General features: G+C 64.6%; 49 protein-coding genes and 2 pseudogenes (1 of these 51 running past the window's edge). 18 read left to right on the top strand and 33 right to left on the bottom strand.

The genetic code is table 11. The annotated features are described in order from the left end of the window. Positions 1-9: 9 nt before the first annotated feature. From tssK to tssB, 8 genes are read right to left on the bottom strand one after another with little or no spacing between them, the layout of a single operon-like run. Positions 10-1,347, bottom strand: a complete 1,338-nt coding sequence (gene tssK, locus ACIP21_RS20780) for a type VI secretion system baseplate subunit TssK (RefSeq protein WP_400691431.1) — start codon at positions 1,345-1,347, stop codon at positions 10-12. 46 nt (positions 1,348-1,393) lie between these two features. Beyond that, on the bottom strand, positions 1,394-2,188 hold the full coding sequence (gene tssJ, locus ACIP21_RS20775; protein ID WP_400691429.1) for a type VI secretion system lipoprotein TssJ: 795 nt from the start codon (positions 2,186-2,188) through the stop codon (positions 1,394-1,396). Beyond that, positions 2,185-2,742 carry an FHA domain-containing protein gene (locus ACIP21_RS20770; protein ID WP_400691427.1) on the bottom strand — a complete coding sequence of 186 codons (558 nt, stop codon included), beginning with the start codon at positions 2,740-2,742 and terminating at the stop codon, positions 2,185-2,187. The genes tssJ and ACIP21_RS20770 overlap by 4 nt, the downstream gene beginning before the upstream one ends. Then, positions 2,739-3,755, bottom strand: a complete 1,017-nt coding sequence (tssG, locus tag ACIP21_RS20765) for a type VI secretion system baseplate subunit TssG (protein ID WP_400691424.1) — start codon at positions 3,753-3,755, stop codon at positions 2,739-2,741. Before tssG ends, ACIP21_RS20770 begins: the two co-directional genes overlap by 4 nt. Next, positions 3,719-5,485 (bottom strand): type VI secretion system baseplate subunit TssF, encoded by a 1,767-nt coding sequence (tssF, locus tag ACIP21_RS20760; RefSeq protein WP_400691421.1) that lies wholly within the window; start codon positions 5,483-5,485, stop codon positions 3,719-3,721. The genes tssG and tssF overlap by 37 nt, the downstream gene beginning before the upstream one ends. Positions 5,486-5,488: 3 nt before the next feature. After that, a complete protein-coding gene (gene tssE, locus ACIP21_RS20755) occupies positions 5,489-5,899 on the bottom strand; it encodes a type VI secretion system baseplate subunit TssE (protein ID WP_400691418.1) in 411 nt (136 codons plus the stop codon). Next, positions 5,896-7,386: a type VI secretion system contractile sheath large subunit gene (tssC, locus tag ACIP21_RS20750; RefSeq protein ID WP_400691416.1), complete on the bottom strand. Its 1,491-nt coding sequence runs from the start codon at positions 7,384-7,386 to the stop codon at positions 5,896-5,898. The genes tssE and tssC overlap by 4 nt, the downstream gene beginning before the upstream one ends. A 16-nt stretch (positions 7,387-7,402) precedes the next feature. Next, positions 7,403-7,906, bottom strand: coding sequence for a type VI secretion system contractile sheath small subunit (gene tssB, locus ACIP21_RS20745; RefSeq protein WP_400691413.1), 504 nt, complete (start codon positions 7,904-7,906; stop codon positions 7,403-7,405). A 318-nt stretch (positions 7,907-8,224) separates the two neighbouring features. Between tssB and vasI the strand changes: the two genes are divergently transcribed. The 6 genes from vasI to ACIP21_RS20715 all read left to right on the top strand — a co-directional run bounded on the left by vasI (position 8,225) and on the right by ACIP21_RS20715 (position 17,454). Further along, entirely contained in the window at positions 8,225-8,857 is a 633-nt protein-coding gene (vasI, locus tag ACIP21_RS20740) for a type VI secretion system-associated protein VasI (protein ID WP_400691410.1), read from the top strand. Beyond that, complete coding sequence (gene tssA, locus ACIP21_RS20735) at positions 8,845-10,305, top strand: type VI secretion system protein TssA (RefSeq protein WP_400691407.1); 1,461 nt, start codon at positions 8,845-8,847, stop codon at positions 10,303-10,305. The genes vasI and tssA overlap by 13 nt, the downstream gene beginning before the upstream one ends. Then, positions 10,302-13,886 carry a type VI secretion system membrane subunit TssM gene (tssM, locus tag ACIP21_RS20730; protein ID WP_400691404.1) on the top strand — a complete coding sequence of 1,195 codons (3,585 nt, stop codon included), beginning with the start codon at positions 10,302-10,304 and terminating at the stop codon, positions 13,884-13,886. Before tssA ends, tssM begins: the two co-directional genes overlap by 4 nt. 236 nt (positions 13,887-14,122) lie before the next feature. Further along, positions 14,123-15,124 carry a DNA-binding protein gene (locus tag ACIP21_RS20725; protein WP_400691401.1) on the top strand — a complete coding sequence of 334 codons (1,002 nt, stop codon included), beginning with the start codon at positions 14,123-14,125 and terminating at the stop codon, positions 15,122-15,124. Positions 15,125-15,210: 86 nt separating this feature from the next. Then, complete coding sequence (locus ACIP21_RS20720) at positions 15,211-16,824, top strand: diguanylate cyclase domain-containing protein (protein ID WP_400691398.1); 1,614 nt, start codon at positions 15,211-15,213, stop codon at positions 16,822-16,824. 162 nt (positions 16,825-16,986) lie between these two features. Further along, positions 16,987-17,454: a sterol desaturase family protein gene (locus ACIP21_RS20715; RefSeq protein WP_400691395.1), complete on the top strand. Its 468-nt coding sequence runs from the start codon at positions 16,987-16,989 to the stop codon at positions 17,452-17,454. Here the strand turns inward: ACIP21_RS20715 and ACIP21_RS20710 are convergent. Continuing rightward, entirely contained in the window at positions 17,447-18,340 is an 894-nt protein-coding gene (locus ACIP21_RS20710) for a bile acid:sodium symporter family protein (protein ID WP_400691393.1), read from the bottom strand. The genes ACIP21_RS20715 and ACIP21_RS20710 overlap by 8 nt on opposite strands. Positions 18,341-18,521: 181 nt before the next feature. Between ACIP21_RS20710 and ACIP21_RS20705 the strand changes: the two genes are divergently transcribed. The 6 genes and pseudogenes from ACIP21_RS20705 to ACIP21_RS20680 all read left to right on the top strand — a co-directional run bounded on the left by ACIP21_RS20705 (position 18,522) and on the right by ACIP21_RS20680 (position 23,675). Beyond that, on the top strand, positions 18,522-19,403 hold the full coding sequence (locus ACIP21_RS20705) for a Dyp-type peroxidase (protein WP_400691391.1): 882 nt from the start codon (positions 18,522-18,524) through the stop codon (positions 19,401-19,403). A gap of 89 nt (positions 19,404-19,492) precedes the next feature. Then, positions 19,493-20,401 carry an aldo/keto reductase gene (locus ACIP21_RS20700; RefSeq protein WP_400691388.1) on the top strand — a complete coding sequence of 303 codons (909 nt, stop codon included), beginning with the start codon at positions 19,493-19,495 and terminating at the stop codon, positions 20,399-20,401. Between the two features lie 3 nt (positions 20,402-20,404). Beyond that, positions 20,405-21,715, top strand: coding sequence for an NTP/NDP exchange transporter (locus ACIP21_RS20695; protein ID WP_400691385.1), 1,311 nt, complete (start codon positions 20,405-20,407; stop codon positions 21,713-21,715). 173 nt (positions 21,716-21,888) lie between these two features. Then, positions 21,889-22,011 (top strand): annotated as a pseudogene (locus ACIP21_RS20690) (general stress protein); the annotation flags it as partial. Between the two features lie 135 nt (positions 22,012-22,146). After that, positions 22,147-22,737 carry a nucleosidase gene (locus ACIP21_RS20685; protein ID WP_400691382.1) on the top strand — a complete coding sequence of 197 codons (591 nt, stop codon included), beginning with the start codon at positions 22,147-22,149 and terminating at the stop codon, positions 22,735-22,737. 98 nt (positions 22,738-22,835) lie between these two features. After that, a complete protein-coding gene (locus ACIP21_RS20680; protein WP_400691379.1) occupies positions 22,836-23,675 on the top strand; it encodes a Ku protein in 840 nt (279 codons plus the stop codon). 76 nt (positions 23,676-23,751) lie between these two features. Here ACIP21_RS20680 and ACIP21_RS20675 read toward each other — a convergent pair whose 3' ends face one another. Genes ACIP21_RS20675 through ligD form a run of 5 tightly spaced genes read right to left on the bottom strand, consistent with a single transcriptional unit; the run spans position 23,752 to position 29,291 of the window. Next, positions 23,752-24,399, bottom strand: a complete 648-nt coding sequence (locus ACIP21_RS20675) for a glycosyltransferase (RefSeq protein WP_400691663.1) — start codon at positions 24,397-24,399, stop codon at positions 23,752-23,754. Further along, the gene (locus tag ACIP21_RS20670) at positions 24,396-24,995 is read right to left on the bottom strand and encodes a class I SAM-dependent methyltransferase (RefSeq protein ID WP_400691376.1); all 600 of its coding nucleotides are present in this window, start codon (positions 24,993-24,995) and stop codon (positions 24,396-24,398) included. Before ACIP21_RS20670 ends, ACIP21_RS20675 begins: the two co-directional genes overlap by 4 nt. Before the next feature lie 11 nt (positions 24,996-25,006). After that, positions 25,007-25,762 carry a PIG-L deacetylase family protein gene (locus ACIP21_RS20665; RefSeq protein ID WP_400691373.1) on the bottom strand — a complete coding sequence of 252 codons (756 nt, stop codon included), beginning with the start codon at positions 25,760-25,762 and terminating at the stop codon, positions 25,007-25,009. Next, positions 25,759-26,802 carry an acyl-CoA dehydrogenase gene (locus ACIP21_RS20660; protein WP_400691370.1) on the bottom strand — a complete coding sequence of 348 codons (1,044 nt, stop codon included), beginning with the start codon at positions 26,800-26,802 and terminating at the stop codon, positions 25,759-25,761. Before ACIP21_RS20660 ends, ACIP21_RS20665 begins: the two co-directional genes overlap by 4 nt. Further along, complete coding sequence (ligD, locus tag ACIP21_RS20655) at positions 26,799-29,291, bottom strand: DNA ligase D (protein ID WP_400691367.1); 2,493 nt, start codon at positions 29,289-29,291, stop codon at positions 26,799-26,801. The genes ACIP21_RS20660 and ligD overlap by 4 nt, the downstream gene beginning before the upstream one ends. 128 nt (positions 29,292-29,419) lie before the next feature. Between ligD and ACIP21_RS20650 the strand changes: the two genes are divergently transcribed. Then, complete coding sequence (locus tag ACIP21_RS20650) at positions 29,420-29,809, top strand: phosphotransferase system, HPr-related protein (RefSeq protein ID WP_400691364.1); 390 nt, start codon at positions 29,420-29,422, stop codon at positions 29,807-29,809. 27 nt (positions 29,810-29,836) lie between these two features. Here the strand turns inward: ACIP21_RS20650 and ACIP21_RS20645 are convergent, their stop codons facing one another. Genes ACIP21_RS20645 through ACIP21_RS20635 form a run of 3 tightly spaced genes read right to left on the bottom strand, consistent with a single transcriptional unit; the run spans position 29,837 to position 32,756 of the window. Beyond that, a complete protein-coding gene (locus tag ACIP21_RS20645) occupies positions 29,837-30,784 on the bottom strand; it encodes a lysylphosphatidylglycerol synthase domain-containing protein (RefSeq protein ID WP_400691361.1) in 948 nt (315 codons plus the stop codon). Then, positions 30,784-31,986, bottom strand: a complete 1,203-nt coding sequence (gene clsB, locus ACIP21_RS20640; RefSeq protein WP_400691358.1) for a cardiolipin synthase ClsB — start codon at positions 31,984-31,986, stop codon at positions 30,784-30,786. The genes ACIP21_RS20645 and clsB overlap by 1 nt, the downstream gene beginning before the upstream one ends. Continuing rightward, a complete protein-coding gene (locus ACIP21_RS20635) occupies positions 31,983-32,756 on the bottom strand; it encodes an endonuclease/exonuclease/phosphatase family protein (protein ID WP_400691356.1) in 774 nt (257 codons plus the stop codon). Before ACIP21_RS20635 ends, clsB begins: the two co-directional genes overlap by 4 nt. Positions 32,757-32,956: 200 nt before the next feature. Here ACIP21_RS20635 and ACIP21_RS20630 point away from each other — a divergent pair, with 200 nt between their 5' ends. Continuing rightward, on the top strand, positions 32,957-33,508 hold the full coding sequence (locus tag ACIP21_RS20630; protein ID WP_400691353.1) for an ATP-dependent Clp protease proteolytic subunit: 552 nt from the start codon (positions 32,957-32,959) through the stop codon (positions 33,506-33,508). Between the two features lie 23 nt (positions 33,509-33,531). Here ACIP21_RS20630 and ACIP21_RS20625 read toward each other — a convergent pair whose 3' ends face one another. Then, entirely contained in the window at positions 33,532-37,305 is a 3,774-nt protein-coding gene (locus ACIP21_RS20625) for a CheR family methyltransferase (protein ID WP_400691350.1), read from the bottom strand. A 297-nt stretch (positions 37,306-37,602) separates the two neighbouring features. Here ACIP21_RS20625 and ACIP21_RS20620 point away from each other — a divergent pair, with 297 nt between their 5' ends. The 3 genes from ACIP21_RS20620 (at position 37,603) to ACIP21_RS20610 (ending at position 39,429) form a co-directional block, all read left to right on the top strand. Next, a complete protein-coding gene (locus ACIP21_RS20620) occupies positions 37,603-37,818 on the top strand; it encodes a general stress protein (protein ID WP_400691348.1) in 216 nt (71 codons plus the stop codon). Between the two features lie 67 nt (positions 37,819-37,885). Continuing rightward, positions 37,886-39,076: a zinc-dependent alcohol dehydrogenase gene (locus tag ACIP21_RS20615; RefSeq protein WP_400691346.1), complete on the top strand. Its 1,191-nt coding sequence runs from the start codon at positions 37,886-37,888 to the stop codon at positions 39,074-39,076. Positions 39,077-39,159: 83 nt separating this feature from the next. Next, complete coding sequence (locus ACIP21_RS20610) at positions 39,160-39,429, top strand: DUF6555 family protein (protein ID WP_400691343.1); 270 nt, start codon at positions 39,160-39,162, stop codon at positions 39,427-39,429. A gap of 22 nt (positions 39,430-39,451) precedes the next feature. Here ACIP21_RS20610 and ACIP21_RS20605 read toward each other — a convergent pair whose 3' ends face one another. Further along, positions 39,452-40,066, bottom strand: coding sequence for a LuxR C-terminal-related transcriptional regulator (locus tag ACIP21_RS20605; protein ID WP_400691340.1), 615 nt, complete (start codon positions 40,064-40,066; stop codon positions 39,452-39,454). Between the two features lie 115 nt (positions 40,067-40,181). On the opposite strand from ACIP21_RS20605, the gene ACIP21_RS20600 reads away from it, so the two are divergent. Next, on the top strand, positions 40,182-41,804 hold the full coding sequence (locus ACIP21_RS20600) for a hybrid sensor histidine kinase/response regulator (RefSeq protein WP_400691338.1): 1,623 nt from the start codon (positions 40,182-40,184) through the stop codon (positions 41,802-41,804). 23 nt (positions 41,805-41,827) lie between these two features. Here ACIP21_RS20600 and ACIP21_RS20595 read toward each other — a convergent pair whose 3' ends face one another. From ACIP21_RS20595 to paaH, 14 genes and pseudogenes are all read right to left on the bottom strand, one after another. Beyond that, positions 41,828-42,127 (bottom strand): hypothetical protein, encoded by a 300-nt coding sequence (locus tag ACIP21_RS20595; protein ID WP_400691335.1) that lies wholly within the window; start codon positions 42,125-42,127, stop codon positions 41,828-41,830. A 205-nt stretch (positions 42,128-42,332) separates the two neighbouring features. After that, positions 42,333-44,381 (bottom strand): phenylacetic acid degradation bifunctional protein PaaZ, encoded by a 2,049-nt coding sequence (gene paaZ, locus ACIP21_RS20590; RefSeq protein WP_400691333.1) that lies wholly within the window; start codon positions 44,379-44,381, stop codon positions 42,333-42,335. Positions 44,382-44,411: 30 nt separating this feature from the next. Further along, positions 44,412-45,644, bottom strand: a complete 1,233-nt coding sequence (locus ACIP21_RS20585; protein ID WP_400691330.1) for an OprD family porin — start codon at positions 45,642-45,644, stop codon at positions 44,412-44,414. A 27-nt stretch (positions 45,645-45,671) separates the two neighbouring features. Beyond that, positions 45,672-47,240, bottom strand: a pseudogene (locus tag ACIP21_RS20580) (cation acetate symporter); the annotation flags it as partial. Next, entirely contained in the window at positions 47,231-47,539 is a 309-nt protein-coding gene (locus ACIP21_RS20575) for a DUF485 domain-containing protein (RefSeq protein WP_400691328.1), read from the bottom strand. The gene ACIP21_RS20575 and the pseudogene ACIP21_RS20580, both read right to left, overlap by 10 nt. A gap of 216 nt (positions 47,540-47,755) precedes the next feature. Continuing rightward, positions 47,756-48,832 carry a 1,2-phenylacetyl-CoA epoxidase subunit PaaE gene (paaE, locus tag ACIP21_RS20570; protein WP_400691326.1) on the bottom strand — a complete coding sequence of 359 codons (1,077 nt, stop codon included), beginning with the start codon at positions 48,830-48,832 and terminating at the stop codon, positions 47,756-47,758. A gap of 15 nt (positions 48,833-48,847) precedes the next feature. Further along, positions 48,848-49,381: a 1,2-phenylacetyl-CoA epoxidase subunit PaaD gene (gene paaD / locus ACIP21_RS20565; RefSeq protein ID WP_400691323.1), complete on the bottom strand. Its 534-nt coding sequence runs from the start codon at positions 49,379-49,381 to the stop codon at positions 48,848-48,850. Then, positions 49,368-50,126: a 1,2-phenylacetyl-CoA epoxidase subunit PaaC gene (gene paaC / locus ACIP21_RS20560; protein ID WP_400691320.1), complete on the bottom strand. Its 759-nt coding sequence runs from the start codon at positions 50,124-50,126 to the stop codon at positions 49,368-49,370. Before paaC ends, paaD begins: the two co-directional genes overlap by 14 nt. Before the next feature lie 9 nt (positions 50,127-50,135). After that, positions 50,136-50,417 (bottom strand): 1,2-phenylacetyl-CoA epoxidase subunit PaaB, encoded by a 282-nt coding sequence (gene paaB, locus ACIP21_RS20555; RefSeq protein ID WP_004374528.1) that lies wholly within the window; start codon positions 50,415-50,417, stop codon positions 50,136-50,138. A gap of 25 nt (positions 50,418-50,442) precedes the next feature. Next, the gene (gene paaA, locus ACIP21_RS20550) at positions 50,443-51,432 is read right to left on the bottom strand and encodes a 1,2-phenylacetyl-CoA epoxidase subunit PaaA (protein ID WP_400691317.1); all 990 of its coding nucleotides are present in this window, start codon (positions 51,430-51,432) and stop codon (positions 50,443-50,445) included. A 252-nt stretch (positions 51,433-51,684) separates the two neighbouring features. Further along, entirely contained in the window at positions 51,685-53,004 is a 1,320-nt protein-coding gene (gene paaK / locus ACIP21_RS20545) for a phenylacetate--CoA ligase PaaK (RefSeq protein WP_400691314.1), read from the bottom strand. Between the two features lie 112 nt (positions 53,005-53,116). After that, positions 53,117-54,337 carry a 3-oxoadipyl-CoA thiolase gene (gene pcaF, locus ACIP21_RS20540; RefSeq protein WP_400691311.1) on the bottom strand — a complete coding sequence of 407 codons (1,221 nt, stop codon included), beginning with the start codon at positions 54,335-54,337 and terminating at the stop codon, positions 53,117-53,119. Beyond that, complete coding sequence (paaI, locus tag ACIP21_RS20535) at positions 54,330-54,785, bottom strand: hydroxyphenylacetyl-CoA thioesterase PaaI (RefSeq protein ID WP_400691309.1); 456 nt, start codon at positions 54,783-54,785, stop codon at positions 54,330-54,332. The genes pcaF and paaI overlap by 8 nt, the downstream gene beginning before the upstream one ends. Continuing rightward, a protein-coding gene (gene paaH, locus ACIP21_RS20530) for a 3-hydroxyacyl-CoA dehydrogenase PaaH (RefSeq protein ID WP_400691306.1) crosses the window boundary here: on the bottom strand, positions 54,778-55,627 show its 3' portion. 668 nt of this gene lie beyond the right edge of the window; only the last 850 of its 1,518 coding nucleotides appear in the window; its start codon lies off the right edge, out of view; it ends in the stop codon at positions 54,778-54,780. The genes paaI and paaH overlap by 8 nt, the downstream gene beginning before the upstream one ends.

Raw genomic sequence — 55,627 nt, 5'->3', positions numbered from 1 at the left:
TCTGGCATCTCACTCACTCCTGATCGCCCAGAACTGCAACTCAAGGCCAGGGAACTCCCCCGCGATATGAATCCCGAAACCGTTGGCGGTCTTCATGCAGGCCCAGGCCTCGTCGCGTCGGTCGAGCTCGAAATAGCTGAAACCTGCGTGGAAGGGCAGGTCGCGAGGGGCTACTGGCAGTGGTTGTAGCGCGATACCGGGCAGCTGCTTATGCACCAGGTCATTCAAGGTCTCCAGGGACGTGACCTTGGCTTTCTGCAAGAACAGCTGGCGCAATGTCGGCGGTGGCAGGTCTGCACGCACGGCGAGGATGAAGTCAGCGTCATCGATCAGGCGGCGGTCTTCGAGTGTCGTCGTCATCACCCCGTAATCCCGCAGGTCCAACGGCAGCGAGACGGCCCGCGGTTGCAGGACGGTACCCAGGGCGCGACGCAGGGTGTCTTGCAGTGGCTTGAACGAGGTGCGCAAAGCCGTGTGCTGATAGGCGGGGTACTCTGGGGGCAGCCGGCTCTCGTCGGTGAAGGTCACGAACTCGCCACAGGCCTGGCTCATGTGCAGGTACAACTGCTCGGGGTGTGTCTGCCCCTGCCTGGCCAAGTGCTGGAAGCATGGCCACCAGCGGTTCATCGCCTGCAGCAGGTTGAAGTCGCGGATATCGGCGATCCCGGACTGGCCCGAGGCGCCAATCCGGCTAGCCAGGTTGCGTGAGCGTTCGCGCAGGGTGTTGGTGATCTCTTCGAGGTAACGCTGCAGTGCCGGCACCGCCCGTACCGAGACGCTGGTCGGGTAGAACCCTTCATCCAGTCGCAGACTGCCATCGGGGCGGCGTTCCAGGATGCGCGCCATGGCGAGGCGGGTGTAGGCGCTGCTGTCGTCGGCCCTGCGTTTGAGCTGCAGGTTGGGCACTGCCAGATCGACCTGCGCCAAATCGCCGTCGGCGCTATGTGTGTCCTTTATTTCCTGAACCTGGGCGCTGTAGCGGAAGTTGGCAGCATTGTCGGGCCAGCTCACCTCTCGGCCACCCTCGGTGCGCAGTGGCAGGCAGAGATAGACCTCGCTGTCTTTCGCGCCGTCGTCCTCGATCTCCAGCGGCGGTGGTGGCGGCAGATCAGCCGGGATATCGAACACCGTTCCGTCCGGCATGATGCCGCGTGCGCGGGTGATGGCGATTTTGCCCAGGCTCAGGTATTCGTCGTTCAGTTGCAGTTCGCTGAAGCCATAGAAAGCTGCGTTCAGGCTGCCGAGCCGTTGATGCAGGGCCGCTTCAGCGGCACGCGCAGCCTGCTGGAAATGCTGCGGCTTGACGAACAGGCCTTCAGGCCACAGGACGGGATTACGTGAACTCATGAGCGCTCCGTGTCAGTGTGAGTAAGCGAGAAGGGCTGGGCAACCATCAGTCTTCTTCCTTGAGCAGGACCTGCGTGTCGTTGAGCAACACCGACAGGATGATTCGGTGGCCGCGGGGAGGTATGCGCAGTACCTGGCTCCAGGTGGCGTTTTCCTGATTCCGGTAGTCGGCGATTACCGCGACGAAGCGGGTCTCGGGCTCAATGGCGGTAAAGGGAATGAACTTGAACTGCCCAGGCCGTAGCAGGTAATCGTCATCGCGGATATAGGTACTGCGCAGCGCCTTGGCGGGGTCTTTGTCCAACAACTCGTAGAGGCTGTTACGCAGCAGCGAGTCGTCGCGCAGTTGCAGGATCTTGATGGACATCGGGGTGGCGACCGGCTCGGCGGCGGTGGTGATTGCACGCGGTAGGGTCAACACCACATTGGAGTCTTCGTAGCGACCAGGCGCGCTTTCCTCGAAGGGCGAGCGAGCTGGCTCGTCGGTCTCTTCCACTGGCAACTCGACGGGCGAGCTTGCCGGGAACTGCTCCTGAAGAAACTCGAACAGGGTCGCGACTTTCTCGGTCAGGGCGTAGGGGTCGCCCGCGCTCAAGTTGACCGCGTAGGGGCTGGGCTCCAGGCTACCATCTTGTTCGGCCGCTACAGCCAGACTGTTTGGATTGCTGTTGAGGGTGGGGCTGGCGTTGATGCTGAACGCGACTTCGGTAGGATGATCCTTGGGCGGCCCGACGGGTATCGATGGGTTCATGACCACTTGGCCAATTTTGCTCAGGGAGGTACAGCCCGAGAGCCCGACCAGTGCTGTCAGAAGGCCGACCACCAGTGAATGACGCATCATGGGCGGTCTCCTGTCATCAGGTGGATCAGCGGGGTCTCTTGCGTGGGCTCCCTCACCGCGTCCAGCGCTGCCAAGGGATCGTTGCCCATACCCGGATCGAACACCGAACAGATCTCAGCGACTTCTGGTATCGGTGTCGATCTGGGCAGCCAGCACTGCGCTGGTGCATCCAGGATGAGTTGGTCGAGTACCCGCGAGTCGGATTCGAATAACGCCTCCAGCGAACGGGCTTCGTCTTGTGAGAGCTGAGCCAACAGTCGATAAGCGCCAACACGAAGCTGGTCACCTTCGAGCAGACGCCTGGCCAAGAGTGGGCCCAAGCTTTCGAGGTTGTCGTTCAGATAGGTGCGCTGGCAGCAGTCGATCACGCAAAAGCCGTCTTCGATCCAGCGGATCTCGCAATGGATCGGCGCTACGCTCTGCTCACGATCATTGATCAGCCACGTGGCCCCCACGCTGCCGATGGTGCCACCTGCGCGATTGAACTGGTGCCGGGCTGTGACGTTGTGCTGCAACTGGTCGAGGTTGGTGATGCTCAAGGTCAATGTGCTCATGACCGCCCCCGAAACCGCACGACGGGGCTGACCTGGCCATGGCGGTCATCGACGAAGCTGGTCCAGCCCAAATGAGCGCCTTGGCTCGGGTGCAGGCAGAAGGGCGACAGCGCGTTCTGCTTAAACCGCAGTTCCAGGTCGTACGCCAAGCCATCGCGCAGCAGGAAGTCGATCAGGGCACGCAAGCGATTGAAGTTGATGCCGCTGGGCAACAAACCACGCAGCTGTGCCTGGTCAAGCTCGCTGATCACGATGGTGAACTTGCTGCTGCGAGTCCGCGTGCGGCTGCCGATCATGAAAGAATTGCCCAGCTCACCGTTGTTGCGGCCAAGGCTTACCTGCTGCTGGATCGTCGTAGGTACCGAGCGGGATTCGAACTCGCGAATCTGCACCTGCTTCAGGTCGAAGCAGTGGGCAATGATGCCGGCTACGGTGCCGGGGGCGCGGCTGCGACTGGCGATAACGCCCGCAAAGCTGAGCAACCGGCTCCAGGGCAACGCCGTGTCGCCCCGTAGTTGTTTGTCGTTCAAGCCGAGCAGGGCAAAAATGTACTGGGAGAATCCGTCGCGGGCACCCGGCTGGAAACGAATGTAGTAGCGGTACTTGCGCCAGATGCGGTGCAACAGGCTGAGCAGGTAGTGATTGAAGAAGTCGAAAAAGGCCGGGCGCACGCCGACGCCCTGTGCATGCTCGTATGCCACCTGCTCCAGGTAGTAGGACGGCAACGGCGAGTCGGTGCCATGCAGGCCCATGAACGTGGCGCACACGCGATAGCGGTTGTCCGTCTCGGTCATGCGCTCGGCTTTGTAGATGTCCGAAACAGGGAACGTCAGTCGCGGATCGCTGCCAAGCCGCACGCGCGTCCGGGCGTCCTCGCTGGGCCAGCGGGGTTCAAGATCGTCTCCGTGAAGCCCATGAAGGCGCTCCAGCAACTGGTAGAAGTTGTACCGGTGCGCGTCCGCGAGCAACTTGTCGGCTAGATCAGCGGTTGCTTGCCGGTCTGGATAGGCCATGTGTAGTGCTCGTTGTTGGTGATGTTGATCACTTCCAGTTGATGGAAGGAATTGATGCTGGCGTACAGGGCGAAGAAGTGCGCGAGCACGCAGCCGAACAGGTACAGGTCGCCCTCGCAGAGAAACGCGGCCTGATCGAGCTTCAGTTGCGTGCGCAAGCCGCGAATGGGTTGCCCCTTGATCAGCCAATCCAGAGGCGCTGTCTGGATATCCCGGATGCCATCGAGGCGTTTGCGGGTGGTGCGCGTCTGCTGGATGTCGTGCAGGGCCGCAAAGTCGTAAGCGCGGATGACCGCCTTCAATGGCTCGGCCGCGAGCAGTGACAAGTAGTTGAGCGACATGTTGGATATCAAGGCCCACTGCAGCTGACCGTCCAGCACCGGCCGACAGGGGCGTGTCGGTGTACGGATGTTGGTGTAGGTGGTCAGCGGCGGAGTGACCTCGCAGAGCACGTTGATGTCGTCGACGCCCAATGCCAGCGGCAGATCGCGGTTGGTGCAGGTCAGGTCGATGGACGCCGTCTCCAACTCACCGATGTAGGCGTTGGCATCCCCACGCACGAAGGCGATGCGGTGGGTGACGCCATCTCCACGCAGTGAGTCTTCAAGGGTGTAGCGGTAGTACAGCGCCGTGCGGCCTTGGACATGCTCGATCTCATGGGCAAACGACTCGAAAGGGCGGAAGGTTCGCAGGTGTTTGCCGGTACTGCCGTCTGTTGTCGTACGGGTGCTGATGACCTGATCGACACTGAAGATTTCATAGGCATGCCGCTCGTCACCTTTGGGCGTGAGCTCGACCTGGGCGGCTTCGTTGGAGAGGTCGATGGGCTCGGCACTGTGCTTGAACAGGTTTACCGCGGGGGCGCAGAACAGGCCGAAATCCGATTTGCCGATCCGCAGCGAATCAGGTAACTGGCGGATGAAGTGGAATTCGAGGCCCACATGCCGAGCCGTCTGATCAGGCCAGATTTGCTCCAGGCCCGTCAGGGCGAAGAAGTGGAAGCGCTCAGGGAAGATGAAGTATTCCTGCAGGATCCGGTAGCCGTCGAAGACATTCTGCGGATAAGGCAGCAACGCGTCGTCTGGGCTGAAACCTGGGAAGGCGACGCTGCTGGCCGGCAGCCGGCGGACCTGGCCATTGATGTTCACGCTGACATGGCTAAGGTAGTGAGCGAGCCACAGGTACAATGTGCGCGCTGTCCGGGTGGCACCGCTCAAGTGAAAGTCGAAGCGGGTGCAGCCCAGCGTATTCAATGGCCGCTCGACCAGGGTTCGCAGGTCGATACGAACCACTGAACTGTCGAGCGTCTGGGTTGAACCGATCGCGTCGATCTCGAACGGATGAATGTCCACATCGGTGCAGGTGCGAAACTCGCAACGAATCCCGTCCACTGGCTTGGAGAGTAGCCGCGCTCCCTTTGGCACGCATTGCGACTGGCTGAGTGCCTGCTTGCGTGGCGTGAACTGGATGATCGTGGCGCTCGGCAGCGGCCGCAGATAGTTGGGCCACAGCAGCTGCAACATGGGGTGCGTCAGCTCTGGGAGGTCGTCCTCCAACTTGAGGCGCAGCTTGGCGGTGAGGAACGCGAAGGCCTCCATCAGGCGTTCGACATCCGGGTCGCTGCCACCCTTGCCGAGCAGCCGGGCAAGCTGTGGGTTGTCTTTGGCGAAGTCATTCCCTAGCTCATGCAGGTAACGCAACTCTTCGCTGAATCGATCCTTGAGTGACATCGGTCACCTCACTCGGGTATGGCGGTTGTGGCCATTGACCAGCAGTTCCAATTGCAGCTGCTCCGTGTGATTGTTCACCTGCACCTGGCAGTCCAGCCTGAAATGCAGCTCCTGTGGGGCGTGGCAATCGGGCACGGCCTTGAGTGAACGTACGTGCACGCGAGGCTCGAAGCGCCGAATGGTGCGTCGGATGTCGGCGCTCACTTGCTTCAGGAGGTCGCCACTGTTCATGTCATGTCCATTGAAATCACGCAGGCCCAGCTCAGGGCTGCTCTGTGAGCAACCCTGGCGGGCGTTGAGCAGTGTTTCCAGGTGGCGCTTGATGGCGGCGAACTTGTGGGAGGCGTTCTCTTGCCTGGACGGCTCCCGGATTACGGACTGGTCCGCAACCAAGCGGTCGAAAAGTCCGGTCATTGGGTATCAAGCCGGCCGACCAGCGAGATCTCGAAGTTCGCGCCCATGTATTTGAAGTGCGGGCGCACGGCGAGCGAAACCTGGTACCAGCCTGGATCGCCGGCCACATCGGATACCTCGACCTTCGCGGCTCGCAAGGGGCGACGGCTGCGTACGTCGGCCGAGGGGTTTTCCTGGTCGGCGACGTACTGCTTGATCCATTTGTTCAGCTCGGATTCAAGGTCGCGACGTTCCTTCCAGCTACCGATCTGCTCGCGTTGCAGCACCTTGATGTAATGGGCCAGGCGGTTGACGATGAACAGGTAAGGCAGCTGCGTGCCCAGCTTGTAGTTGGTTTGTGCTTGCAAGCCTTCCGGGGTCTTTGGAAAGTTCTTAGGCTTCTGTACCGAATTAGCCGAGAAGAAGGCGGCGTTGTCACTGTCTTTGCGCATGGTCAGGGCGATGAAGCCTTCCTCGGCCAGCTCGAACTCCTTGCGGTCGGAAATCAGCACCTCGGTGGGGATCTTCGCTTGCAACTGTCCCAGTGCCTCGTAAAGGTGTACTGGCAGATCCTCGACGGCGCCACCGGACTGCGGGCCAATGATGTTCGGGCACCAACGGTAGCGGGCAAAGCTGTCGTTGATGCAGCTGGCCAGCAGGAAGGCGGAGTTGCCCCACAGGTAGTTGTCGTGTCGGCCGTCGATGTTTTCTTCGTAGTTGAAGCTCTTGATCGGCTGTTCCTGGGGGTGGTAGGCCGAGCGGAGCATGAAGCGTGGCCCGGTCAGCGCGGTGTGGCGGGCATCTTCGCTTTCGCGGAAGGCGCGCCACTTGGCATGACGCGGCCCGGCGAAGATGTCCTTGATTTCTTTCAAGTTGGGCAACTCTTCAAAGCTGCTCAAATTGAAGAAGTCGGGGGAGGGGGCAGCGAGGAAGGGCGCGTGAGACATGGCGCCGACGGCAGCCATGTAGCTCAGTAACTTGATGTCGGGAGACGAGGGGCCGAAGTTGTAATTCCCCACCATGGCCGCCACCGGCTCACCACCGAATTGCCCGTATCCTGCGGTGTAGATGTGTTTGTACATGCCGCTGCAGGTGATGTCTGCTGCATTGTCAAAATCATCGAGCAAGTCTTCTTTGCTGACATGCAGAACTTCAAGCTTTATGTTTTCGCGGAAGTCCGTGCGATCCACCAGAAGTTTGAGGCTGCGCCACGAGGATTCAAGCGCCTGAAAGGCCGGTTGGTGGAGGATGGCATCCATTTGTTTGCTGAGCACACGATCCAGCTCTGCAATCATCTGGTCGACGCGGTGTTTGTTGATCAGTTGCTCTGGATCATTGTCTTTTAGTACTTCAGCAATAAAGGCCGATACGCCTTGGCGAGCGACTTGATAGCCTTCTTGAGCGGGCGCCAGTCGGGTTTCGGCCATGATCTGGTCGAGCAAGGTGGCATTGTTCAGTGTCTCGCCGGAACGTTCGCCGGTGAGGGGAGTGCTGGTAGGTTTTGGCATGGGACGCTCCGTTGTCTCAATCTTCTTTTGGCGCCTCGAGCACCAGGTCCAGTTCTTCTGCGAGTTGTTTGCGGGCAAGCGGGTTGCTCAACAGCTGCTGCAACTGCTTGCGGAAAGCTGGCACGTTGCCCAGCGGGCCTTTCAGCGCTACCAGTGCCTCCCGCAGCGCCAATAGCTTGCTCAATTCGGGCACTTGGCGGGCAATGCCGTCCGGCCCGAAGTCAGTGATCGACCTGAACTGCAGGTTGACCGCCAGCTCCGCATCGGCTGCTGTGCTGAGCATGGAAGGTACCGACATGGCCAAGCTGACATCGGCGTCGTTCAGCACGTTGTTGAAGGTGTGTTTATCGATGCGCATGACCGACCGGTCTTCCAGCGCACGGGCGTCATCAAGCCCGAAATCGCCCATCACCAGCATCTTGTGGGGCAGCTCTACTTCGGCCTGCTCATCACCTGTGGCAGGTACGTACTTGATGTTTATGCGTTCTTTGGGTGCAACCGACCCTGTGGATTTTGACATCGCAGAATCTCTCCTTGGTTGGTGTGGATAATTCCTGATAATTATTTTTTTGGTGTCGGTTTATTTTGTAGGAAATTTCCCTGATATTGGTGTGCGGTATAAACAAATGGCAGGCGTTGTTATCGCTCGCCTAAAAACCATGCCTTCGATTTTGTTATCTAGTCGAGTGCGAAAATGTAAAAAAATATTTGTTTGTGCTCATTGATTTTTATGGGCTAGGCTCTTGCCGTTTTCGGGTTTTGGAGTGCCCGTGAGAGCGGCTTTTGATTGGTCGGTCTGAATAGGATGTATGTACTGTCGAGAGGGAATTTACTTGCGATGCTTGGTAAAAATACATATGGCGTAAGTCTTTTGCTGATACTCGGCGGCCTGCCAACCCCTGTTTATTCCGATCAGGATTGCCCGCGGATCGTGTCTAACCTGGAGCGCTTGGCGTGTTTCGATAAATCAGCCGGAACGCCCGCACACCTTGTGCCAGCGCAATGGTCGGCGCCGGAACAGGACTCACCCACGGTGCGTCGTGTGCTGACCCATGAAGCAGGGCGAAATCACGATGACCTTACGTTTCGCCTCACCTCGGAAAAGCACGGGCTGATGATCGCGGCGCCCGCGATCGCTTCGATCGCACCGCATCCCTACCTGGTGATCAGCTGTGTGCAGAACATCTCCAGGTTGCAGCTGATCACGCCACAACCCATCGATGCCGGACGGGTGACGGTCCGATTGCAGGCGGCGCTTGGCGCAACAGCCCCTACGCCCTGGCAGGTGACGGAGAACGGTCAGGTGCTCGACGCCGGCAGAGGTTTGCCGGGAATCGAGCAGATCAAGCAGCTGATCGGAGCTCAGCGTATTCAGGTGCACAGCGACAACCCCTCCATCGATGGGCTGGTATTCGATGCTCAAGGCTTGGACCCACTCATCGATGAGGCGCGCAAAACATGTCGCTGGTAGCAGAGGTCGACGCGCAGGAAATTGCCCGGCTGCTGGCACCCATCGATGCGCAGGCGCCCGCAGGCCTGTTCGATGTCGAGGACGAAACCTACCAGGCCATTGACCAGGAAATGGTCAAGCTGGGCGGGCTGCAGGCGTCCTCGATCGACTGGGCCTACATCGAAGAAGCGTCCCGCCAGTACCTGGGGCAGCAGTGCAAGCACTTACGCATCGCTGCGCATTTGAGTGTCGCCTGGCTGCGCAGCCGATGCTGGGAACGCTGGGGTTTTACCTTGGCGCTGCTAGCTGGCGTGGTCGAACGGTATTGGGAGAGCTCACACCCGAAACCCGGCCCCAAAGGTTTCCTGGGCAAGCGCAAGCTGGCTGCCCTGATGCTCAACCGTTTGATCGAAGCGCTGCCACGGCTGGACCGCTTCACGTACAGCCCTGCTCACGCGGCAGCGGCCCAGGACGCATTGCAACGGTTGCGACAGCAGCAGGCTGCTGCGCAGTTGGATGAAGCTCTCTTGGGCGAACTGCAGCATCTGCTTGGCCAACACACCGAGATTGCCGACGGCGTGGGCGAGCCGGCCACAGCCTCTGCGGCAAGCATCAAGCCTGTACCGCTGGCCGAGGTCATCGCTACACCGATACCGCGCGTGTCGCTGGGCAACGAGCGTGAGTCGCGACGGGCCGTGCTGAGCATGGCCGAGCAGATCAATCAGCTGGACCCGTACGACCCGACTGGCTACCAGCTACGTCGGTTCGGCTTGTGGGCCCATATCCAGGCGGCGCCTCAAACCAGACAAGGTAACCGTACAGAGCTGATGGCCGTGCCACAGGATATTACCGGCGATTATGAAGATGCCATTGCGGGCAGTGCGATTGACGCGGCATTGCTCCTGCGCATCGAAAAAAGTGTAACGGCGTGCCCCTACTGGATACGCGGCAGTTTCCTGGCGGCAAGTGCGGCCACGCGGCTGGCCATGGGCGAGGTGGCTGAAGCCATTCGCGCTGCGACCGCGCGGTTCGTGCAGCGCATGCCGGCACTGCAGCAGTTGTGTTTCAGCGATGGCCGGGTATTTGTCGATGACCAGTGCCTGGCGTGGCTGAAGGGAACCCAAGGCGTATCCGGGGCGGGGGCCACAGCCCATGAGTTTTCCAGCCTGCGCGAGGAATTGGTCTGCCAGCTGGAGGCGGGCGGCGTGGAACCGGTCTTGCTCCGCCTGCAGGGCATGCAGGCGGCACTGCAAGCCCCCCGCGAACGCTGCCATACCACTGTTATCGCGGCTGAATTGTTGGCCGCACGGGGTGTGCCCTGGCTGGCTCGGGACTTGTGCGCAGGTGTCGCCAGAACGATGCAGGAAACCACCGCAAGCACGTGGGAACCCGAGGTGTTTCAACGCCTTCAGCAGTATGCCGCACCGCCAGTGCAGGCTGATCGGAACAAGGAGCGGGAGTCACGATGAATCAACTATGGAAGCACCTCAAGCGTTGGGGCTTGCCCCTGGTGACCCGTATCGGTCTGGCCATGCCGGTGTTGCTCGGACTGGGTGCTGCACTGATGCTGATTGCCATCTGGTGGCTCGGCCCGCAATGGACATGGCGCGGGCAGCAACCGCTGGCCAGCATGGCTCATCGTGGGCTGGCAAGTCTGGTGTTCGCGCTGCTGCCACTGCTGTACTGGCTCATCGTGCTGCGCAAGCGCTATCGCCACCTGCAGGCAGAACGCATTCAGGCAATGGCCGCTGAACTGGACCGAGCGTTGCCATTCGTTCAAGCGCAAGAGAAGGCGTTGGAGCAAGGGCTGTCGCGATTTCTGCACAATGCAGGCGGGCGACGCACTTTGTACCGATTGCCCTGGTACCTGGTACTCGGCGACCAGAACGCCGGCAAGTCGAGCTTCATCGACCGTACCGAACAAAATTTTTCTTTGACCCGCATCGACAAGGCACAGGCGCGCGGCCAGCAAGCACAAGCGCTGGCCTACCCGATCGGTTGGTGGGTCAGCAACGACGCGGTGATCATCGACCCACCGGGCGCCTTCATCAGTCAAGAATCGCGGTCAGCTTTTTCAGCCGAGGAAGCAGACGCATTGCAAGTGCCGCCCGCTACTGCGGCCAGGTTATGGCAGCACCTGCTCGGTTGGCTGCTGCGCAACCGCAGCCAGAGAGCCCTCAACGGGATGCTACTGGTTGTCGACCTGCCGGCATTACTGCACGGCACGCCTGAATACCGCGTTGCATTGGCGCATGTCTTGCGCGCGCGGCTGTACGAAGTGAGTAGCCAGCTGGGCTCGCGCTTGCCGCTGTATGTGGTGCTGACCAAGTTCGACCTGCTGGATGGTTTTGATCAGCTTTACGCCGGGCTTCCTGCCGCTGCGCGGGAAAGGATGTTAGGTTTCACCTTCAAGCTCGATGTGGCCGGAACATTCGACGCCTGGCTGGACGAGTATGGCGATCACTACGATCAATTGATCAGCCAGTTGTTCGAGCAGGTGGTGGACCGGCTCGACACGTTGGGCGGTGCACCACAGCGAGCGCGTGTCTTCTCGCTGCACGCCCAACTGGTCGGGTTGCGCCCAATACTGCTGGGCTTCCTGAGAGAAACACTGGCAAGTGACCGTTTCACCACGCCTGCCTTGGTGCGTGGTGTGTACTGGTCTTCGGTCGTACAGCAAGGCGATATGCTCAATGCTTTCGTGCGTGAAGCAGCACAGCCCTACAAAACGAAGCTCCCGTTGCTTGAAGGCAAGGCGCAGGCCAAGCCACTGGCCTATTTCATCCAGCACGCATTCACGCGCATCATCCATAGGGAGGCCGGGCTTGCCGGGGACAACATCAGGGTGGCGCGCAACAAGCGCCAGTTGCTCTGGGTTGGCACAGGTGTAGGGCTACTGGCTCTTTCAGTCGCGATCGCCAGCTGGCAACGCTATTTCGATATCAATGGCGCCAAGGCCGCCAACGTGCTCGCCAAGAGCAAGGAATACGGTCATCACCAAGTGGATCCGCACCTGGACTCGACCGGGCGCAACTTGCTGGAGCCGCTGGACCAGATCCGCGACGCCGTGTCGGTGTTTGGCGACTATCGCGCCGCCTGGCCGGGTATTGCCGATTTAGGGCTGTATCAAGGACGTGCCATCGGCCCTCGCGTCGATGAGGCCTACCTTGGCTTGCTCTCCAAACGCTTCTTGCCGGCCTTGGCCAGTGGGGTAGTCGATGCCATGGATGCGGCACCGCCAGGCAGTGAGCAGCAAATGGCAGCCCTCAGGGTTTACCGGATGCTGGAGGACCGGCAGAATCGCCGGCCCGAATGGGTCGAGGAATGGATGGCCCGCCAGTGGCAGCGAGAATTCCCTGGCCAGGGGCAACTGCAGCGAGACCTCATGGGGCACCTGAAGTACGCCTTGGCCTATGCCGATACCGAACTCCCCCAGTACAACCAACGTGTCACCGAAGTGCAGCAGGCTTTGCGCAGGCTACCGCTGCCAGAGCGGGTCTATGCGAGCCTCAAGCAGCAGGCGGTGGAGCATTTGCATGCCGGCCTGGACCTGCGTCATGAGGTCGGGCCTGCCTTCGATGTGGTGTATCAGTCGGCTGCTGGCGCCAGGCCGGGTGAGGATGTGGTGTTAGCACCAATGCTCACCGCCAAAGGCTTCAAGGAGTACTTCGAACCACGCAGTCTGCGGTTCGCCGAATTGGCGATGATCGACGAGTGGGCGCTGGGTGAGCGTCGCCAGCTCGATTACTCGGATGCCGACCGCGAGGCGCTGGGCGAACGGCTGCGTAACTTGTACAGCGCCGATTTCGTCGACAGTTGGCGGCGTGCCCTGAACGCTTTCTCGGTGGCGGATTTCCGCGATCTTGATCACGGGGTCGCGATCCTGCAGCAGTTCACCGGGCCAGCAGCCCCCCTGCATCGGCTGTTGGCTACGGTAAAGGACAACACTTCGCTGCCTTCAGTTGGGGACGCTGATGCATCTGCAGCGTCTGCGGCGCTTGGGCCGGCAACCGGCAAGCCTGAGCCACAGCAGGCGTGGGCCATTCAGCGTGCCTTCGCAGGGTTGAGCGCCATGCTGCGGGGAATGGGTGAAAAGCCCAGCTACTACGATGAAACCCTTGGCGCCATTGCCGCTGTTCATGATTATGCCAAGGCGGTGCAGGACAGCCCGGACAGAGGCAAAGCTGCACTCCAGGCAGTGCACCAACGGTTCGCGATGACAGGGCAGGATCCAATCGGCACCTTGCAGCGAGTCGCCACCGGCTTGCCAGAGCCGATCAGCCACCAGGTCCGGAAGCTGGCCGATCAAACGGCACAGGTGCTGAACGTCGAAGCCCTTCGCGAGCTGGAGCGGCGTTGGGATGCCGAGGTGTACAGCTTTTTCCAGCAGCGTCTGGCAGGGCGCTATCCCTTCGTGGTGCGGGCACCCGATGCGTCCCTGGACGACTTCGAGGCGTTCTTCGGGCCGAAGGGGCGGCTGCAGCAGTTCAACGATCAGTACCTGAAGGTCTTTCTGAAGGACAACCTCGAAGCCCTGCAGGCCGGCCGGCAAGGGCGATCGTTGATTCGCAACGATGTGATCGAGCAGCTGGAGCGGGCAGATCGCATCCGTGAAACCTTCTTCGATCAGCGCGGCAACCTGAGCGTGCAGTTCAGCATCGAGCCACTGGGGCTCAGCGCCAATCAGCGCACCAGTCTGCTGGACCTTGATGGGCAGCTTATTTCCTATACCCACGGTCCGCGTCAGATCACTGGCATTGTCTGGCCCAATACCTTGGGGCAGCACGTGCGTAGTAACCTGACCTTGCTCAGGCAGAGCGGAAACAGCAGCAGCCTGGAGTACCGAGGTCCGTGGTCGATGTTCCGCCTGCTCAGTCGCGGCTCGCTCAACGGGCGCACGGCTACCAGCGTGGACCTGAGCTTCCGGACTGGCGATGGCGTCATGCGCTATCGGCTGAACGCCGAAAAGGCCTTCAACCCCATTACCCAGCAACCTTTCAAGGATTTCAAGTTGCCAAGGGGCCTGCTGCGAGAAACCCAGGTCAACTGAATACCGGCTCCAGGCAAGCTGATTGAGAGCCGCGTTACGACTTCAGAGCCTCTATCGCCAACCGCCTCATCGTACTGATGCCCGCCACGTTCTTCGTTGCGGGCTTTTTTTGCCTTCACATTCGATAAGCCGTGATTATTACACCTTAGTTTTTGCTTGATATGGCCATGTGAAATCAGGAAAATACACGCATATTTACATGTTACGTACCATAGTACGAAATCGTAGGAGCAGACATGGCCCGTGGTGGTATCAACAAGGCGGTAGTGCAGCAGGCGCGGCAGGTGCTGATCGCCCGGGGCGAGTACCCCAGCATCGATGCGGTCCGTATCGAGCTGGGTAATACGGGCTCGAAGACCACGATCCACCGCTACCTGAAGGAACTCGAAGGGCCCAAGCCTGCCGCGCTTCAGGGGCAGGCGGCGTTGAGCGAGTCGTTGACCCGGTTGGTGGCGCAGTTGGCAGAACAGGTGCAGGAAGAGGCAGATGCACAGGTCCTGGAGGCGGAAACCCTGTTCACTGAACAGCGCGAGCAGTTGCAGGCACAGCTGCAGGTCGCCCAGCAGGCACTGGCGGCCGCCAACCAGCAACAGCAGATCCAGGCGCAGGCGCTGGCTGCTGAATCCGAGCGTCTGACGACCACGCAGAACACCTTGCAGGCCGAGCAACTGCGCAGTGCCAGCCTCAACCAGTCACTCGGCGAACTGCAGTTGCGCCTGGCCGACAAGGACGAGCAGGTGAAGTCGCTGGAAGACAAGCACAAGCACGCCCGTGACGCCTTGGAGCACTACCGCTCGGCCAGCCGCGAACAGCGCGAGCAAGAGCAGCGGCGCCATGAAGCGCAGCTGCAGCAGTTGCAGGTCGAGTTGCGTCAACTGCAGCAGGGCATGATCGTCAAACAGGACGAGCTGACCCGACTGCATCGGGATAATGAACGCCTGCTCGGCGAGCACCGCCAGGCCGCCAGCGAATGCAAGGTTCAGGACGAGTTGCTGGAGCAGCGTGACGCGCAGATTCAAGGGCTACGCACGATCCTGGCGCAGGCACAGGGGGCCAGTGACGAGATGCGCAGGCAGTTGCAGGAGCAATCGCTGCAACTGGAGCAGCAGCGCGCCATGGGAGCGGAGCAGGGGAGGCAGTTGCAGCACCTGCAGGATGAATTGTTCAAGCGGGATGAGGCATTGAAGGCGAGCAGGACAACGGATGACACGTTGGCCTTACCGGCGTCTCGCGGCTAAAGCCTCTCTCGCCTGCCCGATACCCAGGCCTGGCTGTTCTCTGGACTATAGTCATAGGCGGCGAACGCTAGAGGGCAAGGACTTCCATGGGTGCGGCCAGGAAACAGGACGAGGACGGGCTGTACGCGATCACCAGCGAAGGGCGCGCCACGGCGCTGTTCCGCCTGGTGCTGTCGTTCATCGCGGTGATGATGCTGGCGTTCATGCTGGTGGAAGGATGGCGCATCTGGCGTGACTACCGGCACGCTGTCACCAATGCCGAAAACATGGTCCTCAACCTGGCCAGGGCCACCGGCCAGCACGCCGAGGACGCCATTCGCCAGGTAGATGCCATGACTGCGGCACTGGCCGAACGCCTGGAAGGCGATGGTTTCGAGCACCTCGACCGGCCGCGCCTGCATGCCTTGCTGGTCCAGCAGAAGGCGATCATGCCGCAGTTGCACGGCCTGTTCGTGTACGGCCCGGACGGCAGCTGGATCGTCACCGACCAGGCCAGCATCGCGCCCGACGCCAATAATGCCGACCGCGACTACTTCATCTATCACCGTACCCACACCGAACGCAGCGTGCGCATCGGCGAGGTGGTGCGCAGCCGCTCTTCCGGCGAGCTGATCATCCCCATTTCGCGGCGCCTGGACTATCCCGATGGCAGTTTCGCCGGCGTATTGCTCGGCACCATCAAGGTGGACTGGTTCGTGAGCTATTACGGCGACTTCAAGATCGACGAACGCGGCGCGCTGGTGCTGGCCATGCGCGACGGAACCATCCTGGTGCGGCGGCCCTTCGTCGAACAGGTGGTGGGGCGCAGCCTGGCCAACAGCGAGGTGTTTCGCAACCATCTGCCCCATGCCAGTGAAGGGCTGGTCGACGCCGTGGCCGTGGTTGACGGCACCCCGCGGCTGTATGCCTACCGTGCACTGGCGAGCTATCCGCTGGTGGTGGAGGCGGGGCTGTCCTGGCAATCGATCATCGCGCCCTGGCGGCACGATATGATCAAGTCGGTCGCCGTGATGCTGCTGTTGCTGTGTGCAGTGGCGGCGTTCGGCTGGATGGTGCTGCGCCAGCTGCGCGAGCGCATCGCCATCGAGCGGGCGCTGCACCAGGCGCACCAGACCCTCAAGGCCCTCGCCCTGTCCGACAGCCTCACCGGGCTGGGTAACCGCCGGCGGCTGGATGCGGTGTTCGAGACGGAAATCCAGCGCGCGCGGCGCCATGGCTACCCGGTGGCGCTGGTGATGCTCGACCTGGACTATTTCAAGCGCTACAACGACCTCTATGGGCATCCGGCAGGGGACCAGTGCCTGCGGCGTTTCGCCGACGTCTTGCAACAGGCGTTGAAGCGGCCGGCGGACCTGGCGGTGCGCTATGGCGGCGAAGAGTTCACCTTGCTGCTGCCAGGCACCAGCCTGCAAGGCGCCGAGCAGATCGTTGAAGACATCCTGCAACTGCTGCGCCGCCAGGCGATCATCCATGCCGGCAGCCCTTCCGGGCTGGTGTCGGCCAGCGCCGGGGTCGCCGTTGGCTATCCAGACCGAGATGGGAGCACCCCGGAAGCCCTGATGGCTGCGGCCGATGGCGCGTTGTACCAGGTTAAACGGCAGGGGCGCGATGGGTATGCCGCAGCAACCACGGTCGATGCCCATTTCGAAGGCAAAGAGCGCCAGGATCAGAACAGGCGCCACCTTCGCGATGAGCGCTAGTGCGCTGCCAGGGCACCGAACTGACGCCTTTTTCCAGGCTGCCCCGGCAACATGACAAGGGATTCATCTGGAAAACAGCTGCAGCAGGTCAGCCCGCGTGGAAATGAGCGCCGGGAATCGGTACCCTTTGCGCCTTTCTTCGCCATCGCTCGGAACCGTGACATGCTGTTCAATCTTGCCGTGCTGTTCGGCACCCTGGTGGCCATGGAAGGGGTTGGCACGCTGGCGCACAAGTACATCATGCATGGCTGGGGCTGGTGGCTGCACCGCTCGCACCACGAGCCGCAACTGGGCATGCTCGAGACCAACGATGTCTATCTGGTTGCCCTGGCATTGATCGCCGCCGCGCTGGTGGCCCTGGGCAAGGCCGGCTACGCGCCGCTGCAATGGGTCGGCGGCGGCGTGGCGGGATATGGCGTGCTCTATGTAGTGGCCCACGACGGCTTCTTTCATCGCCACTGGCCGCGCAAGCCGCGGCCGGTGACGCGCTACCTGAAGCGCCTGGAGCGTGCCCATCGGCTGCACCATGCGGTAAGCGGGCGCACGGGCAGTGTGTCGTTCGGTTTCTTCTATGCACCACCGCTCAAGGTGCTCAAGCGTCAGTTGCAGGCACGCCGCAAGGCTAGTTGACAGTTTCGGCGGCAGGTTCGCCAGCCGTGTGCCCACGGCTCACCCACCAGCCGAACCCCGCTGCGGTGAAGAACATGATCAGGCTGTACAGCGCCGCCGGTACGGCCATGGTGGCGTTGTTCAGCAACGACGGGCTCAGCGCCAGGGCAATGGCGAGGGTGCCGTTGTGGATGCCGATTTCCATGCCGATGGCAATTGCCTGGCGCTTGGGGATGTTCAACAGGCGCGGTACCCAGTAGCCCACGCCCAGGCTCAGCAGGTTGAACAGCAGCGCCGCCAGGCCCACCACCGGCGCATAGGCGACCACGGTCTGCCAGTCCTTGGCCAGGGCCAGGACGATGGTGAACGCCAGAAACAGCGCGGCCACCAGCTTCATCGGCTTCTCCATGCGTGCGGCAAAGCCTGGCGCCCAGTGGCGGATCAGCATGCCCAGCGCAACCGGCAGCAGGACGATGGCGAACACCTGCATGACCTTGGCAAATTGCAGCGGGATGGCCTGGTCCGAGGTCATGAACCAGCTCAGCGACAGGTTCACCAGCAGCGGCATGGTCAGGATCGCGATCAGCGAATTGACTGCCGTCAGGGTGATGTTCAGGGCCACGTCGCCGTGGGCCAGGTGGCTGAACAGGTTGGCGGTGGTGCCACCCGGCGAGGCGGCCAGCAGCATGAGGCCCACTGCCAGGGCCGACTCCAGGCCGAAGCCATTGGCGATCAGAAAGCACACCAGCGGCAGCAGCAGGATCTGGCAGCACAGCCCGACCACCACCGGTTTCGGGTACTTCACCACGCGGGCGAAGTCCGCCAGGGTCAGGGACAGGCCAAGGCCGAGCATGATGATGCCCAGGGCCAGCGGGAGGAAGGCAGTCAGCAGCGGCGAGGCGGTCATCGGCGGTCTCTCGGGTGAAGGATGCAAGCAGTCTAGGCCGGCCTCGCCGTCTCATTGATCGCAGTGCGCCAGTAGTTGGTAACCGTTTGTTACTGCGTTTGCCTGCACGGGCCTGCATGCCGCGTTGCGATAGGCGGTCGCGCGCAGTAGCATTCCCGCTTTTACCGAGGATTAGCCTGTCATGCCGTTCCAGAAAGGTCTGCTTGCCACCCCGGTGCCGGCCCACGCCCGCCACCTGTTCTTCGCCCTGCAGGCGCCCGAAGCGCTGCCCGCTGCCCTGGATGCCCTGTTGCCGCACGTGGACGGCGAGCGCCTGATCCTCGGCATCGGTGCGCCGCTGGTGAAAGCCCTGGCCCGCGAAGTACCTGGCCTGCGCGCATTCCCGCAACTGGATGCGGCGGTGGAAAACCCGAGCACCCAGCACGCCCTGTGGCTGTGGTTGCGCGGCAACGAGCGCGGCGAACTGCTGCTGCAGGCCCAGGCCCTGGAAAAAGCCTTGGCCCCGGCCCTGCGCCTGGCCGACAGCGTCGATGGCTTCCTGCACCGTGGCGGCCACGACCTGACCGGTTATGAAGATGGTACCGAGAACCCGGTCGATGGCGCCGCCATCGAGGCCGCGATCGTGGCAGGCGATGCTGCCGGCCTGGCGGGCTCCAGCTTCGCCGCCTTGCAGTTGTGGAAGCACGACCTGGAGTACTTCAAGTCGCTGCCCCAGAACGACCAGGACAACATCATCGGCCGCCGCCTGAGCGACAACGAGGAACTCGACGACGCGCCGCAGTCGGCACACGTCAAACGTACCGCCCAGGAGAGCTTCGAGCCGGAAGCGTTCATGGTGCGTCGCTCGGTGGCCTGGGCCGACAGCCGCGGCGCCGGCCTGGCGTTCGTCGCCCTGGGCCACAGTTTCGATGCCTTCGAAGTGCAACTGCGGCGCATGAGCGGCCTGGAGGACGGCATCATCGACGGCCTGTACCGCTTCAGCCGCCCACTGACCGGCGGTTACTACTGGTGCCCGCCCATGGCTCACGCCGGCCTGGACCTGAGCCTGCTGCTGCAAGCCTGATAGCTAAACATCCAGATACAGAATCACCCGCCCGCGCGGGGAAGAGCGGCTAGCCTTGAAGGTTTCCGATTCATGACGGGAGCTTTTCCATGTACAGGCGTCGTGAAGTCTTACGCGCGGGGGCGGTTTTGGGCCTTGCAGCCGCTGCACCCTGGCTGCATGCGGCAACCCCGGGCGGGTTGCTGACCCGCAAGATTCCGGCCACCGGCGAGGCTTTGCCAGTGATCGGCGCCGGTACTTCCGGCAGTTTCGAAGTCGAACCGGGATCAGCGGACTACCAGCAGTTGAAGGCGGTGCTCAAGGCCTTTTTCGACGGCGGCGGCAAGGTCATCGACACCTCCCCCAACTACGGCGGCGCCGACAGTATCCTCGGGCAGCTGCTGGAGGAGGGCGGCTGGCACCGGCAGTGCTTCATCGCCACCAAGATCGCCGCCAACAGCCGCAGCGAGGCCGAGGCGCAATGGGCCGGCAGCCTGAAAAGCCTGCGCACCGACAAGGTCGAACTGTTGCAGATCCACAACCTGCGCGACTGGCAGACGCAACTGCCCTATGCCCGCGAACTCAAGCAGCAGGGCAAGACGCGCTATGTCGGTATCACCCACTACCTGAACAGCGGCCACGAAGAGGTCGCCAGCATCGTGCGCAGCCAGCCGCTGGACTTCATCCAGATCAACTACTCGGTCAATGCCCCGCACGCGGCACGCGAACTGCTGCCCCTGTGCCAGGACAAGGGCGTGGCCGTGCTGGTCAATCGCGCCTTCGACGATGGCCGCCTGTTCGGCCGGGTCAAGGACCAGCCCCTGCCGGCCTGGGCTGCCGAGGCGGGCATCGGCAGCTGGGCGCAACTGTTCCTCAAGTTCGCCATCAGCCATCCGGCGGTGACCACGGTGATCCCGGCCACCGGCCGCCCGGACCGCCAGCTCGACCAGCTCAAGGCCGGTCATGAGCCGCTGCTCAGCCAGGCGCAGCAGCAAGCGCTGATCCAGCAGTTCGCCTGAACCATGGCCAATTGGCGCAAGCGCCTGGGCCAGGGGATGAATCTGCAGGCCGGTGAAGGCCCGGTGGTGATCGCCGGCCTGGCGCTGTTCTACCTGCTGTTCACCGGCTATTTCATGTTGCGCCCGGTGCGCGAAACCATGGGTGTGGCAGGTGGCGTCGACAACCTGCAGTGGCTGTTCACTGGCACCTTCATCGCCACCCTGGCGTGCTTGCCGGTGTTCGGCTGGCTGGCCTCGAAGGTGCAGCGGCGCTACATCCTGCCGTGGACCTACGGCTTCTTCGCCAGCAACCTCTTGCTGTTTGCCGTGTTGCTGGCCCGCGAGCCGGACGATCTGTGGACCGCGCGCGCCTTCTATATCTGGCTGTCGGTATTCAACCTGCTGAGCATCTCGCTGGCGTGGAGCGTGCTCGCCGACCTGTTTACCAGCGAGCAGGGCAAGCGCCTGTTCGGCCTGCTGGCGGCAGGTGCCAGCCTGGGCGGCCTGAGCGGGCCGATATTGGGCACGCTGCTGGTCGCGCCCTTGGGGCATGCCGGCCTGGTGATCCTGGCCGGGGTGTTCCTGCTGGGCAGCATCGGCGCCTGCGCCTACCTGCAACACTGGCGTGATCGCCATCCGCTGGCCGCTTCCTGCGCGCAGCCCGCGTCCCGGCCCCTGGGCGGCAATCCGTTCGCCGGGGCCACCGCGGTGCTGCACTCGCCTTATCTGCTGGGGATCGCCTTGTTCGTGGTGCTGCTGGCCAGCGTCAGCACCTTTCTGTATTTCGAGCAGGCGCGCATCGTCAGCGAGACCTTTACCGACCGTACCCGGCAGACCCAGGTATTCGGCCTGATCGACAGCGTGGTGCAAGCGCTGGCGATCCTCACCCAGGTGTTCATCACCGGTCGCCTGGCCAGGCGCCTGGGCGTGGGCGTGCTGCTGGTGGCCGTGCCGCTGGTGATGGCGGCAGGCTTCCTGTGGCTGGCACTGGCGCCGGTGTTCGCCGTGTTCGTGGTGGTGATGGTGGTGCGGCGTGCAGGCGAGTACGCGCTGGTGCGCCCTGGGCGGGAAATGCTCTTCACCGTGCTGCCCGCCGAAGACAAGTACAAGGCCAAGAACTTCATCGACACCGTGGTCTATCGTGGCGGCGATGCCCTCGGCGGCTGGGTCAAGCGCGGCCTGGACCTGCTCGGGGAGCACCCGCAACTGGCGATGGTGATGGGTGCCGTGATCGCCCTGGGCTGGGGCCTGACCGGTGCCTGGCTGGGGCGCAGTCAGCAACAACGCGAGCAAGCGGCTTCTGGCGCGCCAAATACACCACCACCGCTTATTTAACGCCACCGGTCCGAACCCGTCGCGATAAAACGAATCCTCCCGAGGCGCCGAACTCCGAAGCTATGTACGGCGCCTTTGCCGTGCACCCTGAAGTCACATGAGGTTTGCAGACCATGGCCAACAAAGAGAACAGCCGTACCGGCAGCCAAGGCAGCCAGGGCAGCAACAAGAACCCAGGCAACTTCGCCAACGACCGGCAGAAGGCTTCCGACGCAGGCCGCAAAGGCGGCCAGTCCTCGGGGGGCGGCAACATGACCAAGGACCACGAGTCCGGCCGCAAGGGTGGCCGCTCGTAAGTGACGACCACGCAGTGCCGGGCCCTCCTGGCACTGCGCACGCCAACCGCGACGCGGTCATCGAGGGCTTGCAATCAGATAGCGTTTGCCGACAATGGCAGCGCTCCTCGCCAGCCATTCGGACCCGTCTGCACCATGATGCTCATCCAGCAATTCCCTGACATTTCTCTCGACGACACGCTGTTCGTCTTCGCTCTCGAAGCCGAGGCCGGCAGCGTGTTCGCCGAGGTCAACACGGTGTTCACCGGTATTGGCAAGGTCAACGCGGCCATCGCCTTGACCAAGGCCATCGCCCGGCGCCGGCCCAAGCTCATCGTCAACCTCGGTTCGGCCGGCAGCCTGCGCCACGGCAAGGGCGAGGTGGTGTGCTGCACGCGCTTCGTGCAGCGCGACATGGACGTGACGCCGCTGGGCTTCGCCCGTTACCAGACGCCGCTGGCGGACATCCCGCTGGTGCTGGAGCAGGGCGCCGTGATTCCGGGGCTGCCGGTGGAAACCTGCGGCAGTGGTGACAGCTTCGAGATCAATCACGGCGATGCCCCGTATGACGTGGTCGACATGGAAGCCTATGTGTTCGCCCTGATCGCCCGTGAGGAAGGCATCCCGTTCGTGTGCCTGAAGTACATCTCCGATGACGCCGGCAGCGATGCGGCGCAGGACTGGGCGGTGCAGGTGCACCTGGCGGCCAAGGCGTTCGAGCGGGTGCTGTTCACGGCCGTGGATTGACCGAGTGCCGCACGGCGGGCGGGATAAACCTTCGCCATGGCGCGCAGTCCCTTGAGATAGGCGCCCGAAATGGTCGGGCCAGGCTCAGGAGGCCACCCATGGCCAGGGCAATCTGGAAAGGCGCGATCAGTTTCGGCCTGGTGCACATCCCCGTGTCCCTCAACACCGCGGTGCGCAGCGAGCGTGTCGATTTCGACTGGCTCGACAAACGCAGCATGGAGCCGGTGGGCTACAAGCGCATCAACAAGGTCACCGGCAAGGACATCGACAAGGACAACGTGGTCAAGGGCGTGGAGTACGAGAAGGGCCGCTACGTGGTGATCAGCGAGGAAGAGATCCGCAAGGCCCGGCCAGAAGCGACCCAGACCATCGATATCTTCTCGTTCGTCGCGGCCAGCGAGATTCCCTTGCAGCAGTTCGACACGCCGTATTACCTGAGCCCGGACAAACGGGGTGGCAAGGTTTATGCGCTGCTGCGCGAAACCCTGGAACGCAGCGGCAAGGTGGCCCTGGCCACGGTGGTGCTGCACACCCGCCAGCATCTGGCCTTGTTGCGCCCGCTGGAGGAGGCGCTGGTGATGATCACCCTGCGCTGGCCTGATGAGGTACGCGGGCTGGAGACCCTTGAGCTGGACAAGAGCGTGACCGAGGCCAAGGTCGACAAACGTGAGCTGGACATGGCCAGGAAGCTGGTCGAGGACATGAGCGGTTCGTGGTCACCGGACGAGTACCAGGATGCGTTTCGCCAGACCATCATGGACCTGGTCGAGGAGAAGGCCAGCAAAGGCAAGATTGCCGTGGTCGACAAGGACCAGGGCGGGGCGGACGAGAAGGGGGCCGATATCATCGACCTGACCGAGCTGCTCAAGCGCAGCCTGGGGGGCAGGAAGGCGCCTGCCGAGAAGAAGCCCACCAAGCGGACGCGCAAGGCTTCCTGATAGCCGCAGCAGCGGTTCGACGCCCGCACGTTTCTTGTAGGAGCGGGTTCACCCGCGAAGAGGCCGACGCAGGCCTTCAAAGATTGGCCAGGTAATCCCCAAACCCCTCCGGCGCCCGGCTGTCGCAGCGGCTGCTGGTGGCCACGCTGTGCCGCGCTGTCCACACGATCTGCGCACCATCGGCCTCCAGGTCGTGCACCAACTGCACATCCTCATGTGCCATCAGCGGCTGGAACCCGCCCACCCGTTCATAGGCCCGCGCGCACACGCCCAGGTTGGCCCCATGAATATGCCGATGCCCCTCGCGCGCCTCGTAGCGGGCCAGGTACAGCTTGCGCAATGCCGCTGGCTGCCACGGTTGCCAGCAGGTGATGTGCACCGTGCCGCAAACCACCTCTGCCGTACAGGCCAACTGCGACAGCAGCCAGTGCGCCGGCACCTGGCTGTCAGCATCGGTGCAGGCCAGCCAGTGGGCACCGTGTTCGAGCATCAGCGCCGCGCCCAGGCGGCGCGCCATGCCCACGGAACCGGCATCCACCGCGAGCGTCTGCACGCCATGCCGCGCAGCGACCCTGGCGCTGCCGTCAGTGCAGCGGTCCAGCACCACCAGCACTTCGACCTGCTGGCCCGCCTGCCGCGCCATGGCAACTGCCGCCGCCATGGCCTTGAGGCAGCGCCCCAGGCGTCGCGCTTCGTTATGGGCGGGGATCACCACACCGATCATGGGCAGGTCTCGTCCAGGTCGACCACGCTGGGCTGGCATGACCAGCATTCGAGCACGAAATCGGCCTCATCGTGGCGAAACACCGGGTAAAGAGGCAGGTGCCTGGCCAGCAGCTGATGAACCTCACGGCCGTTCTGCGGGCATCCGGCGATCGGGTGTTTCCAGTGGCACGCCAGCAGCTCGCCCTCGCAACTCAGGCTGGCCGCCGACTGCTCGATGACCTGCAGCCAGTCGGTCGGATCCAGGTAGTAACCTATTTCGCTCAGCACGATCAGGTCGAAGCGCCCGCCTGGCCAGTCTCCCGGCAGTCGCGCCGGCTCGACCGAGGCGTTGCCTGCACCTGCCAGGCGCTCACGGGCCAAGGCCACGGCAGTGGGGTCGAGCTCCTGGCAAAGCAGCTCGCCGCAGCGTTCGGCCAGCAACGCGCTCAGCTCGCCATTGGCGCAAGCGGGCTCGAAAACCCGCGGGTAGCACTGCCGCGGCAGGCTGGCCATCACCAGCTCACGCTTGCGTTTTTCATACCAGCGGGTACGGAAGGCCCAAGGGTCTTCGTTGCTGGCGTACAAATCGGCGAAATAGCGTGCGTCGAGGCTCATGATGGCTCCGTTCAAAGAAACACCAGTTCGAAGGGTTGCAGCAGGCAGTCCTGCAGATTGGCCGGCAACACCGGTGGGCGCGGGCCATCCGCTTGCAGCTGGCTGACGTGCGCGGCCAGGGCCTTGCGCTTGCGTGCCAGGCTGGCCTCGTCGAGTTGCAGGCGATGGGCGCGCGGCCAGGGCAGGCGCGGGTCGTCCGGCTGCGCCCAGTGCCAGGCCCAGACGGGTACTTCGACCAGCTGCGCCTTGCGCGCTGAAGCTGCCTGCGCCGCGGCCCTGCCGACCGCCTCGTGGTCGCAGTGGCCGTCGCTGCGCCATGTGGCGACCAGCACATCGTCGGGTTGCAACGTCTGGCTCAAGTGGTTGACCAGGAACGCTTCCTCACGCGGCAGGCCGCCGTCCTTGAGGTTGAGCCGGCGCCAGTCCAGGCGGTTCAGGTCGAGCTCCAGCTGCTGCAAGGCCTGGCGACTCTCCAGTGGCCGCTGGCGACGCAAGCGGTGTTCGGTCCAGTGCTCGGAGCCGGGGTGGCTACCTTCGCCGTCGGTGGCGGAAATCAGCACGAGGTCGTCTTCACGCCCGCGAAAGCTGGCCAACAGCCCGCCGGCCATCAGTACTTCGTCATCCGGGTGTGGCGCGATCAACACCAGGCGCCGGCCAGGAGGGCACAACTGCCGGGGCGTCGTCCAGGTTGCCCGCGCCAGGTGCGCGGCATGCTGCCAGGCCGACCAAGGGGTGCCGCAGCTGGACTGGATCAGGTTGTCGTTCATAGTGACCAGGCTCCTGCGGGAACGTGGGCCAATTGCTGGCCGAGCACAGCCAGGTCGCGCTCGCCATGGCTCTGGCGCATGAATACCGGCAAATCGGCGCTGAGCCGGGCGAAGTGGCTGCTGCGACAGAACGGCGTCGCCCCGAGGGCACGGCCGACGTGGTGGATCACCTGTTCGACCGCTTGTTCCACCTGGGCTCGGCAGCGGCGTACCTCGAAGCTGGCGTCGGCATCGGGCTGCCGGTCGATCCACCCGGCACACTCGCGCAACGCCGCCCGGGCGCCGTACAGCGCCGCGTCGACGGCACCCAGGTGCGCATCGGCATGGGCGTCCGGGCGAGGCTTGCGGCAATGGGCGCGCAGGTAATCGGCCAGGGCTTCGGCGGCGCCATACCAGCAGGCAGCGATGCCGGCGCCGCCGTGCCAGAAACCTGGCCGCGACAGGTACTGCCCGGGCTGGCCGATGGCAACGCCTGGGGTATCGGCGAAGGTCACCTCGATACTGGCGGTGATCGCCATGCCGACGGCCTGCCAGCCTTCGATCGCCAATCCCTGGCTGGGCTGCGACAGCTCGATGGCGACCAGTTGGGGCTGGTCATCGCCAGACCATGCGGTGATCAGCGCCCGGTCGATCTGCAGGGCGCCCGAGCACCAGGCCTTGCGCCCGGCCAGACGCACCTGATCGCCTTCGCGGGCGACGATGCGTGCCCGCGCGTCTGGCGGCTCGGCGGCCCAGACGCCCCAGATGCCCTCGGCGACAACGTGGACGGCGGCGCATTCGGCGAGGATTGCCAGGGCATCGGTATGCCCTTCGTAGAGTTTCGCCAGGGCCAGGTCACAACCGGCGACCCGCGCCAGGGTCTGCCAGCGCCTCAGCGTGTTGCCCTGGCCCGGCAGGGGCAGCAGGTCCAGATGGTCGGCCTGCAGCGCCTGGATCAGCTGCGGCAGCTGGGTGTCGAGGTTCAGCGGCTGCGGCCGTTCGCTGAACGCGCGCAGCAGCCGGTCGAGGTTGTTCAGGTCGAAATCCTGGATGATGCTCATGCCAGCCCCATTTGCTTGCGCATGTGCGCGGTGATCGATTGGCGGGTCCGGGCCAGGTCGGCCCATGGGTCGTCGAGATCGGCCAGGCGCTCGCGCAGGTTGCCGATATGCCACTGGTTGGCGCCCTTGAGCTGGGTCAGCTCCTCGCGCCAGATCGGTACCGACACCGGCAAGCCTTCGCGGGCGCGCAGGGAGTAGGCGCACACCGTAGTGGCACCCTTGCCGTTGCGCAGGTAGTCGATGAAGATCCGCCCGACCCGGTTTTTCGGCCCGGATACCGCGCTCAGGCGCTCGGGAAACAGCGTCGCCAGGTAGTCGACGATGGCGTGGCTGAAGTCCTTCACCTCGTCCCAGCCGGCTCGCCGGGTCAATGGCACCACCAGGTGCATGCCCTTGCCGCCGCTGGTCTTGAGAAACACCTTCAGGCCCAGCTCGTCGAGCAGGGTCAAGGTGAGCTGGGTGGCTTCGAGCATGGCCTTCCAGGGCAGCGCCGGGTCCGGGTCCAGGTCGAGGACGAAGCGGTCGGGCTTGTCGAAGTCCTTGTCGGTGCCATTCCAGGTGTGCAGTTCCAGCATGTTCATCTGCACCGCGCCGAGCAAGGTGTCCGGGCGGTTGATGACCATCGCGGCCTGGCCCGCCTGAGCCTTGTCGTAACTCAGCACATGGGGGAGATGCAGCTGGCCGGCGTGCTTCTGGAAGAACAGCTCGCCCGCCAGGCCGTCCGGCGCGCGCACCAGCGCCACCGGGCGGTTCTTGAGCTGCGGCAGGATCCACGGGCTGACTTCGGCATAGAACTCGGCGACCTGGCGCTTGGTCACGCCGCTGCTGGCATCGACCACCCGCTCGGGATGCGTCAGGCGCAGGTCGTCGAGATCGTCCGGCAGCTCATCCTGCCTGGGTTTGGGTAAATGCTTGCCGGGCATGGCACGCTCCAGCGCGATGGCGGTGGCGGGTTTATCGTCACGCAGCCCCTGGAACACCGAATGACGCACCACGCCATCGCGGGTCATCTGGGCATAGCTGACTTCAGCCAGCAGCTGTGGCTTGAGCCAGTGCACCCCACGCGCTTCGGCGCCGGTCGGCGGCTTCGCCAGGGCGGGCCTGGCGACCTCGAGGGGTTTGAGGCGGGCGTGGATGCTGTCCAGCGTCGCTGCGCTGAAGCCGGTGCCGACCTTGCCGGCGTAACGCAGTTGGCCAGATGAGTCGTCATGCAAGGCCAGCAGCAGGGCACCGAAACCGCTGCGGCTGCCCTTGGGGTCGGTGAAGCCGACGATCACGAACTCCTGGCGCTGCTTGCACTTGAGCTTGACCCAGTCGGCGCTGCGCTTGCCCAGGTAAGGGCTGTCGGCGCGCTTGCCGATCAGCCCCTCGAGCGCCAGCCGGCAGGCACTGTCGAGCAACGCCTCGACGGGCTGGTCGAAGTCTTCGGAAAACTTCAGCAGCTCGGTATCACCGTGCTCCAGCAGCTGGCGCAGCGCTGCCCGGCGGTCCTGCACTGGCAGCTCGCGCAGGTCCTGCCCGCCAAGAAACGGCAGGTCGAACAGGTAGTAGGTGATCTGTTCGTCGTTGGCGGTATCGAAGGCGTTCTGCAGGGCCTGGAAGTCGGCCTTGCCGCTGGCATCGTTGACCACCATTTCGCCGTCGAGCCAGGCCGAATCGATACCCAGCGCGCGCAAGGCCGCACGTTGGCGCGGCAGTTTGGCACTCCAGTCATGGCCGTTGCGGGTGAACAGACGCACATCCTTGCCCTCGATGCGGGCGAGGATGCGGTAACCGTCGAACTTGACCTCGTAGCGCCAGTCGCCACTGGGCGGTGAGTCGACCAAGGTGGCCAGTTGCGGTTGCAGGTGCGCCGGCAGCGCCGCCTGCTTGCCGCTGCTCTGACCTTTGCACCTGGGCGCGGAGCGGCCAGGTTTCACTGCACGCCGTGGCAGCAGGGTACGGTCGCTGACCACGCTGTCTGGCCGGGCCTCGACAATGTCGTAGTCGGCCTCGCTGCGCGCCGCTGCATCGTGGGACTTGACCAGCATCCACTGTTCCTTCTTGCCGGCCAGGCGGGTACGGAACAGGTTCCACACGCCATTGAGCTTTTCGCCTTGCAGGCGAAAGCGCAACTTGCCTTTGGCGTAGGCTTGCCTGGCATCGCCTTCCGGCTCCCAGACGCCGCGGTCCCAGACGATCACATCGCCGGCGCCGTAGTGGCCTTCAGGGATATGGCCTTCGAAATCCGCGTAGTCCAGGGGATGATCCTCCACATGCACGGCCAGGCGCTTGACGCTTGGGTCCAGCGACGGGCCCTTGGGGATCGCCCAGCTCTTCAGCGTGCCGTCCAGTTCCAGGCGAAAGTCATAGTGCAGGTGACTGGCATCGTGTTTCTGGATGCAGAACTGCAACGCATGCGCCCGCGTGCCCCGGCTGCGCTTGCCAACAGGCTCGGGCGTGGCGTCAAAGTCACGCTTGCGTTCGTATTCATCAAGGGGCCTGGCCATGGCGGGCTCCGCGCAGGTTCGCTGTTATAGCTGGGAGGTGTCGTGTTTCAGGGGAGTTCAAAAACTCTGAATCTTGCGCGGCTTGGCGCAGTCGACCTTGTGTGTACCCAGTCGATGGAGAACGGAACATGACCAGACCTGATGATCCCAAGCCCTACACGCCAACGGAGATCGATACCACCGAGGACCGCATGGGCAGCGTCCATGAACTGGATTTCAACGATCGCGACGACGACGGGCCTGGGCGCGCCGGCGGCGATACGCTCAGCGACTGCCCGCACGAGGACAACGTCACCTACGACGACCTCAGCCCCGATACGCTGCTGGACGAGACCGGCGCGCGCGACCCCTATGAACCTGGCGGCCCAGGGCCTGCCGACAAGGCGTTGCGGCATGTGGATGCCGACGAGATCGGCGCTGGAATCGGCCTTGACGAAGCGGAACTGGCGCGCTCCGCGCCGCTGGATGGCGAACCGTGGACCGATGAGGTCATCGATGACGAGGGCAAGGCGCCCTGAGCCCTGGGGCAGCCCGAGCCCGCCGGCCTAGGCCGGCTTGTCGTGGCGGCGCATGGCCCGGGCACGCTTTTCCAGCAGCAGGTAGGTGGCAACCGCCAGCACCAGGGGAATCAGGTAGTAGAGCGTTCGATAGCCCAGCAGCGCCGCCACCAGGCTGCCCTGGCCCACCTGACCGTGCATCAGCGCCAGGAATATCGTTTCCAGCACACCCAGCCCGGCGGGAATGTGCGCGACCACGCCTGCCACGCAGCTGATCAGCAGAATGCCCAGCACCGAGGGGTAGAACGCCTCGCCAGGCAGCAGCCAGAAGATCAGCAGGGCCATCACCGCCCAGTTGCTGGCGCCCAGGGCAACCTGGCACAGCGCCAGGCGCAGTGAGGGCAAGGTGACCTCATGGTCGCGCCAGCGCCAGGTGCGGTTTTTCGCCGTGCCACAGGCCAGCAGGTAGCCACCGGCGATGGCCAGCAGCAGCAGTCCGATCACGCGCAGGCCGCCGCTGCCCACTTTCCAGTTCTGCGGCAGGTCGACCAGGCCCAGGGCGAACACACTGCCGGCAAGCAGCATGTAGCCCATCCAGTTGGTCAGCAGGCCGAGCGTGAGAATGCGGGTGATGGTCGGGGTATCCAGGCCCAGGCGTCCATACAGCCGGTAGCGCAGGGCCACGCCACCGACCCAGGTAGTGAAATTGAGGTTGAAGGCGTAACAGACGAAGGCCACCGGCAGCACCTGGCGGGTTGGCAGGCGATGGCCGGTGTAGGCGCGTGCCAACAGGTCGTAGCTGGCGAAGATCAGGTAGCTGCACAGCGCGAAGGCAAGGCCGAGCACCAGCGTGCCCGGCTTGTATGCCAACAGCGACTGGCGTACCTCCTGCCAGTCCAGGTTGCGCGCCAGCGTATAGAGCAGCGCCGGGATCAGCACCAGGAAGAGCAGGGTGAACAGGCGCTTGGCCCAGGTCTGCCAGGTTGTCCGGGCCATTACGTATTGCCCTCGTGCAGGTCGCCCGGCGCTTGCACTTGCGGTTGCAGCGAATGCAGGCGCTGGCGATGGGCCGGAAACCAGCCGGCGATGCGCGGGAAGTGGCGGATGACGTGGAAGCAGACGAAGATCAGGGGGGCACGCCACCAATAGCCGCGGACCATGCGTTGCAGTGTCACCGGCTTGCAGTGCTCGCTGGCCAGTGTTTCAAGGTGTTCACCGAGCTGGTGGTTGAAAGCCGGATCGCGAATGAACAGGTTGGCTTCGAGGTTGAACGACAGGCTCAAGGGGTCGAGATTGCTCGAACCGACGGTCGCCCAATCGTCGTCCACCAGCGCCACCTTGCCGTGCAGCGGCCGCTGGCAGTACTCGTGGATACGTACGCCATCGCGCAGCAGATAGTTGTACAGCAGGCGGGACAGCGCCCGTACCCAGCGCATGTCGGGCTGGCCCTGCAGAATCAGGCTGACCTGCACGCCACGCCGGGCGGCATTGCGCAATTCGCGCAACAGCCGGTATCCGGGGAAGAAATAGGCATTGGCCACCACCACGCGCTGGCGCGCCGAGCGCAGCGCCTGCAGGTAGCGGGCCTCGATGTCGGTGCTGCGCAGTCGGTTGTCGCGCTCGATCAACACCGCCGTCGTATTGCCCGCAGGCGCCGTCACCGGCCGCACGTCGCTGGGTGGCTCCAGCACGGGGGCCAGGAGCCTGCGGCTGGCGGCATGCACCTGCGCCACCACGGGCCCGGTGACCTCCACGGCGTAATCCTGCTTGGCCATGGGGCCATAGTCGCCGAGGTGGTCGGCGCTGTAGTTGATCCCGCCGATGAAGGCCCGTTCGGCGTCGATCACCACGATCTTACGGTGCAGCCGGCGGAACAGGTTGGTGCGCATGCCGGCAAGGCGAGGCTGCGGATCGAACGCATGGAAGCTCACGCCGGCATCGGTCAGCGCCGAGACGAACGCCTCTGGCAGGTCGGCGCTGCCATAGCCGTCCGCCACCACTTCGACACGGACACCACGCCGCGCCGCGTCGATCAGCACCCTTTGCAGCTGCTGGCCGACCTTGTCGTCGAAAATGATGAAGGTTTCCAGGAGGATTTCTTCGCGCGCCGCAGCCATGGCGTCGAACACGCGGGGATAGTACTGCTCGCCGTTGATCAACAACTCCACACGATTGCCGTCCACCCAAGGTCTGTTCACAGGCTGATCTCCGCGGCCAATGGGGCATGGTCGGACAGGTGCGACCAGGGGTACATGGACAACACCTGCGCCTTGACCGGTTGGGCATTGCGCAGGTAGATGCGGTCCAGGCGCAGCAGTGGCAAGCGCGCCGGGAAGCTGCGTGCCGGGCTGCCGAAGGCCTCCTGCAAATGTGCGCCAAGCACGGCATCGGCCTTCAGGCGCCAGTCGTTGAAATCACCGGCGATGATTACCGGTGCCTCGGCCGGCAAACGCTCGAGCAGTTCCAGCAAGAGCCGCACCTGCCGCTGTCGATGCGCCTCGCGCAGGCCCAGGTGCACGCAAATGGCGTGTACCTGCTGATGGCCCGGTACCTCCAGACGGCAATGCAGCAGGCCGCGCTGTTCGTTGCCGTGGATGGAGACGTCGAGGTTTTCGTGCTGGGTGATGGGGAATTTGGACAGCAAGGCATTGCCGTGATCGCCCTGGGGATAGACGGCGTTGCGCCCATAGGCGAACTGCGGCCACATGCTGTCGGCAAGGAACTCGTATTGCGGCGTTTCCGGCCAGGCCGGATGGCGCACCGCATGCTGCTGGTGGCTGCCGTGCACCTCTTGCAGAAACACCAGGTCGGCGCCCGTGGCCCGCACCGCCTCGCGCAGCTCGGGGAGGATGAAACGGCGGTTGAACAGGGTGAACCCCTTGTGCACGTTGATCGTCAGCACATTCAGGCGGTGCACCGCGGTGACCTTGTCGATGGTGCAGCGTGGCATGGGCAGCGTCCTGTTCACGGCTACCTCCTCGTTCCCGGGTATTGACGTGCGACCCGGTGGGGGCGGCCAGGGTTCAGTGCGGGCGATCGAAGGGCAGCCAGCGCCGGGTGAAGTTGAACTTTGCCTGCGCGGCGGATTCCACCCTTTAGCAGTGACGTGGCAGAGGAGACTGTCGGCAATGAAATTCGAAGGAATGACCTGCCAAAGCGGAGGCAAGCATGGCCAGACATATCATCCATTTCACCGGGCCGATCAACTCGTCCACCTGCGGCAACCTGATCGCCACCTGTTTCAAGGTGATGCAGCAAGGTGCCGACTTGCTGCAGTTGAATATCGCGACCATGGGCGGGGAGTGCAGCTACGGCTTCACCCTGTACAACTTCCTGCGGGCCTTGCCGGTGCAGGTGCATACCCACAACCTGGGCACCGTGGAGTCCATGGGCAACATCCTGTTCCTGGCCGGTGAGCACCGCACGGCGTGCCAGTGCAGCAAGTTCCTGTTCCACCCGTTCCACTGGACGCTGCATGGCTCGGTGGACCATGCACGGATGGCTGAGTACGCGATGAGCCTGGATTATGACCTGCGGCTGTATGCGCAGATCGTGGCGGAGCGGACGTCCGGGAGTACAGATGTACTCGACGTGCCGCGCTACCTGATGGCCTACCCGCGGATACTGGGGCCGCATGAGGCGCTGGAGAGTGGAATGATCCATGCCATCGACGAGATGGCCATCGAAGCCGAGGCCATTCAGTGGAGCGTTCATGCCTGACGCTCCTACGGGGGGCGTGAACTTCAGTAAGGTACTGAACCGCTAAGGGACTCGATGGCCTCGATCAGTTCGTCATAGCCCACCGGCTTGTTCAGGTGCCGGTCGAAGCCGGACTGGCGCGACTTGTACTGATCGGCGCTGGCGCCATAGCCGGTTAGCGCGATCGCCGGGGTGTAACGCAGGTGCGCATACCCGCGCAGGGCCTTGATCAGCGCGTGGCCGTCCATCACCGGCATGCCGATGTCCGACAGGATCACGTCGTATTCGCCCCTGGCCGCGGCCTCCAGCGCCTTGAGAGGGTCGCTGAAGGCGGTGACTTCGGCGTTTTCCATCTCCAGCAGCTGCTGCATCACCTCCATCACTTCCACCGAATCGTCGACCAGCAGTATCCGAGTGCCTTGCAGGCGCCCATCGCTGAACGCGCTGGGCTCATTGGCTTGCTGGCGAACGCCGGGGTCGCACACGGGCAGCCGCACGGTGAACGTGCAACCCAGGCCAGGCCCCGCCGAATGGGCCTCGACGCTGCCGCCATGGGCCTCGGCCAGCTGGCGCACCAGCGACAGGCCGATGCCCAGGCCTTCGCGGGCGTGGCTGGCCAACGGCGGCGCGGCCTGGCTGAACAGGTCGAAGATGTGCTCCAGGCTGTCATGGCTCAGGCCTATACCCTGGTCGACCACCTGCAGGCGGGCTTCTGCCTGGTCGTGGCTCAGCGACAGGCGAATCTCGCTGCCGGCCGGGCTGAACTTGAGCGCGTTGTTCAGCAGGTTCCAGATGATCTGCTCCAGGCGCGTGACGTCGCCGTCGATCATCACCGGCAATGCGTCGGCCGGCAGCTCCAGATTGACCGTGCAGGGCGGCTGTTCGTTGAGGACCACCGCATGGATGCCCTGCAGGATGGCACCCAGGTCGACCGGCTCGGTCTTGAGCTTGAGCTTGCCGGTGCGGATGCGCGCCACGTCGAGCAGGTCGTCGATGATTCGCGCCTGGCTGGACACCGCCTCGCAGATGGTGCCCACGGCCTTGCTGGCCGCCGCGAGCCCCTTGATCGACGGTAGCCGCCGGAGTATTTCGGCATTCAGCTGGATCAGGTTGAGCGGATGCTTGAGTTCGTGGGACATGATGGCGAAGAACTCGTCCTTCATGTGGCTGCTGCTGCGCGATTCGGCCAGCTGCTTGCTCAGGCGCTCCTCGCCCTGGCGCACCCGCTCCTCGGCAGCGTGGCTCTTGCTGATGTCGACGAAGGTCAGCACGGTGCCGTCGATCTTCTGCTCGCTGGAGCGGTAGGGCAGCAGGCGCGCCAGGTACCAGCGCTCGTCGCGGCCACCGATCTCGCGCTCGATGGTGGTCTCGCCCTTGGCCACGGCGCGGGCATCGTCGGCCAGCGCCGGGTAGTCAAGGCGGTGGGTGATGTCGAGCAGCGAGCGGCCGGTGTCGACCGGCAGCATGTTGAACAGGTCGGTGGCCCGCGGGGTGAACCAGCGGATATGCAGGTTGCGGTCGACGAACACCGTGGCGATGTCGGTGGAGGCGATCAGGTTGCTCAGGTAATCGTTGACCTTGTCGGTCTCCTCGACCTTGTTCTTGAGCTCGTAGTTGACCGTGAGCAGTTCCTCGTTGATCGACTGCAGCTCTTCCTTGCTGGTCTCGAGTTCTTCGCTGGCCGAGCGCAACTCTTCGTTGATCGCCTGCATCTCCTCGTTCGAGGCGGTCAGCTCTTCGCTGGAAATCTCCGATTGTTCGATGGTTTCCTGCAATTGCAGGCGGGTGCGCTGCAGCTCGCGCTCAAGGTTGTGCAGGACCATGCTGTCGGTCTGGCGAATGACCCCGGGCAGCGGCAGCGTAGGGTCCGGCGCGCGCTCCTCGAACACCACCAGCAGGCATTCGCTGGTGCTGGCCTCGTCCTTGAACGGCTGCACGGTGATCTCGACCTGCAGCGTGTGCTCGCCCTCGTCGAGGTCGACCGGTCGCGAGGTCACCGCTTCGATGCCCTGGCGCGCCTGGAACAGCGTGCTGCGCAGGGCCAGGCGCAGGGGCGGCAACACCAGGTTGAACAGGTTGCGGCTGGGCTCGCCCGCAGCCAGTTGCAGGAAGCGCCCGACGCCGTCGCTCATGTGCAGGATATTGCCTTCGGCATCGATGATCAGGCTGGGCGGCATGCGCAGGGCCAAGGCCCGGTGGTGCACCTCAGCGTAGGACGGCTTGCGCCCGGGCTTGGCCTTGGCCGGCAGGTTCTGGACCATGCTGGCCAGCTCCGTGCCCGGCAGCTGGCGGCCGGAACGGCGCCCCGCCGGGCTGATGTCACGGGCGCGGAAGATACGGTTGCGCTTGTCCACCGGCACGAACAGCTCGCCGGCCACGTCGACCGATTCGGACGAGCCGAGAAACAGGTAGCCGCCGCTGCGCAGGGCGAAGTGGAACATCTGCAGGATGTCATGCTGCACCTCGCGGTCGAGGTAGATCAGCAGGTTGCGGCAGACGATCAGGTCGATCTGCGAGAACGGCGGGTCGGAGAGCAGGTTGTGGCGGGCGAACAGCACTTTCTCGCGCACCTCCTTGCGCACCCGATAATGCTGGTCTTCCTTGACGAAGAACTGCCGCAGGCGGGCCGGCGGGACGTCGGTGACGATGGCTTCGGGGTACACGCCGCCGCGGGCGATGCCGATGGCGCGTTCATCGAGGTCGGTGGCGAACACCTGCACCTTGCTCGAGCGCCGCTCCAGGGCCAGCTGCTCGCACACCAGCATCGCCAGGCTGTAGGCCTCTTCACCGGTGGAGCAGCCGGCCGACCAGACACGCACCTCGCGGTTGCCGTCACCCTCGCACACCAGCTGCGGCAGCACATGGCGCTCCAGCGCCTCGAAGGCCTCGCGGTCACGGAAGAAGTTGGTCACGCCGATCAGCATGTCGCCCAGCAACGCCGTGGCCTCGGCCGCGTGCTGTTCCAGGTGGTGCAGGTAGCCGGCGAGGCCGGTCTGCCCGGTGACGTGCAAGCGGCGCTCGATACGGCGCAGCACCGTGGCGCGCTTGTAGTGCTGGAAATCATGGCCGGTGGCATGGCGCAGCTTGAGCAGGATCTCTTCGAGCAACGGCTCCGAAGCCTGGGCATCGCCGGCACGGGTACCGAGCGGCGGCGGCAGGCTGTCGTCTTCGATCTCCGGCAGTTTCACCTCGCGCGCCGTGCGCCACAGCTCCATGAGCTTCTGCGGCATTTCCGCGGCGGGCAGCACCAGGTCGACCATGCCGGTCTCGATGGCGGCGCGTGGCATGCTGTCGTACTGGGCGTCGTCCGGGGTCTGCACCAGGGTCACGCCGCCCTGTTCCTTGATCCGCGACAAGCCCACGGCGCCATCGGCGCCGGTGCCCGAGAGCACCACGCAGAAGGCGTGGTCCTTGTGCACGTCGGCCAGGTCGCGGAAGAACAGGTCGATGGCCACGTGGTCGCCGCGTCGGCGATTGGCCGGGGTGACGCGCAGGTAGCCATCGTTGGTGGACAGCCGGTTGGCCGGGGAAATCACATACACGTGATTGCGCTCGATCGGCACCGGCTCGGTGACCTGGCGCACCGGCATCGGCGTGGCTTCCTGGATGATCCGGTCGGCCACGCTCTGGTGGTCGGGTGACAGGTGCAGCACCACCACGAAGGCCATCCCGCAGTCACCGGGCATTTGCTGGAACAACGTGCGAATGGCCTCCAGCCCACCGGCCGAGGCGCCGATGCCGACCACCGGGAAATCCAGGTGGCTGGGGCTCAATGCGGGATTTTGCGGCGATGCGGGCTGATCGGGCGACGACTTCATGGGGCAGGGCCTTGTGCGGACAGTTCGGCCCATCGAAGCATCGCCGGGCGCATGAACGGGATTATAGGCCGCTCGTCGGGTCATCTGCGAGAAGCAGGCCTACTTACGCTGAGACAGTGCCACTACGGGAAAGTGCTCATGCGGTAACTGGCGCACAAGTATTTGCCCCCGCAGTGTTTCGCGCCGCCGGTCAGCCGCCTGCAATCGGATTGAGCAGACCCGTCGATCGGCTGTTCGGAATCAAGGCATGGCACCGTTCCATGCACCCAACCCAATTGCGACGCAAGGAGAAAGGACATGGCGGGTGATCAGCAACGGACCAGCCAACGCGGCGGCACCAAGGAAACCAACCCGGGCAACTTCGCCAACGACCGTGAGCGCGCCTCCCGGGCCGGGCACAAGGGCGGCCAGGCCTCGGGCGGCAATTTCGCCAACGACCGCCAGCGGGCATCGGAAGCTGGCCGCAAAGGCGGGCAGAACAGCCACGGCGGGGGCCGCCAGGCACAGCAGTAGCAGCGTTCGCTGAGGCCCGCCGGCCTGGCTGGCGGGCCGCCTATCTTCACGTCAAGGAGACTGAAGCATGCGCGCATTGACCTACCATGGCGCCGGAGATGTCCGCGTCGATACCGTGCCAGACCCCGAGATTCGGGACGATGACGACATCCTTCTGCGGGTGACCGCCACGGCCATCTGTGGCGCGGACCTGCACCTGTACCGGGGCAAAATTCCCCTGGTCGAGGCCGGCGACATCATTGGCCACGAATTCATGGGCATCGTCGAGGAAGTCGGCAGCGCGGTGACCGCCGTGCAACCGGGCGACCGGGTAGTGATCCCGTTCGTGATCGCCTGCGGCGACTGTTTCTTCTGCCAGCACCAGCTGTTCGCCGCCTGTGAAACCACCAATACCGGGCCCGCCACGATCATCAATCGCAAGGTCATCCCGCCAGCTGCGGCATTGTTCGGCTACAGCCATCTGTACGGCGGCATTGCCGGTGGCCAGGCCGACTACGTGCGGGTACCCAAGGGCAATGTCGGGCCCTTCAAGGTGCCGGGGCACCTGCCCGACGACAAGCTGTTGTTCCTCTCCGACATCCTGCCGACGGCCTGGCAGGCGGTGCGCAACGCCGAAGTCGGCCAGGGCGCCTCGCTGGCCATCTACGGGGCCGGGCCGGTGGGCCTGCTGTCGGCGGCCTGCGCGCGCATGCTCGGTGTCGAGCAGATCTTCATGGTCGACGAGCACGGCTACCGCCTGGACTTCGCGCACCAGGCCTATGGCGTCATTCCCATCGATTTCTCCCACGACGATGACCCGGCCGACACCATCATCCGGCAGACCCGGGGCATGCGCGGGGTGGACGCGGTGATCGATGCGGTCGGCTTCGAAGCCAAAGGCAGCACCGCCGACGCCGTGCTCAGCGCACTCAGGCTCGAAGCGGGCAGCGGCAAGGCCCTGCGCCAGTGCATCGCCGCCGTGCGCCGGGGTGGCGTGGTGAGCATACCGGGGGTGTATGCCGGCTCGATCCATGGTTTTTCCTGCGGCGATGCCTTCGACAAGGGGCTGACCTTCCGCATGGGCCAGACCCACGTGCAGCGCTACCTGCCCGAGCTGCTGGAGCACATCGAGGCGGGCCGGCTGAACCCTGAGGCCATCGTTACCCACCGCCTGGCGCTGGAAGACGCGGTACGTGGCTACGAACTGTTCGACGAACAGCAGGAGCGCTGTCGCAAGGTCATCCTGGTGCCCGGCGCAGCGCCGGACCCGCTGTCCTGAATTGTTCGACAATCTTTTTGAATCTTTGCCGACCGGCGTCACTCAATGAAGATGTCATCCATGGAGAAGAGGAGGGCTGCGTGATGCCGAGTCCCCAGCTGTACATTATCGATTACCTGCTGCACGGCGAGCCGCGCAGCTTCATCATCCGCCTTGAAAAAATCGATAACGCCGAGGCTTGGCACTGGGCCAGTTGTGATGCGGGTATCGGGATCATTCCCAAGTTCGGCCGGGAAAAGATCAAGAAGGTGAGCCGGCCGATGGCCGAGCGCTACGGCATTACCGGCGTCAGTTGGCGCCTGTCAGGGGCCAGGCCGAATCAGGCCGTGAGCGACACCACCGTGCAAGGCTGAGGCCAGGCTGGAAACTACGGCGTCAGGTACCGCTGTACTTGACCGCCGCCGCCGTGCGTGAGGTGACGTTCAAGGCCTTGAGCAACGACGACACATGGATGCGCACGGTAAACGGCGAAATATCCAGCGCCTTGGCGATTTCCTTGTTGGTCTTGCCCTGGGCGATCAGCCGCAGCACCTCGTGCTGGCGCTGGGTGAGCTGCTCGAGTTCGCTGTCGCCGCCAAGGCTGGGCAACAGCCCGGAGGGCAGGTACCTGACCAGCACGTGCCCCTCGCGGATGGCCAGGATCGCGGCGCCGATCTCATCGGGCGCGATGCTCTTGCCGAGGAAACCATCGACGCCGCTGGCCATGACCTGCTCGACCAGGGCCGGGTCATCGACCATCGAGACGATGATCAGGGTGGTGCGCCGCAGCTGCTGGCGCAGCTCGGCCAGCCGCTCGATGCAGTCAAGGCCGGGGAAGCGCAGGTCGAGGATCAGCGTATCCGGCACCTCGCCCACACTGACCCGTGCCAGCACCTGTTGCAGGTCTGCGGCTTCTTCCAGCTGCGCTTGCGGCAATATCCGCTGCACGGTACGCACCATCGCTTCCCTGAACAATGGATGGTCGTCCGCCACGATGATGCGGCACGTCACGTCCTGACACTCCCTGTGGACCCCGGTTTTCCGGACCATGCTAATTTAGCAGGCGACAACGGCAACCGTCGCGCCAGGGTGGCCGTTCTGCGACCCCGTGCACAAGGACGCGTACATGGACTACAACAAGAACAACGAGCTGGACCAGGCCAACCTGCGGGTGATCGTCGCCTCGATCGCGCTGGCCTACATCACGGTGCTGGGCTTCCTGCCCAGGCATTCGCTGCATGACTACCTGCCGGTCATCTACTACATCGTCAGCTTCATCACCCTGTCGATCGGCCTGCGCCAGGCCATCGCCCGCTGGCCGGGGCATTACCCCTGGCGGCGGGTACTGGGTATCGTCCACGACTACACGGGCACCTGCTTTGGCCTGGTGCTGGGCGGCGAGGCCGCATTGCCGTTGTACGCGGTGATGGTGTGGGTGAACCTGGGCAACGGCATGCGCTTCGGCACCCGCTACCTGGTCATTGCCACACTGCTGGCGCTGACCGCGCTGGTGGCGGTGTACCAGCTCAACCCGTATTGGCAGGCCAATCCGTTCATGGTGCTGATGCTGCTGACCACCAGTACGGTCATCCCGGTCTACGCCCACTTGCTGCTGGAACGTACCCGCCAGGCTTCGGCGCTGGCGATGGCCGCCACCCGGGAAAAGTCGCGCTTCCTGGCCCAGGCCAGCCATGACCTGCGCCAACCGATCCACTCCATCGGCCTGTTCACCGCCTGCCTGCGCGAGGCGCCGCTGGGCGAGCAGGAGCGAGGCCTCGTGGACAGCATCAACCGCTCGCTGCTGAACGTGTCGCAGCTGTTCCGTTCGATCCTCGACCTGTACACCCTGGACAACGGGCGGGTACAGCCCAAATACGAGACCTTCGCCCTGGACGAACTGCTTGGCGAACTGCTGCAGCAGAACGCCGAGGCCGCGCGCTGGGCCGGTGTGGAGGTGCGCTTGCGCCGCAGCCACTACTGGACCCGTGCCGACCGCGGCATGCTTGCGACCATGGTGCAGAACGTGCTGTCCAACTGCTTCAAGTATGCGGCCCAACGGCCGCTGCTGATCGGCGCGAGGCGCCACGGCGACGGCCTGGCCATCGTCGTCTACGACCAAGGGCGCGGGATCGCTGAGGAACACCAGGGCCAGGTATTCGACGAGTTCTACCGGGTACGCCAGGTACGCGACAAGGATGTCGAAGGGGTTGGCCTGGGCCTGTCGATCGTCAAGCGCCTGGGGCGCCTGATGGGGCTTGAGGTGCAACTGCGCTCGCGCCTGGGCCGTGGCACCGCGGTGAGCCTGCAACGGCTGCCACGCCTGGCGGCGCAACCGGCGCCCCGCAGCCACGCACAGCAGGCCTTGCAGGGCGCGATGCTTGGCGGCCTGCGCGTATGCCTGGTGGAGGACGACCATAACGTGCTGCGCGCCACTTCGGCCTTGCTGCAACGCTGGGGTTGCGAGGTGCAGGCCCATGGCTCGCCGCTGGGGCTGGCCAGCCAGTGCGACGTGATCGTCGCCGACTACGACCTGGGCCAGGACGCCACCGGGGTGGACTGCATCGACAGCCTGCGCGCGCAACGGGGTTGGCCAGTGCCGGCGCTGATCATGACCGGGCATGACCTCGAGAAGATCCAGGCGATCGTGCATGGGCGCGATATCGCCATCCTGTCCAAGCCGGTGCGGCCGGCGGAATTGCGCGCGGCCCTGCGGGCCTTGCGCGAGGTGCCGGCGGCGCCAGTGCCATAGCGTGGCGCCGGAGACAGAGGGGGTTACTGGAGGATGATCGCCTGGCCCTCCTTGAGGCAGGACGGGGTGGGCTGGTACAGGCCCATGCTGCCGACCGCGACGATGGCGCCGCTGGGGATCTGGCAGTTGTACTCGCCCTTGGCGGTGGTGGCGGTGTAATAGGTGAGGGTGCTGTCGCTGCGCACGTTGGCGACCTTGCTGACCGGGGTGTTGAGGGCGAACTCGGCGCGTTCCTTGAGGGTCTGGTCGGACGGCTTGATGGTCTGGCAGCCGGCGACGGTGAACAGGACGGCGGCGCACAGCAGAAGGTTGGCGGGTTTCATGGTGGTTGGCTTCCTTGGCGTGGGGTGTGGCGGATGGCCGGACTATAGCGCCGAGGATCGGCTTGGGCAGTAGGGCGGATGTACGAGGTGGCTATGTGCCTTTAGTACTGCCCGTACCGGCCTCTTCGCGGCTGAAGCCGCTCCCACAGGAGACCGCGATCCCTTGTAGGAGCGGCTTCAGCCGCGAAGAGGCCCGTGCAGGTCATCAAGCCTTCAGCACCAGGGTCAGGATGTCATAACTGGCCACCAGCTCACCCAGCTGGTTGGTCACCTCCACGTCCCAGGCCACCACCCCTTGGGGCTGCCCCAGCGGGCTGCTCTTGCCCTGGTCGATCTTGCGCTTGCAGGTCAGCCGCGCCTGGATGGTGTCGCCGATCCCCACCGGGTTGATGAAGCGCAAGGTGTCCAGCCCGTAGTTGGCCAGCACCGGCCCTTCGCCGGGCGAAACGAACAGCCCGGCCGCCGCCGACAGCACGAAGTAGCCATGGGCGATGCGCTTGCCGAACTGCGAGGCCTTGGCCGCGATCTCGTCGAAGTGCATGTAGAAGTGGTCGCCCGACAGGCAGCCAAAGTTGACCAGGTCGGCCTCGGTCACGGTGCGGCGGTGGGTCAGCAGCGACTCGCCGATGCGCAGCTCGTCGAAATGGCGGCGGAACGGGTGCACTTCGCTCTCGATCACCTCGGCACCGCGCACGTATTCGCCAGTCACTGCGGTGAGCATGCTTGGCGAACCCTGGATCGCGGCGCGCTGCAGGTAATGCTTGACCGCGCGCAGGCCGCCCAGCTCCTCGCCGCCACCGGCGCGCCCCGGGCCGCCGTGCTTGAGCTGCGGCAATGGCGAGCCATGGCCGGTCGATTCCTTGGCCGCTTCGCTGTCCAATACCAACAGGCGGCCGTGCCAGGCCGCCGCCACCGGAATGGCCTTGGCCGCCACGGCGCGGTCGGCGGTCACCAGGGTCGCGACCAGGCTGCCTTTGCCTCGCGCCGCCAGGGCCAGGGCCTCGTCCAGGTCGTCGTAGGCCATCAGCGTGCTGACCGGACCGAACGCTTCGATATCGTGGGCGCCGCCGTCGGCATGCGGGTCACGGGCCAGCAGCAGGGTCGGGGCGAAGAATGCACCTTCGGCCACGCCTTCACCTCGCGGGGTGAAGCCGTCGCTGGCGCCGAACAGCTGGTCGCAGCTCTGCAGCAGGCTGCGCACGCGCTCGCCGACGTCGCGTTGCTGGTCATGGGAGGCCAGCGCGCCCATGCGCACGCCTTCCAGCGACGGGTCGCCGACCACCACCTTGCCCAGGCGCTCGCGCAGGCGCGTGGCCACTGCATCGAGATGCCGGGCCGGGACGATGGCACGGCGGATGGCGGTGCATTTCTGCCCGGCCTTGGTGGTCATCTCGCGCACCACTTCCTTGATGTAGAGGTCGAATTCCTCGCTGTCCGGCGCTACGTCAGGGCCGAGAATGGCGCAGTTGAGCGAATCGGCCTCGGCGGTGAACGGCACCGAGTTGGCGATCAGGTTGGGCGTGACGCGCAGCTTGGCGGCGGTGTCGGCGGAGCCGGTGAAGGTCACCACGTCCTGGCCCTGCAGGCGTTCGAGCAGGTCGCCGGTGCTGCCGATCACCAGTTGCAGGCTGCCCTCCGGCAGCAGGCCGGAGGCGTTCATCAGGCGCACCACGGCTTCGGTCAGGTAGCTGGTCGAGGTGGCCGGCTTGACGATGCACGGCATGCCGGCGAGGAAGGTCGGGGCGAACTTTTCGAGCATGCCCCAGATCGGGAAGTTGAAGGCGTTGATGTGCACCGCAACGCCTGCGCGCGGCACCAGGATATGGCTGCCGGCGAAATGGCCCTGCTTGCCGAGGGCGATCGCCGGGCCTTCGTGCACCAGGTTGCCCGACGGCAGCTCGCGGCCGCCGATGCCGGCGTAGCTGAACAGCGTGGCATTGCCGCCCTCGATGTCGATCCAGCTGTCGGCGCGGGTGGCGCCACTGTGGTGGGACAAGGCGTAGAGCTGCTCCTTGCGCTCGGCCAGGTACAGGGCCAGAGCCTTGAGACGCTGGGCGCGCTGCTGGAAGTCCATGGCCATCAGCGCGGCCAGGCCACGGGCGCGGGCGAAGTCCACGGCTTCGGCGAAGTCCGGGCGTTCTTCGTGGCTGTAGGCCAACACATGGCCGTCCAGGGCGCTGCGCAGGGCCTGGGCGCCGTGCTGGCCGATCCAGCGGCCGGCAATGAAACTCTGCAGGGTTGGGGCGTCAGACATGCTGTTCTCCTCGAAGTCGATAGGGCGCTGTTACCACAGCGCCAGGGTGTAGCCGATGATCAGGCGGTTTTCGTCCAGTGCATTGCTCAGGCCATTGCCGGAACGGAAGCTGACGTTGCGCCAGCGCAGGCTGACGTCCTTGAACGGGCCGCTCTGGATGACGTAGGTGAGGTCGGTGTCGCGTTCGCGCTCGCGGCCGTTGCCGACCGTCGCGGTTTCGGCGTGGCGGCCGTCGGTGTAGCGGGTCATGAAGCTCAGGCCGGGGATACCCAAGGCGACGAAGTCGTAGTCGTAGCGCAACTGCCAGGAATCCAGGCCGGCACGGGTGAAGGTGTTGTAGGTCACCAGGTTGACGGTGAACGGGTCACCGCCGTTGACGAACGGGAAGGCGCTGTCGCCGGACATCTGCTGCCAGGCGGCGGTGAACTTGTGGGCGCGCACGCCGAGGGTGAACATCGCGTTGAAGTTGCGGTTGTCGATGTTGCCGGCACGTTCGGCGCCGTCGTTGCGGCTGTCGAAGTAGCGCAGGTCGCTGCGCAGGCTCAGGCCTTCGCCCAGTGGGCGGGTGTCGACCAGGCCGATGAACTGCTGGCGGTAGATGTCCTGCAGCTTGGCGTAGTAATAGCTGATGCTGGTCTGCGCGCTGAGCGCGTAGCTGCCGCCGCCGAAGTCCAGGTGGTCGCTGCGGGTGGCGCCGTAGCCGATGTCGTCGCGGCCGGACGAATCGCGCAGGTTGGCCCGGGTCAGGCGGCCGGCGTTGAAGGTCAGGCCGGCGATGTCCTGGCTGGTCAGCAGGCCGCCCTGGAAGGTCGCGGCGAGCAGGCGGGTGTCGTTGTACACCACCACCGGCAGGATCGGTTGCAGGGTGCCCACGCGCAGGGTGCTTTTCGATACGCGGACCTTGCCGGTCAGGCCCAGCTCGCTGTAGTCGTCGACTGGCTCGTGGCTGTTCGGGCCGAACGGCAGCAGGCCGGTGTTGCGCCGGTCTCGGCTGGAATCGAGCTTGATGCCGAGCTGGCCCATGGCGTCGACGCCAACCCCCACCGGGCCGTCGGTGAAGCCCGATTCCAGCTTGGCGGTGAAGCCCTGGGCCCATTCCTCGGCCTTGGCCTGGGGCGCGTTGCTCTGGCGGAAGTCGCGGTTGATGTAGTGGTTGCGCAGTTCCAGCCGCGCATGGCTGTCGCCGATGAAGTCCGCCAGGGCCGGCAAGGGCAGGGCGAAGGTGGCCAGCCAGGCGGCTGACCTGAGGTGTGCACGGTTCATTGTTGTTATACCCGTCATGGTCGAGGATCAGTGCTTGCTGGCGCCGGCCGCGCCGATGCCGGTCATGGAGCGGATGAACTGGGCCAGGTAGCGGCCACGTTCTTCCCGGGCGCGCTCGGAGCCATCGCTGACCGAGAATGCCCAGGCGCCGAGGAACGCCAGGCTCATGGAGAACAGCGCCGGGTTGCTGTAGGGGAACAGCGCGGTTTCGTTGTGCAGCACGTTGACCCACACCGCCGGGCCCAGCACCACCAAAACGACCGCTGACACCAGCCCGGCCATGCTGCCGCACACCGCGCCGCGGGTGGTCAGGCCCTTCCAGAACATCGAGAGCAGCAGCACCGGGAAGTTGACCGAGGCCGCCACCGCCAGCACCAGGCCGGAGAGGAAGGCGATGTTCTGCGATTCGAACACCAGGCCCAACACCACCGCGAGCAGGCCGATCACCAGGGTGGCGATGCGCGACACGCGCATTTCTTCCTGCTCCGTGGCCTGGCCCTTGCGCACCACGCAGGCGTACAGGTCATGTGAAACGGCCGATGCACCGGACAGCGCCAGGCCGGCGACCACCGCCAGAATGGTGGCGAAGGCCACGGCGGAGATGAAACCGAGGAACAGATTGCCACCCACGGCCTGGGCCAGGTGCACGGCGACCATGTTGCCGCCGCCGATGATCGCGCCGCTGGCATCGCGGTAGGCCGGCTCGGTGCCGACCATGACGATGGCGCCGAAGCCGATGACGATCAGCAGCAGGTAGAAGTAGCCGATGAAGCCGGTGGCGTAGAACACGCTCTTGCGCGCTTCCTTGGCGTCGCTGACAGTGAAGAAGCGCATCAGGATGTGCGGCAGGCCGGCCGTGCCGAACATCATGCCCAGGCCAAGGGAGATCGCGTCCACCGGGTTCGACAGCAGGCCACCCGGGGCCATGATCGCCTGGCCCTTGGCATGCACCGCCACGGCGCTGGCGAACATCGCTTCGGTGCTGAAGCCAAAGTGCCTGAGCACCATGAAGGCCATGAAGGTGGTGCCCGACAGCAGCATCACCGCCTTGATGATCTGCACCCAGGTAGTCGCCAGCATGCCGCCGAAGGTGACGTAGGCGACCATCAGCACACCCACCAGCATCACCGCGTACAGGTAGCTGATGCCGAACAGCAGCTCGATCAGCTTGCCGGCGCCGACCATCTGCGCCACCAGGTACATCAGCGCCACAACCAGGGTGCCGAAGGCCGAGCTCAGGCGCACCGGGGTCTGTGCCAGGCGGTACGACACCACATCGGCGAAAGTGTACTTGCCGAGGTTGCGCAGGCGTTCGGCGATCAGGAACAGGATGATCGGCCAGCCGGCCAGCACGCCCAGGGCATACAGCAGGCCGTCGTAGCCGTTGAGGAACATCATCGCGGAAATGCCCAGGAAGGACGCGGCGCTGATCATGTCGCCGGCGATCGCCAGGCCGTTCTGCATGCCGCTCAGGCCGCCGCCGGCGGTGTAGAAGTCGCTGGCCGAGCGGGTGCGCAGGGCGGCCCAGCGGGTCACCAGCAAGGTGAAGCAGACGAACACCATGAACATCGAGATGGCAGTCCAGTTCATCGCGCGCACTCCAGCTTGACCTTGTCGTTGAGCGGGTCGAGCACGTTGTTGGCGCGGTGCACATAGAGGCCGGTGAGGGCGAAGGACAGCACCACCATGAGCACGCCGACCAGCATGCCGACGGTGGTCACGCCGCCGCTCAGGGACTGGCCGAGGGTGCTGGGGGAGAACGCCACCAGCAGGACGAAGCCGTAGTAGATCACCAGCATGGCCAGGGTCAGGCTGCCGTTGAGGCGGCGCTTGCGCCGGACCAGGTGCTGGAAATCGGGGTGGTTGCTGATGCTTTCGATGTGTTCGGGGGTCATGGATTGCGATCTCTTTGGTTTTGTAATTGTTTTCTTGAGGTCACGCGGTTGTTGCTGCCGATGCGGCTTTTGTAGGAGCGGCCTTGCGTCGCGAAAGGGCTGCGCGGCAGCCCCAGCAATCTGTGATCAGGGCCGAGATCCTGGGGCCACCTTGTGGCCCTTTCGCGACGCAAGGCCGCTCCTACAAAGCCGCGCTGGCAGTGCCAGACGATTTCTTCAGAGCTGGTCGAAGTCGAGCACTACCTTGTCGCTCAGCGGGTAGGTCTGGCACGACAGCACATACCCGGCCGCCACTTCGTAATCCTCCAGGGCATGGTTGCTGTCCATCTCCACCTCGCCCTCGATCACCCGGCACTTGCAGGTGGAGCACACGCCGGCCTTGCACGAGTAGGGCAGCTCGGCACCGATGGCATTGCCAGCATCGAGGATGTTCTGGCTGTTGCGCGGCAAGTCGAAGCTCAGCGCCCGGCCGTCGCTGATCACCGTGACATGGCTGAGCGCTGCATCCACCTGGCGCGCCGCCTCACGCGCCTCGCGTCGGGTTTCGTTGCCGGCGGCGGCGAACAGCTCGAAGTGGATGCGCGCCTTGTCCATGCCGTTGGCCTGCAGGCTATGGCGCACGGTCTCGGTCATCGCCTGCGGGCCACAGATGAACGCGGCATCCAGGCTGGCCACGTCCATCCAGCGGGAAAACAGCTGGCCGCACTTGTCGGCGTCGATGCGGCCGTTGTACAGGTCCACGTCCTGCTGCTCGCGGCTGAACACGAAGACCAGGTTGAGGCGGTCGAGGTAGCGGTTCTTCAGGTCTTCGAGCTTGTTGCGGAACAGTGCGCCGGAGCTGGAGCGGTTGCCGTACAGCAAGGTGAAGCGGCTGTGCGGCTCGCTGGCCAGGGTGGTGGCGATGATCGACAGGATCGGCGTGATGCCGCTGCCGGCCGCCACGCCGAGGTAGTTGCCCTGGCGCGTCGGCTCCAGCGGCACGAAGAAGCTGCCGGACGGCGGCATCACCTCCAGTTGCTGGCCGGCCTTGAGCACTTCGTTGGCAAAGGCCGAGAAGCGCCCGCCGGGCACGCGTTTTACCGCCACCCGCAGCTCGCCGTCCTGCACGGCGCTGCAGATGGAATACGAGCGGCGCACCTCTTCGTCGTCCAGCCGGGTGCGCATCACCAGGTACTGGCCCTGGGTGAAGCGGAAGGTGTCGCGCAGGTGCGCCGGCACGTCGAAGGCGATCGACACGGCATCACGGGTTTCATTGCGCACTTGCTTGATGGTCAGGCTGTGAAACTGGCTCATGGGTGTCTCCACGGCTCAAATGCATTTGAAATAGTCGAACGGCTCCAGGCACTCGCGGCAGCGGTACAGCGCCTTGCAGGCCGTGGAGCCGAACTGGCTGAGCAGTTCGGTGTGGGTGCTGGCGCACTGTGGGCAGCACACCTCGGGTGCCTCGCCGAGCAGGCTGCGCTTGCTGGCGCTGCCGTGCGGTGGCGCGATGCCGTAGGCGCGCAGGCGTTCGCGACCCTGGGCGCTGATCCAGTCGGTGCTCCAGGCCGGGGTCAGCCGCCGCTCCAGCGCCGGCGCGGCAAACCCGGCCTGCTCCAGCGCCTGGCGGATATCGCCTTCGATCACCTCGGTGGCGGGGCAGCCGGAGTAGGTCGGGGTGACGACGAGGTGCAGGTGGCCGGCGCGCCAGCCCAGGTCGCGGACGATCCCCAGGTCGACCACGCTGACCACCGGCACTTCCGGGTCCATTACCTGGCCCAGCACGTCCCAGGCATGGGCCAGGTCGCCGCCCTGCAATGCCCGGGCACCGCGGTCGCCGGCGATCAGTTCACCAGGTTGCATCGGGGTAGGCCCTTGGCAGGAACTGCATTTCGGCCAGCAGCAGCCCCAGGTGCTCGCTGTGCAGGCCTTGGCGACCGCTCAGGTAGAAGTGGCTGGCGGCCTTGGGCAGTGGCAGTTCGACCGAAGCGAAGATCGCGCTGACCTGCTCGAGCCAAGCGGCGCCGACTGCCGCGGGGTCGGCACCGATACCGGCTGCGGCCAGCCGTACTTCGTTGTCGCTGCCTGCGGCCAGCTCGACGGTAAAGCGCCACAGTGCCGGGATCGCATGGAGCATGCGCCGACGGCTCTCGTCAGTGCCACCGCCCAGGCGCTGCACCCATTCACCGGAACGGCGCAGGTGATAGGTGACTTCCTTCAGGGCTTTGGCGGCAATGCCGGCGATACGTTCGTCGGTGGACGCGGCCAGCCGCTCCAGCACGGCATGGTGCCAGGCGTCATAGAAGAACTGCTTGGCCAGGGTGACGGCGTAGTCGCCATTGGGCTGCTCGACCAGCAGCAGGTTGCGGAACCCACGCTCGTCGCGACGAAAGGCCAGGGCATCGGCGTCGCGGCCGTCATCGAGCAGTTCGGCGGCGTAGTCCAGCCAGTTGCGCGCCTGGCCGACCAGGTCGAGGCCGACGTTCATCAAAGCCAGCTCTTCTTCCAGGGCCGGCGCATGGCCGCACCACTCGCACAGGCGCTGGCCCTGGACCAGGGCGCTGTCACCGAGCAGCAGCAGATAGGGGATCAGATCGTGCTTGTGCATGGCCAACCCTCACATGTGCCCGACTTCGTCGGGCAGTTCATAAAAGCTGGCATGGCGATAGACCTTGTCGTCCGAAGGGGCGAACAGCGGGTCTTTCTCGTCCGGCGAGGAGGCGGTGATCAGCGCCGAGGGCACCACCCACAGGCTCACGCCTTCGCTGCGGCGGGTGTACAGCTCGCGGGCATTCTCGATGGCCATCGCGGCATCGGCGGCATGCACGCTGCCGACGTGTTTGTGGTTGAGGCCGTGCTTGCTGCGCACGAACACTTCGTAGAGGGTCCAGACAGACATGGTCGATCTCCGCATCAATCGCCGCTCAGGCGGCGTTCTTGTTCTGTTGCTTGCGTGCATAGGCCACGGCCGCCTCGCGTACCCAGGCGCCATCTTCGATGGCCTGGCGGCGGGTGGCGACGCGCTCCTGGTTGCACGGGCCGTTGCCCTGGATGACTTGGTAGAACTCCTCCCACTGGATCTCGCCGAAGTCGTAGTGGCCGCGCTCGGCGTTCCACTTCAGGTGCGGGTCGGGGGCGGTGCAGCCGAGCAGCTCCAGCTGCGGCACGGTCTGGTCGATGAAGCGCTGGCGCAGTTCGTCGTTGGTCTGGCGCTTGATCTTCCAGGCCATCGACTGGGCGCTGTTGGGCGAGTGCTCGTCGCTGGGGCCGAACATCATCAGCGATGGCCACCACAGGCGGTTGATCGCGTCCTGGACCATGTCGCGCTGGGCCTGGGTGCCGTGACGCATCATGGTCAGCAGCAGTTCATAGCCCTGGCGCTGGTGAAAGCTCTCTTCCTTGCAGATGCGCACCATGGCGCGGGAGTAGGGGCCGTAGGAGGTGCGCTGCAGCACCACCTGGTTGACGATTGCTGCGCCGTCCACCAGCCAGCCCACCGCGCCCATGTCGGCCCAGCTCAGGGTCGGGTAGTTGAAGATGCTCGAGTACTTGGCCTTGCCGCTGTGCAGCTTGGCGATCTCTTCGTCGCGGTCGGCGCCGAGGGTTTCCATGGCGCTGTACAGGTACAGGCCGTGGCCGGCCTCGTCCTGGATCTTGGCCATCAGTTGCAGCTTGCGCTTGAGGCTGGGGGCGCGGGTGACCCAGTTGCCTTCCGGGAGCATGCCGACGATTTCCGAGTGGGCGTGCTGGGAGATCTGCCGGATCAGGGTCTGGCGGTAGGCCTCGGGCATCCAGTTCTTGGCTTCGATCTTGATTTCGGCGTCGATCTTTTCCTGGAAGTGGCGTTCCTCGGGGGACATTTCTTCCAGCGACTTGACCCGCTTGACTCCGGTTTCCACTAGCTGTGCGTACATGTTCCGACTCCTGCTAAGGCATGAGTCATTTGTAAGCGATACAAAACATAACGTCAAACAGTTTTATGTGTATCAAATAAGAATTGTGTATCGCTTTGCCGGCCCTTTCGCGGGTAAACCCGCTCCCACAGGATTTTTGTGGCCTCGGGTATTCACATTGCCTGTGGGAGCGGGGTCACCCGCGAAAGGGCCGGCAGAAAAAATGCAAAAAAAAGCCCCGAACCAGGTCGGGGCTTGCCAACAGCAGGCGGGTCAGCTGGCCAGACGCTTGTCGAACACATGACAAGCCTTGCCTTCCGAGCGCTTCAGCGTGCCGCAAGGCTGCAACCGCACCTGGGTGCTGATGCCGATGTAGGTCTTGATCTGTCTGGCCAGTTCGCCGGTCAGCAGCTTGCGCTGCCCCTCGTCCAGCCCTTGGCACTCGCCGCGCAGCTCCACATGCACCTCGACGCTGTCCAGATTGCCATTGCGATACAGATGAATCTCATAAAGCTCTGAAAGCTGTTTTATTTTCAGCACCTGCTCCTCGATCTGCGTGGGGAATACGTTCACCCCGCGGATGATCAGCATGTCGTCGCTGCGCCCGGTGATCTTGCCGATGCGCCGCATCGGCCTTGCCGTGCCCGGCAGCAGGCGGGTGAGGTCGCGGGTGCGGTAGCGCACCATCGGCAGCGCCTCCTTGCTCAGCGAGGTGAACACCAGTTCGCCCAGTTGCCCGTCCGGCAGCACCTCACCGCTCACCGGGTCGATGATTTCCGGGTAGAAGTGGTCTTCCCAGATGGTCGGGCCGTCCTTGCTCTCGATGCACTCCATGGCCACGCCCGGCCCCATGATTTCCGAAAGGCCATAGATGTCCAGGGCGTCGATGCCCAGGCGCTGCTCGATGGAGCGGCGCAACTCGTCGGTCCAGGGCTCGGCGCCGAAGATGCCCAGGCGCAGCTTGAGGTCATGGGGGTCGATGCCCTGGCGTTCGATCTCGTCGGCGAGGTTGAGCATGTAGGAGGGCGTGACCATGATGATGTCCGGCTGGAAGTCGCGGATCAGCTGCACCTGCTTCTCGGTCTGGCCGCCGGACATGGGGATCACCGTGCAGCCCAGGCGCTCGGCGCCGTAATGCGCGCCGAGGCCGCCGGTGAACAGCCCGTAGCCGTAGGACACATGCACCTTGTCGCCCTTGCGACCGCCGGCGGCGCGGATCGAGCGGGCGACCACATTGGCCCAGGTGTCGATGTCGTTCTGGGTATAGCCGACCACGGTCGGCTTGCCGGTGGTGCCGCTGGAGGCGTGCAGGCGCACCACTTCCTGCTGGGGCACGGCGAACATGCCGTAAGGATAGTTGTCGCGCAGGTCGTTCTTGCCGGTGAAGGGGAACTTCGCCAGGTCGTCGAGGGATTTCAGGTCATCGGGGTGGGCACCGCAGTCATCGAAGCGCTTGCGGTACAGCGGCACGTTGTCATAGGCGTGCTTCAGGCTCCAGCGCAGGCGCTCCAGCTGGTGCTGGCGCAGGGCGTCGACGCTGGCGGTTTCCATCGGGTCCAGCAGGGCACGATCGGCATCATGGTACATGTTCATGGCTTCACTCGAATTGTTCTTGTACGTCGGCCGCACCGATCAAGGGCGGCTTACCGTGAGTGTCATGGACGCAGCATAACCGGCGGCGTCGTGTTCAGTCACAAGCCTTTGGTCAGAGACGCTCGATGACCATGGCAATGCCCTGGCCAACGCCGATGCACATGGTGCACAGGGCGTAGCGGCCAGCGCCTTCCTCGAGCTGGTGCAGCGCCGTGGTGACCAGGCGTGCACCGCTCATGCCCAGCGGGTGGCCCAGGGCGATGGCGCCACCGTTGGGGTTGACCCGCGGGTCGTCGTCGGCCAGGCCCAGCTCGCGCAATACGGCCAGGCCTTGGGCGGCGAAGGCCTCGTTGAGTTCGATGACGTCCATGTCGGCCAGCGACAAGCCGGTCAACGCCAGCACCTTGCGCGTGGCTGGCAGCGGGCCGATGCCCATGATCCGCGGCTCGACGCCGGCCACCGCCATGCCGACGATCCGCCCGCGGGCCTTGAGGCCATGGCGGCGGGCGCCTTCACTGCTGGCCAGCAGCAGGGCGCAGGCGCCGTCGTTGACCCCGGAGGCGTTGCCGGCGGTAATGCTGCCGCCCTGACGGAACGGTGTGCCGAGCCTGGCAAGCTGTTCGAGGGTGGTGTCCGCCCGTGGGTGTTCGTCGTGCTCGACGCGCAGCGCCGGGCCTTTGCGCTGGGGGATCTCGACCGGCACGATCTCGCGTGCCAGGCGCCCACGGGCCTGGGCGGCGGCGGCCTTGTGCTGGCTGCGCAGGGCGAAGGCATCCTGGTCGGCGCGGGATATGGCGAACTGTTCGGCGACGTTTTCCGCGGTTTCCGGCATCGAATCGATGCCATGTTCGGCCTGCATCAGTGGGTTGACGAAACGCCAGCCGATGGTCGTGTCGAACAGCTCGGCGCTACGGCCGAAGGCCTGCTCGGCCTTGCCCATCACGAACGGCGCGCGTGACATCGATTCGACGCCACCGGCCAGCATCAATCCGGCCTCGCCGCAATGCAGGGCACGGGCGGCATTGCCGATGGCATCCAGCCCGGAGCCGCACAGGCGGTTGAGGGTGCTGCCCGGCACGCTGATCGGCAGGCCGGCCAGCAGGCTGGCCATGCGCGCGACGTTGCGGTTGTCTTCACCGGCCTGGTTGGCGCAGCCGAGGATCACATCGTCGATCGCCTGCCAGTCCAGCTCCGGGTGGCGCTGGATCAGCGCCTTGATCGGCACCGCTGCCAGGTCGTCGGCGCGTACCCGGCTCAGGGCGCCGCCGTAACGGCCGATCGGGGTGCGCACGGCATCGATGATCAAGGCATCGAGGGGCTTGTGTTCAGTCATCTGCGGTCTCCTGCGCGAGCAGCGTGCCGCGCACTTGGTAGGATTTGCCGTGGAACAGGGCGATCAGCTCGCCGTGCTGGTTTTCGATGCGCACGTCATACAGGCCGGTGCGGCCCTTGCGGCTCAGCTCGATGGCGCTGGCGGTAAGCCGGTCGCCCTGCAGCGCCGGGGCGACGTAGTCGATGCTGCAGCCCAAGGCCACGGTGGCCTTGTCGTAGCTGTTGCAGGCAAAGGCGAAGGCCGAGTCGGCCAGGGCGAACAGGAAGCCGCCGTGGCAGGTGCCGTGGCCCTGCAGCATGTCGGCGCGAACCGGCATGCTCAGCCGGGCCCGGCCCGGGCCGACGTCCAGCAGGTGGATGCCCAGCGCTTGCGTGGCCTGGTCGCGGGCGAACAGGACATCGGCGCAGGCCTGGGCCAGCGCCTCAGGGGTACGTGGCAGGTCAGTCATGCAGGCGGGCTCCTTGAGCATCGCTGCGGCGCAGCAACAGGGAGGGGCGGTAGCGGCTTTCGCCGTAGCTGCGTTGCAGGTTGTCCAGCACGCGCAGGGTATAGCCGACGCCGATCTGCTCGGCCCAGGCCAGCGGGCCCCGTGGGTAGTTGACCCCGGCGCACAGGGCCAGGTCGATATCGGCAGCGCTGCCGACGCCTTGCAGCACGGCATCGGCAGCTTCGTTGGCGAGCATGGCCACAGTGCGCAGCACCACCAGGCCGGGGAGGTCGGCGACGCCGGTGACCCGCAGGCCTGCGCGCTGCAACAGTGCCACTGCCTGGTCGCGGGCCTCGGGCGTGGTGTCGGCGGACCAACTGATGGCGATGCGGGTTGCCGCCTGGTAATCCAGGGCGAGGTCGATCAGCACCAAGTTACCCAGGCCGTCCTCGCGGGCCCGCTGGCTGGCCAGGCGGCCGTCCGAGAGCGCCAGGGTGGCGTCGCCGACGCGCAGCAGCCCGCTGCCGGCACGCTCGGTGATGGCCACGCCACGGTCGCGCAAGCGCTCAAGCAGCGGCTGCATCACCCCAAGATGCCCTTCGGCCACGCAGTGTTCGGCGCTGGCCAGGGTGTGCAGCTCGGCGGCCGGCGGGCGCTCGGCACCTTCGCCGTAGCGGTAGAAACCTTGGCCGCTCTTGCGCCCCAGGCGGCCGGCGTCGACCAGTTCCTTCTGCAGCAGCGACGGTTGGAAACGGAAGTCGCCATAAAAGGCGTCGAACACCGAGCAGGTAACGGCGTAGTTGACGTCATGGCCAATCAGGTCGGTGAGTTCGAAGGCGCCCATGGCAAACCCGCCGGCCTCG

The organism is Pseudomonas sp. NPDC089401, assembly GCF_044749485.1.
Taxonomy (GTDB): domain Bacteria; phylum Pseudomonadota; class Gammaproteobacteria; order Pseudomonadales; family Pseudomonadaceae; genus Aquipseudomonas.
Note: the sequence above shows the minus strand (reverse complement) of the source record. Positions and strands in the feature narration are given on the sequence as shown.

Excerpts from the sequence above, each read along its gene's own strand:
- tssK (WP_400691431.1), bottom strand. The coding sequence starts at position 1,347 with ATGAGTTCACGTAATCCCGTCCTGTGGCCTGAAGGCCTGTTCGTCAAG.
- tssJ (WP_400691429.1), bottom strand. The coding sequence starts at position 2,188 with ATGATGCGTCATTCACTGGTGGTCGGCCTTCTGACAGCACTGGTCGGG.
- ACIP21_RS20770 (WP_400691427.1), bottom strand. The coding sequence starts at position 2,742 with ATGAGCACATTGACCTTGAGCATCACCAACCTCGACCAGTTGCAGCAC.
- tssG (WP_400691424.1), bottom strand. The coding sequence starts at position 3,755 with ATGGCCTATCCAGACCGGCAAGCAACCGCTGATCTAGCCGACAAGTTG.
- tssF (WP_400691421.1), bottom strand. The coding sequence starts at position 5,485 with ATGTCACTCAAGGATCGATTCAGCGAAGAGTTGCGTTACCTGCATGAG.
- tssE (WP_400691418.1), bottom strand. The coding sequence starts at position 5,899 with ATGACCGGACTTTTCGACCGCTTGGTTGCGGACCAGTCCGTAATCCGG.
- tssC (WP_400691416.1), bottom strand. The coding sequence starts at position 7,386 with ATGCCAAAACCTACCAGCACTCCCCTCACCGGCGAACGTTCCGGCGAG.
- tssB (WP_400691413.1), bottom strand. The coding sequence starts at position 7,906 with ATGTCAAAATCCACAGGGTCGGTTGCACCCAAAGAACGCATAAACATC.
- vasI (WP_400691410.1), top strand. The coding sequence starts at position 8,225 with ATGCTTGGTAAAAATACATATGGCGTAAGTCTTTTGCTGATACTCGGC.
- tssA (WP_400691407.1), top strand. The coding sequence starts at position 8,845 with ATGTCGCTGGTAGCAGAGGTCGACGCGCAGGAAATTGCCCGGCTGCTG.
- tssM (WP_400691404.1), top strand. The coding sequence starts at position 10,302 with ATGAATCAACTATGGAAGCACCTCAAGCGTTGGGGCTTGCCCCTGGTG.
- ACIP21_RS20725 (WP_400691401.1), top strand. The coding sequence starts at position 14,123 with ATGGCCCGTGGTGGTATCAACAAGGCGGTAGTGCAGCAGGCGCGGCAG.
- ACIP21_RS20720 (WP_400691398.1), top strand. The coding sequence starts at position 15,211 with ATGGGTGCGGCCAGGAAACAGGACGAGGACGGGCTGTACGCGATCACC.
- ACIP21_RS20715 (WP_400691395.1), top strand. The coding sequence starts at position 16,987 with ATGCTGTTCAATCTTGCCGTGCTGTTCGGCACCCTGGTGGCCATGGAA.
- ACIP21_RS20710 (WP_400691393.1), bottom strand. The coding sequence starts at position 18,340 with ATGACCGCCTCGCCGCTGCTGACTGCCTTCCTCCCGCTGGCCCTGGGC.
- ACIP21_RS20705 (WP_400691391.1), top strand. The coding sequence starts at position 18,522 with ATGCCGTTCCAGAAAGGTCTGCTTGCCACCCCGGTGCCGGCCCACGCC.
- ACIP21_RS20700 (WP_400691388.1), top strand. The coding sequence starts at position 19,493 with ATGTACAGGCGTCGTGAAGTCTTACGCGCGGGGGCGGTTTTGGGCCTT.
- ACIP21_RS20695 (WP_400691385.1), top strand. The coding sequence starts at position 20,405 with ATGGCCAATTGGCGCAAGCGCCTGGGCCAGGGGATGAATCTGCAGGCC.
- ACIP21_RS20685 (WP_400691382.1), top strand. The coding sequence starts at position 22,147 with ATGATGCTCATCCAGCAATTCCCTGACATTTCTCTCGACGACACGCTG.
- ACIP21_RS20680 (WP_400691379.1), top strand. The coding sequence starts at position 22,836 with ATGGCCAGGGCAATCTGGAAAGGCGCGATCAGTTTCGGCCTGGTGCAC.
- ACIP21_RS20675 (WP_400691663.1), bottom strand. The coding sequence starts at position 24,399 with ATGATCGGTGTGGTGATCCCCGCCCATAACGAAGCGCGACGCCTGGGG.
- ACIP21_RS20670 (WP_400691376.1), bottom strand. The coding sequence starts at position 24,995 with ATGAGCCTCGACGCACGCTATTTCGCCGATTTGTACGCCAGCAACGAA.
- ACIP21_RS20665 (WP_400691373.1), bottom strand. The coding sequence starts at position 25,762 with ATGAACGACAACCTGATCCAGTCCAGCTGCGGCACCCCTTGGTCGGCC.
- ACIP21_RS20660 (WP_400691370.1), bottom strand. The coding sequence starts at position 26,802 with ATGAGCATCATCCAGGATTTCGACCTGAACAACCTCGACCGGCTGCTG.
- ligD (WP_400691367.1), bottom strand. The coding sequence starts at position 29,291 with ATGGCCAGGCCCCTTGATGAATACGAACGCAAGCGTGACTTTGACGCC.
- ACIP21_RS20650 (WP_400691364.1), top strand. The coding sequence starts at position 29,420 with ATGACCAGACCTGATGATCCCAAGCCCTACACGCCAACGGAGATCGAT.
- ACIP21_RS20645 (WP_400691361.1), bottom strand. The coding sequence starts at position 30,784 with ATGGCCCGGACAACCTGGCAGACCTGGGCCAAGCGCCTGTTCACCCTG.
- ACIP21_RS20630 (WP_400691353.1), top strand. The coding sequence starts at position 32,957 with ATGGCCAGACATATCATCCATTTCACCGGGCCGATCAACTCGTCCACC.
- ACIP21_RS20625 (WP_400691350.1), bottom strand. The coding sequence starts at position 37,305 with ATGAAGTCGTCGCCCGATCAGCCCGCATCGCCGCAAAATCCCGCATTG.
- ACIP21_RS20620 (WP_400691348.1), top strand. The coding sequence starts at position 37,603 with ATGGCGGGTGATCAGCAACGGACCAGCCAACGCGGCGGCACCAAGGAA.
- ACIP21_RS20615 (WP_400691346.1), top strand. The coding sequence starts at position 37,886 with ATGCGCGCATTGACCTACCATGGCGCCGGAGATGTCCGCGTCGATACC.
- ACIP21_RS20610 (WP_400691343.1), top strand. The coding sequence starts at position 39,160 with ATGCCGAGTCCCCAGCTGTACATTATCGATTACCTGCTGCACGGCGAG.
- ACIP21_RS20600 (WP_400691338.1), top strand. The coding sequence starts at position 40,182 with ATGGACTACAACAAGAACAACGAGCTGGACCAGGCCAACCTGCGGGTG.
- ACIP21_RS20595 (WP_400691335.1), bottom strand. The coding sequence starts at position 42,127 with ATGAAACCCGCCAACCTTCTGCTGTGCGCCGCCGTCCTGTTCACCGTC.
- paaZ (WP_400691333.1), bottom strand. The coding sequence starts at position 44,381 with ATGTCTGACGCCCCAACCCTGCAGAGTTTCATTGCCGGCCGCTGGATC.
- ACIP21_RS20585 (WP_400691330.1), bottom strand. The coding sequence starts at position 45,644 with ATGAACCGTGCACACCTCAGGTCAGCCGCCTGGCTGGCCACCTTCGCC.
- ACIP21_RS20575 (WP_400691328.1), bottom strand. The coding sequence starts at position 47,539 with ATGACCCCCGAACACATCGAAAGCATCAGCAACCACCCCGATTTCCAG.
- paaE (WP_400691326.1), bottom strand. The coding sequence starts at position 48,832 with ATGAGCCAGTTTCACAGCCTGACCATCAAGCAAGTGCGCAATGAAACC.
- paaD (WP_400691323.1), bottom strand. The coding sequence starts at position 49,381 with ATGCAACCTGGTGAACTGATCGCCGGCGACCGCGGTGCCCGGGCATTG.
- paaC (WP_400691320.1), bottom strand. The coding sequence starts at position 50,126 with ATGCACAAGCACGATCTGATCCCCTATCTGCTGCTGCTCGGTGACAGC.
- paaB (WP_004374528.1), bottom strand. The coding sequence starts at position 50,417 with ATGTCTGTCTGGACCCTCTACGAAGTGTTCGTGCGCAGCAAGCACGGC.
- paaA (WP_400691317.1), bottom strand. The coding sequence starts at position 51,432 with ATGTACGCACAGCTAGTGGAAACCGGAGTCAAGCGGGTCAAGTCGCTG.
- paaK (WP_400691314.1), bottom strand. The coding sequence starts at position 53,004 with ATGAACATGTACCATGATGCCGATCGTGCCCTGCTGGACCCGATGGAA.
- pcaF (WP_400691311.1), bottom strand. The coding sequence starts at position 54,337 with ATGACTGAACACAAGCCCCTCGATGCCTTGATCATCGATGCCGTGCGC.
- paaI (WP_400691309.1), bottom strand. The coding sequence starts at position 54,785 with ATGACTGACCTGCCACGTACCCCTGAGGCGCTGGCCCAGGCCTGCGCC.